Source organism: Sphingomonas sp. PR090111-T3T-6A, from assembly GCF_000383095.1.
Taxonomy (GTDB): Bacteria; Pseudomonadota; Alphaproteobacteria; order Sphingomonadales; family Sphingomonadaceae; genus Solisphingomonas.
On sequence record NZ_AORL01000019.1, the window covers coordinates 111,983 to 168,522 of the forward strand.

A 56,540-nucleotide genomic window follows, 5' to 3' on the forward strand; every position below is an offset into this window, starting at 1 on the left:
CGATGGGCACGCATTCGACGCTGTTCGGGCCGGTCAAATATTCGATGCTGCCCCAGCATCTCTCCGAGACCGAGCTGATGGGCGGCACCGGCCTCGTCGAGGCGGGGACGTTCCTCGCCATCCTGCTCGGCCAGATCACCGGCGGCCTGATGTCGGCGGAGAGCGCTTCGCTTCTGCTGCTCGGCGTGGCGGCGCTGGGGCTCGCCGCCAGCCTGTTCATCCCGCCCGCTCCGCCCGCTGCGGATCGCCCGGCGGTGGAGCTGAACCTCGTCCGCTCGACCGCCGAGATCGTCCGCCATGCGCGGCGCAACCGGCCGCTTTATCTCGCCATCCTCGGCATCAGCTGGTTCTTCGCGCTGGGTGCGGTGCTGACGCAGCAGTTCGTGCCGCTGGTCGGCCATCTCAACGCCACGCCGGAGGTGGGAGCCTTCTTCCTCGGCCTCTTCTCGGTGGGCGTGGCGGCGGGCTCGCTGCTGGTGAGCCGTCTGCTCGGAGGCGAGATTTCCGCACGCTATGTGCCTGTCTCGGCGCTGGTGCTGGCGCTCGCGGTGATGGACCTCGGCCTCACCGTCCACGGCCTGCATCCGGCGGAGGCGCCGGTCGGTGTCGCGGACTTCCTCGCCCGGCCGTCGAGCTGGCGGCTGGTGACGGACCTCACCGTGATCGCGATGGCCGGCGGCGTGTTCATCGTGCCGCTCTACGCGCTGCTCCAGACGCTGGGCGATCCGGCCAACCGCTCGCGCGACGTGGCCGCCAACAACATCGTCAACGCCGCCGGCATGGTGCTCGTCTCGGCGGGCGTGGCGGGGCTGATGGCGGTCGGCGCGGACAGCGCGATGCTGTTCGGCGTGCTGGGCCTCATCGGGCTGGTGGCGGCGGCGATCGCCTGCGCCTTCCTGCCCGAGCCGGTGCGGCAGCGCTGGGCGGGGCGCTTCCTGCGCCTCCGCCACGCGCTCGGCCGGCCCTGAGGGATCAGGCCTCTTCGGGCTCCTTGCCGGCCCAGAGCTTGCGCAGACGGTGCGCCGCCAGCTTGGGCCGCCGATCGCGCGTGAACACGCCCTTCTGGTTGAGCGCGCTGATCCGCATGATGCTCTGCGCCGTGCGGAAATCGGCGAAGGCCCAGGGATGCGTGCCGACCACGAAGGGAAAGCGGCCGAGCACGCGCAGATACATGGCGATCAGATCCGCCTGATATTCCTCGGTCCACATCTCGGCGGGGTGGGCGTGGCTGCCGGCGATGGCGTCGGCGCCGAACTCGGTGAAGATGATCGGCTTGCCCGGATGCGTCTGGCGCAGCGCCTGCACCTCCTTCTCCAGCACGGCCGCCGCGTCGTCGATCCGGCCGGAGACGGTGTACCAGCCATTATAGCTGTTCTGGCAGATCACGTCGCCCTGGCCGACCCACTCGGCAGGCCCCCCCTGCACGCTCACCATCGCGACCGGGCGGGTGCGGTCGAGCGCGCGGACATGCGCGAACATGTCCCTGAAGAAGGCGGTGCCCTTGGCGGCCGCATCCGCCGGCGCCTCGTCGAGCGTGTGGAAGGGCTTGGTGAGCGACTCGTTGGCGATCGACCAGAGGATCACGCAGGGGTGGTTCTTGTCGCGGTCGATCAGGTCGCTGAGGTCGGCGGTGAGCTGCTTGTGGCGCGCGGCGATGATCTCGGGCCGATCCGAGAAGGTAAGGCTCACCCCCGGCGTCTCGCCGATGACGAGGAAGCCATATTCGTCGGCCAGCATCATCGCTTCCTCCGAATAGGGATAATGCGAGGTGCGGAAGCTGTTGGCGCCGATCCACTTCAGAAGCTCGAAATCGCGGACCAGCACCGGCAGGTCGAGCCCGCGGCCGTGGAGGATGAAATCCTCATGCTTGCCGAAGCCGGTGAGGTGGACGGGCTCACCGTTGAGCAGCAGCCTGTCGCCGCTCACCTCGATGGTGCGGATGCCGATCTTGAAGGCGTATTCGTCGAGCCCGTCGCCGAGCGTCACCGTCAGCGTGTAGAGGAAGGGGTGGTTCGGCCCCCAGAGCTTGGCGGAGGGGATGCGCACCGTCCCCGTGGCCCGGCCGCCCGACACCTGCACGGGCACGCGGATCGGCGAGGGGCCGCCCGAGATGGTGAGCGTGGCCGCGCCCGACCAGCCGCCCGCGACGGTGAAGGACACCTCCGCCACGCCGGTCGTCCCGGAGCGGGTGGTGACGACGCTCACATCATGGACATGCGCGGCCGGCGTGGTGAACAGCCAGACGGGGCGGTGCAGGCCCGAATAAGGGAAGAAATCGTAGGAGGTCTGCGGGAAGTCCTCGAGGTAGAAGCGCGAGGTGGCGGGGTCGGGGATCGCGGGGACGCGGGCCAGTTCGAGCTTGTTCTCCACCATCACGACGAGGCGGTTGGGCTGGTCGAAGCGGGCGGCCTGCCCGATGTCGAAGGCGAAGGGCAGGTGGCCGCCGAGATGCTCGCCCAGAAGCTGGCCGTTCACCCACACCTCCGCGCGATACACCGCCGAGCCGAAGCGCAGATGGACGCGCTGGCCCTTCCAGGCGGGATCGAGGTGGAACTCGGTCTCGTACCAGGCCGCGCCGAAATAGTTGCGCGCATCGTCGAACAGGTCGTTCCAGCTACACGGCACGGGAATGGCGCGCGTGTCGGTGAGCCCTTCGTGCCAGCGCTGCGCCTCGCCCTCGTCCTTCGGGTCGAGCTTGAACCGCCACAGGCCGGAAAGGTCGCGCGTGGCGCGCGTGTTGCTCGGATGCGGATAGAGGCGCGTCGGGCCTTCCGGTGCGGGGAGGGGTGCGCGGACCGGGCCGTCCGCCGCCGTGGCGGCTTCCGCGAGGCCGGCGACCGCGACGGCCGCACCGACCGCCCCGAACGCCTGCCGGCGGGTGATGTCCGTCGAGGGGCGGTGCGACGTGTCGGTCATGTCTGTCCTCTCCTGATCTTGTGACGGGCGAATGCCATTGCGCTGTCCCGCGCCTGAAGCTCGTCCGATCGGCAAGGGGATTAGCTGGTCAGGCCACCTGCGGCAAGCGCTCCTGTCGCATGACCGCCAGTTGTAGTCTGTTACCATCGTGGCGGATTTGCCACGTCCGCAAAGTGTCTGTCAGGCCGATGTCGATGTCATACATTACCAATGTTGCAAAAGGTCTGACCAATGCTTAATCGGCGGAGTCGGGGATCGGCGCATCTCGCGCCGCCAGAAACAAAACATCCCGGAGAGGAACACCATGCGGAACTTGCTCGATGCCACCATCTTGTCGCGATCGGCGACCGGCGCCGCCCTGGCGCTCCTGATCGCGTCGGGCGCGCACGCCCAGACGGCGTCGGAGCCAGCCCCCGTGCAGGCCGCGGACGCCTCGGCGCCCAACAGCGGCGAGATCATCGTCACCGCGCAGAAGCGCGCGCAGAATCTCCAGAACGTGCCGCTCGCCGTGCAGGTGGTGGGCGCGCAGCAACTCCAGTCGAACGGCGTGCGCGCTTTCACCGATCTCAACCGCGTGGCGCCGTCGCTGGTCGTGCGCCCGGCCGAGAATCCGGTGAACGCGTCCGTGTCGATCCGCGGCGTCGGCACCTTCGCCTTCTCGATCGGCGTGGAGCCGAGCGTCGCGGTCGTCGTCGACGATGTGCCGATCGCCTTTCAGGCGCGCGCGTTCGCCGATCTCTCGGATGTCGAGCGTATCGAGGTGCTGCGTGGGCCGCAGAGCACGCTCTACGGCAAGTCGGCGTCGGCTGGCCTCATCAACATCGTGACGCCCGCGCCGAGCAAGACGCTCACCGGCAAGGTGACCGGCCTCGCCACCACCGACGACGAGTGGCAGGGGCAGGCGATGCTCTCCGGCCCGCTCACGCAGAACCTGGGCTTCCGCACGACGTTCAACTACGACAAGTTCGACGGCAACATCCACAACCTTGCCGATGGTGACAAGATCAACGGCCGCCGCATCCTCTCCACGCGCAACAAGCTGCGCTGGGAGCCGGCGCCCAACGTCACGGTGGATGCGGGCCTCGATTACATCAACGGCCGCACCACCACCGGCCGCCCCTTCATCGACATCGCCGACGGCGCGCTGCTGCGCGGCAATCCGGCCTATCCGCAGTCGGTCATCTCGCCGGGCGTGACGGTCGGCCCGAACAACCGCGACGTGGTCAACAACTTCACCACCGGCACCCAGTATCACGACCTCGCGGAATCGCTCCGCGTCTCGTGGGACATCGGCGGGCCGACGCTGATGTCGATCACCAGCCACGACAAGTTCCTGATGCACGATCAGCTCGATCAGGACGAAACCGCGCAGCCGAGCATCGACAACCGCCAGTTCGGCAATTTCGGCTCGCGCCAATGGACGCAGGAACTCCGCCTCGTCTCGCCCGGGCATGACCGCTTCCGCTACACGCTCGGCCTGTTCTACGCCGACGTGAGCTACAGCCGCGACTTCACCCGCGGCCCGGTCTATTCGCAGGCGCGCTGGCACGCGACGGCGGGCTCGATCCAGGAAGCGGGCTTCGGCCAGCTCGAATATGACATCCTGTCGCACACGACCCTCATCGCGGGCGGCCGCTACAGCCATGAGAAGGTGCGCAACACCTTCCTCGATATCCTCGCCAACAACACCTTCTATCATGGCAGCGATGGCGACAGCTTCGGCACCTACAAGCTGAGTGTCCAGCAGCATATCGGCAACGACGTGATGCTGTTCGCGACCTATGCGACCGGGCACAAGGGCGAGACCTACGATCTCTCCACCGGCTTCAACTCGTCGCGCGAGATCCCGGTGCGGCCGGAGACGTCCAAGGATTGGGAGATCGGCGCCCGCACCCAGTTCTTCGACAAGCGCGTGACCCTGAACGTCACCGCGTTCAACACGCGCTACAAGAATTTCCAGGCGCAGGGTGTCGAATATATCAACGGCACGCCGAACTTCCGGCTCGACAATGTCGGCAAGCTGCGCACGCGCGGCATCGAGGTGGAGAGCGCCTTCCGCGCCACGCCGGACCTCAACCTGAACGTCTCGGCCACCTATCTCGACGCGAAGATCACCGACTTCCCCTTCGCCCAGTGCTATACGAACCAGACGGCCGCGCAGGGCTGCATCCCCGCGACGGTGGCGGCGCCGGGCGCTCCGTCGGTGCCGGCGCACCAGGACCTGTCGGGCTCGCGTCCGCCGCAGGCGCCGAAGTGGAAGCTCACCGCCGGCTTCGATTACAGCCATGATCTGGGGTCGCTGCCCTTCCAGGCGGTGGTCACGGGCGCGTACACCTATCAGAGCAAGTTCAACTTCTCGCTCAACCAGGACCCGACGACGATCCAGAAGGGCTATGGCATCGCCAACCTGTCCTTCGGCATCCGTCAGCCGGACCGTCATTATGAGGTCATGGCCTTCGTCAACAACCTGTTCGACAAGCATTATTACGACAACCTGACCAACTCGTCCGGCAATTACGCGAACGCTCTGGCGATCCAGAGCTACCTCCCGCGCGATTTCCGCCGTTACGCGGGCGTCAGGGCATCCTATAGTTTCTGATCGCTTACCCCTCCTGGCGGTAGTGTTCCCCGCTACCGCCTCTTTCTTCCCCCCTGTCATGCGGAGCCCAGTACCATGCCCAAGATCACCGGCGCCAAGGTCATCGTCACCTCGCCCGGCCGCAACTTCGTCACGCTCAAGATCGAGACGGACGAAGGCATCTACGGGCTGGGCGACGCCACGCTCAACGGCCGCGAACTGGCGGTCGCGAGCTATCTGACCGACCATGTCATCCCCTGCCTGATCGGCCGCGACGCGCACCGCATCGAGGATGTGTGGCAGTATCTCTACAAGGGCGCCTACTGGCGTCGCGGTCCGGTGACGATGAGCGCCATCGCCGCTGTCGACACCGCGCTGTGGGACATCAAGGGCAAGGTGGCGGGCCTGCCGGTCTACCAGCTCCTCGGCGGCGCCAGCCGTGAGGGCGTGATGGTCTACGGCCATGCCAACGGCAAGACGATCGAGGAGACGATCGACAACGCGCTCCACTACCAGTCGCTGGGCTACAAGGCGATCCGGCTCCAGTCGGGCGTGCCGGGCCTCGCCTCGACCTACGGCGTCTCCAAGGACCGCTATTTCTACGAGCCCGCCGACGCCGACCTGCCGACCGAGAATCTCTGGTCGACCGAGAAATATCTCCGCTCCGTGCCGCCGCTGTTCGAGAAGGGGCGCGAGGCGCTCGGCTGGGACGTCCACCTGCTCCACGACGTCCACCATCGCCTGACGCCGATCGAGGCGGGGCGCCTCGGCAAGGATCTGGAGCCCTTCCGGCCCTTCTGGATGGAGGATGCGGTGCCGGCCGAGAATCAGGCCAATTTCCGCCTGGTCCGCCAGCACACCACCACGCCGCTCGCGGTGGGCGAGATCTTCAACTCGATCTGGGATGCCAAGCAGCTCATCGAGGAGCAGCTCATCGACTATATCCGCACCACCGTGGTCCATGCCGGCGGCATCACCCATCTGCGCCGCATCGCGAGCTTCGCCGACATGCACAATGTCCGCACCGGCAGCCATGGCGCGACCGATCTCTCGCCGGTCTGCATGGCCGCGGCACTGCATTTCGATCTGTCGGTGCCGAATTTCGGCATCCAGGAATATATGCGCCACACGGAGGAGACGGACGCCGTCTTCCCGCATGCCTACAGCTTCGAGGACGGCCTGATGCACCCCGGCGACAAGCCCGGCCTCGGCGTCGACATCGACGAGGAACTGGCCGCCAAGTACGAATATAAGCGGGCCTATCTGCCGGTGAACCGCCTTGAGGACGGGACGATGTTCCACTGGTAAGCCGCTTTCGCGACAGAGTGGCTGACAGAACGAAGGCCCGGCCGATCATCTCGGCCGGGCCTTCGCCTGTCGGGAGGGCGGGGCGTAGCCGCCCGCCCGATCAATAGGTGCCGGAGAAGCTCCGGCTGAGATCGACCCCGCTGCGACCGTCGTCTTCCTCATCGCGCCCGAACAGGCCGCGCTGATTGTCCTCGTCGCGCCAGGCCTGCCGGGTCTGCTCGGCGGTTCTGGACAGGTGGACCTTGTCGTCCACCATCTGGATCCAGGACGAGGGGATCGAGTGATGATGGCCACCGGCGTCGCGATCGGTCCTGGTCAGCAGGATGCGGTCGCCCCGGATATGGTCGATCGTGCCGACATGCTCGCCGTCGGAGCCGACCACCTCCTGATGCTCCTTCGCCTTGCGCAGCGCTTCCCGCTGCGTCTGCCGGTTCTGGCGCCAGGCCGAGAATTCGCTCTCGAAGCGCGACTGGTTCTCGCGGCGATATTCGTCATAGTCGCGATCGAACTCGCTCAGCTGGCGGTTGCGCCAGCTATGATAGCCGTGCTGATCCTCCTGGCCGCCACGCCGGCCGTAGAGCGCACGATATTCGGCGGTCCGCCAGCTATCGTCGTCGACATAAGGATAGCCCGCATCGCCATGGGTGCGGGTGGCGGCATAGTCCGTCCCGAACTGGCGATCCTCATCCGGCCCCGGATAATAAGTGGAATAAGGGCTGTAGCCCGACGCGTAACGATGGCGCGTGTCCCCGGACTGGTTGCTGCGCGCCCAGCGCGGATAGCTGTCCGGGCTCGAATAGCCGCCCGGCCGATAGCGGGCATAGCGCCCACCCTCATAGCGGTCGCGGTTGTAGCGCTCGTCATAGATTTCATCGAGACGGCGGCGGCGTTCGGCCTCCTCGTCGCCGAACCAGGAACGGACCTCATCGCCGGCCCGATCGAAGAAGCCGCGATCCTCGCTGGAGCGGCGATAGCGATCGCCCGCGTCGCGATCATAGTCGCGGCCCGATCCGTAGCGGCGATCATAGCGTTCATAGCCCATGATGGCTGATCCTTTCTCCTGGAAGACGGATGCCGCCCGGTGTCGACGGCTTGCGCGCTGCCCGGACGATCGACCAAGGAACGGAAGAAAATCCTTGATGTTCCGATCGTTACGCCAGCGTCGGGCTGTGCGCGCGGTCAGCCGGGGCCAGCCGGAGACGGACCGCGAACGGGCGAATTCCCGGCGAATCGGATTTTTTGATTTTTGCGTGTTGCAGCGTGCGAAAGGGGCGGCTAAAGGGACGGCCCCGGCGGGTGCGGGGCTGTAGCTCAGATGGGAGAGCGCTGCAATCGCACTGCAGAGGTCAGGGGTTCGATTCCCCTCAGCTCCACCAACCCCGCCGGGTCTTTCCTCACATTTCGACAGGCTCGGACGATGCCATTCCGGCGGTCGATGAGGCTGTTCGCCGGCCGCTCTTGCGGGCGGTGCGTGATCGGCGTCATGGATGGCCGATGACCGAGGATGATCCCGCCTTTCCGGCCGCGTCGCTGATCCTGATGCGCGAGCGCCGGTCCGGTCCGCCCGAATTGCTGATCGTGCAGCGCAGCGCCTCTCTGGTGTTCGCGGCCGGTGCCTATGTGTTTCCGGGTGGCCGCGTCGATCCCGCCGATTACGAGGCCGCGAGCCGGCTCCACCCCGCGCTGGAGCCCGAGGACGGCGCTGCCCGCATCGCGGCGGTGCGCGAGACGCTGGAGGAGACGGCCATCGCCGTCTCCCCGGCGGAGGCGCTGGTGCCCTTCGCCCGCTGGCTGCCGAAGGAGCGGGTGAAGCGTCGGTTCGACACGCGCTTCTATCTGGCGGAGGCGCAGGGGGAGGCGATCCCCGTGGCGGACGGCGTGGAGACGGCGAGTGCCTTCTGGGCCGCCGCCGGGGATCTGCTCGCCCGTTGCGCGCGCGGCGATGGGCGAGCCATCTTCCCGACCCGGCGCCTGCTGGAGCGTCTGGCGCGCTTCTCCCGCTTCTCGGACGCGCGTGCGGAAGCCGAACGGCTCCCCCAGCGGATCATCACCCCTTGGGTGGAGCATCGCGCCGGCGGCGACTGGCTGCGCATCCCGGACGATGCGGGCTACCCGATCACGGGCGAGCCGGTCGGTACGGCGATGCGCTACTGAGCGGGGACGGGGAGGAGGCTCAGGCCTTCTCGATCGTGCACTGGAGCGGATGCTGGTGCTGGCGGGCGAAATCCACCACCTGCGTCGCCTTCGTCTCGGCGACCTCGTGGCTGAACACGCCGCACACGCCCACGCCCTTCTGGTGGACGTGCAGCATCACCCGCGTCGCATCCTCGATGTTCATGCGGAAGAAGCGCTGGAGGCAGAGGACGACGAACTCCATCGGAGTATAATCGTCGTTGAGCATCAGCACCTTGTAGAGCGACGGCTTCTTGGTGCGCGCGCGCGTGCGGGTGGCCACGCCGAGGCCGGTGCCGGCGTCGTCGCCTTCCTTGCCGGCGGCCATGGCGCGCATGGTGCGGCTGTCGATGTTGTGGATATCGGTCTGCATGGCTAGGCCGCAGGATATGGTATCGGCCGGCACCAGAGCAAGAGGCCGGCGAGGTTAATGCGGCGCGGCCCGCCGAAAGGCGCGGCCCCAAAAGCAAGACGGCCGCCCCTTGCCGGGACGGCCGTCTCCTTCATCTCTCGCCGGAGCGGATCAGAAAGCGGCGTTCGCCTTCACCTTCTCCACCGCGACCGCAAAGCGGTTCGACAGCGGCTGGGCGATGTCGCCGGCGAGCTTGAGCCACGCCTCGGTGACCTTCGAGCTTTCCGCCACGGCGGCGTCGAACGACGACTTCATATAGTCGCTCTGGAGCTTGAACAGCTCGGTGGGCGACTTGGCCGACGCGAAGGTCTTGAAGGCAGCGCTGCTGCTCTCGAACGACTTGCGCGCATAGTCGGCGGCTTCCTGGCCGAGCGACTCGGCGGCCTTGGCGGCCAGCTTCGACGATTCGACCATCGCCTCGACATTGCCCTTCTGGAACTCGGTGAGTTCCTCGCCGAGCTTCACGCTCTTCTCATACGCGCCCTTGGCGCGCTCGCTGACTTCGCCGAAGAGCGCCTGGACGCGCTCGCTGGCATCGGCAGTGAACTTCTTGGCGGTTTCCTGCGCCTTCGCAACGGTCTCGTTCATGGTCTTGCTTCCCTCGGTGATGGCGGCGATCGTGATCGACGCCGCCTTCTTCGCCCCAGTTTCGACGGGAGCGGCCACGGGGGCCGGAACCGTCGGCGTGTCCTGCTTCGTTGCGGCCACTTCTGCCGGCTTCGGCGCGGGCGCCTGAGCCGTGGGGGCCGACTTGATGTTGGGCGCCGCAGACGCCGGTTTGACAGCCACCGGCGCGACCTTGGCGGGCGCGGCGGCGGGTGTTTCCTTGACGGTCGCGACCGGCTGCGGAGCCGGCGCGGGCTTGGTTTCGACCGGAGCCGCCTTCACGCTCTGAGGAGCGGGCCGGGGCGCCGGGGTCGGCTTGGCGGCCACCGGGGCGGCCTTCGCCGCGGCCGGAGCCGGCTTGGTTTCCACCGCCGCAGCGGCCTTCGGGGCCGCACTGGCGACGGCCGGCTTGGGCGCCGCGACCGGCGCGGTTTTCGCCGCCGCCTTCGCCGCGGGGGTCTGCTTCTTCGATGCCACGGATGACGACTTCGACGTGTTCTCGGCCATGCCCTGCTCCAAGGCTGATACCATTACACTTATGTTGCGACGCACAATATCCGATTCGCGATCGTCGCGCAAGATTTTTGTGCAGTGCAACATGACCCCGTTGTGAGGGTTTTGGCCGAACGGTCCGGGAAACGCGACGAACGGTTCAGGGCAGCGTGACGTAGCGTCCGGGCGCGTCCTCGATCGCCTTGCGCTTGCCCTTGCCGGGGATGCGCGCGCCCTTCACCGGGACCGTCTCGCCGTCGTGCGCGGCGATCCAGCCGCGCCAGTCCGGCCACCAGCTTCCCTTGGTTTCCCGCGCCTGCGCAGCGAAGTCGCTCAGGGACGCGGCTGCCTTGTCGCTGGTCCAATACTGATATTTGCCGGCCGCCGGCGGATTGACCACGCCGGCGATATGGCCCGAGCCCGCGAGCACGAACTTCACCTCGCCGGCGAAATGCTCGGTGATCTTCCACACGCTTTCGGGCGGCGCGATATGATCCTCGCGGCCGGCCTGCACATAAGAGGGCGTCTTCACCTTGCCGATATCGATCGGCATGTCCGCCACGCGGATGCCGCCGGGGCGGACGAGGAGGTTGTCGCGATAGAAGTCGCGCAGATAGGCCTGGTGCCAGGCGGCGGGCAGGTTGGTGGTGTCGCCGTTCCAGTGCAGCAGGTCGAACGCCGGATATTCCTCGCCGAGCAGATAGTTCTGGACGACATAGTTCCAGATCAGATCCCGCCCGCGCAGCAGGTTGAAGGTGACGGCCATGTAGCGGCCGTCCAGATAGCCCTTGTCGGCCGAGAGATTGGCCAGCATGTCGAGCTGGGTATCGTCGACGAACAGCGAGAGGTCGCCGGCCGCGCTGAAGTCCACCTGGGCGGTGAAGAAGGTGGCGGTGGCGACCTTCGCTGCCTCGCCTCGGCTCTCCAGCAGCGCCAGCGTCGCGGCGAGCGTGGTGCCGGCCACGCAATAGCCCACCACATGCGCCGCCTCGACGCTGAGCAGCGCGCGCACCGTGTCGATCGCGTCGATCTGGGCGGCGACATAATCGTCGAGCGTGATGCCCGCGAGGCTCTCGTCCGCCGATTTCCACGACACCATGAAGACGCTCAGGCCCTGCTCTACCGCCCAGCGCACGAAGCTCTTCTTCGGGTTGAGATCGAGGATGTAGAAGCGGTTGATCCACGGCGGAAAGATGATCAGCGGCGTCTTCGCGACGTCGGGCGTCGTCGGCGCATAGTGGATGAGCTGGTAGAGCGGCGTCTCGTGGATCACTTTGCCGGGGGTGGTGGCGATGTCCTTGCCGAGCTGGAAGGCGGAGCGATCCGAATGGGTGAGCTGGCCGCGATCGAGATCGGCGAGCAGATGCTCCAGCCCTTTGAGCAGGCTTTCGCCGCGCGTCGCCGCGATCTTCTCGAGCGCGAGCGGGTTGGTCAGCGTGAAGTTGGCCGGCGAGAGCGCCTCGGTGAAGGCGCGGGTGGCGAAGCGGAGCTGCTCGCGCTGCTTGTCGGTGAGGCCCTCCACCGCCTCCACCGAGCGGAGCATATGCCCCGAGACGAGCTGGTAGGACTGGCGGATCAGATCGAACAGCGGATGGTCGCGCCATTGCGGGGCGGCGAAGCGGCGATCCTCGTCATGGCCGGCGGGGGCGGGCGTCTCCGGGTTCAGGAAGCGCTGCCAGAGCGACAGGCTGTCCTTCCAGAAATCGGCCTGCACATCGATCAGCGCCTGCGTGTCGATGCCGAAGTGCATCGGCCCCGCGCCGCTCATCAGGCGGGAAAGATCGGGCATCGCCGGCACCGCGGTCTGCGTGGCCTTGCGGGTGCCATATTCGAGCAGGAGCTGCTGCGCGCGGCCGATCACGCCCGTCCAGTGCTGGAGTTCGTCGAGCGTCGGCGTGAAGCCGAGCGCGCCCGGAGTGTCCGACGTTGCATGGTCCTTGCCCGCCACCTGAATCTCCCGTCGAAACGCGCCTGTGACCGCGCGCGCTCTCACGCTATAACGCGTGGGTCGCGTCAATGGCGACCCATTCGAAAGGTGTTTACGAATGTCCGAAGATTTCTACCGCATCCGTCGTTTGCCTCCCTACGTGTTCGCCGAAGTGAACGCGATGAAGGCGGCGGCGCGCGCGGCAGGCGAGGACATCATCGACCTCGGCATGGGCAACCCCGACGGCGCGCCCGCCAGCCATGTGATCGAGAAGCTGGCCGAGGTGGCCCGCGATCCGGCGGCGCACGGCTATTCCGCGTCGAAGGGCATCAAGGGGCTGAGGAAGGCGCAGGCCGGCTATTATCAGCGCCGCTTCGGCGTCGATCTCGATCCCGAGAATGAGGTGGTGGTGACGCTCGGCTCCAAGGAGGGCCTCGCCAATCTCGCGCAGGCGATCACCGCGCCCGGCGACGTGGTGCTGGCGCCCAACCCGAGCTACCCGATCCACACCTTCGGCTTCATCATCGCGGGCGCTGCGATCCGCTCGATCCCCGCGGCGCCGGGGCCGGATTTCTTCCGTCGTCTGGAGCACGCCGTCGCCTACACGGTGCCCAAGCCCAAGGTGCTGGTGATCGGCTATCCGTCCAACCCGACGGCCTATGTCGCGGACCTCGATTTCTACACCAAGGTGGTCGAGTTCGCGAAGGAGCATGGCCTCTGGGTGCTCAGCGATCTGGCCTATGCCGAGATCTATTTCGGCGACACGCCGACGCCGTCCATCCTCCAGGTGCCGGGCGCGAAGGACGTGGCGATCGAGTTCACCTCTATGTCCAAGACATACTCCATGGCCGGCTGGCGGATCGGCTTCGCGGTCGGCAACCGGCAGTTGATCGGAGCGCTCACCCGCGTGAAGTCCTATCTGGATTATGGCGCCTTCACGCCGATCCAGGCGGCGGCGGTGGCGGCGATCAACGGCCCGCAGGACATCGTCGAGCAGAACCGCCAGCTCTACAAGCGCCGCCGCGACGTGCTGGTGGAGAGCTTCGGCCGCGCGGGCTGGGATATTCCCTCGCCCGAGGCGTCGATGTTCGCCTGGGCGCCGATCCCGCCCGCGCTCGCCCACCTCGGCGCGCTGGAATTCTCCAAGCAGCTCCTCACCCACGCGCAGGTCGCGGTCGCGCCCGGTGTCGGCTTCGGCGAGGAGGGCGAGGGCTATGTCCGCATCGCGCTCGTCGAGAACGAGCATCGCATCCGGCAGGCGGCGCGCAACATCAAGCGCTACCTCCAGTCTATGGGGATCAACACGCCGGGCTCGACCAAGGCGGGCTGATCCTGTCTCCCACCTGACTGATCCGTTCAGCGCCGCTCCATTCGGGGCGGCGCATAAATCGAACCGGCTGCGCAACCATTTGTCGCGCAGTCGGTTGAGGCGCAAGGAAGGCAAGGAGTGGATCGATGAAGAAGATGATGTTTGGCGTTGTCGCCGCGACGTTGATGGCGGCACCCATGGCGCTGCCGGCCCCGGCCCTCGCGCAGGACCGCTATCACTGGCAGGGCGACCGCCACGACTGGAATCCTTCCGATTCCTATCGGTCCGACCGCCGCTATCGCGAGCGCCGTCTCGGCCGCAACGACCAGGTCTATCGCGGCCGTGACGGGCGCTATTACTGCCGCCGCAACGACGGCACGACCGGCCTCGTGATCGGCGCGATCGGCGGCGGCGTGCTCGGCAATGTCGTCGGCGGCGGCACGCTCGGCACGCTGCTGGGTGCTGGCGGCGGCGCGCTGCTGGGCCGCTCGATCGATCGCGGCAAGGTTCGCTGCCGCTGATATAAAGGATTTCTGAGCCGTCTGACGGCTTGCCCTAACCCTCCCGACGTGCCAGCGGAAAAGCCGGTATCTCGGGAGGGTTTTTAATGTCGAAGGCATTGCGCGTCGCTCTGGCTGGGCTTGGCACCGTGGGTGCGGGCGTCATCAAGCTGATCGATGCCAATCGCGAGATCATCGAGCGTCGCGCCGGCCGGGCGATCGAGATCACCGCCGTCTCCGCCCGCGACCGCACCCGCGATCGCGGCGTGGACCTCGGCCGTTTCGCCTGGGTGGATGATTCCGCCGCGCTCGCCGAGCGTGACGATGTCGATGTGGTGGTCGAGCTGATCGGCGGGGCGGACGGCCCGGCCCTCACGCTCGCGCGCCGGACCATCGCCGCCGGCCGCCATTTCGTCACCGCCAACAAGGCGATGATCGCGCATCACGGCCTCGGCCTTGCCGGAGACGCCGAGGCGAAGAGCGTCGCCTTCAAATATGAGGCGGCGGTGGCGGGCGGCATCCCGGTCATCAAGGGGCTGCGCGAGGGCGCGGCCGCCAATGCGATCGGGCGCGTCTACGGCATCCTGAACGGCACCTGCAATTATATCCTCACCACCATGGAGGATGAGGGCCGCGACTTCGCCGAGGTGCTCGCCGAGGCACAGCGGCTGGGCTATGCCGAGGCCGATCCGAGCTTCGACATCGACGGCGTCGATGCCGCCCACAAGCTCTCGATCCTCGCCAGCCTCGCCTTCGGCACGAAGATCGATTTCGGTTCGGCCGCCATCTCCGGCATCCGCCACGTCATCGCCGCCGATATCGCGCAGGCGCAGGCGCTGGGCTATCGCGTCCGCCTCGTCGGCGTGGCCGAGGCGCAGCCCGAGGGCAGCGCGACCGCAGGCCTGTTCCAGCGCGTCCACCCCTGCCTCGTGCCGGCGTCGCACCCGCTGGCGCATGTCGCGGGCTCGCTGAACGCCGTGGTGGCGGAAGGCAATTTCGTCGGCCGTCTCTTCTTCGAGGGACGCGGCGCCGGCGAAGGGCCGACCGCCTCCGCCGTGGTCGCCGACCTGATCGACATCGCGCGCGGCGAATATGGTCCGGCCTTCGCCATGCCGGTCGACAGCCTCGCCGAGATGGCGCCCGCGCCGACCGGCGAGCGGCGCGGCCGCGCCTATCTGCGCTTCTCGGTGGCGGACCGTCCCGGCGTGCTCGCCGAGATCGCGGCGGCAATGCGGGACGCGGGCGTCTCGATCGAGAGCCTGATCCAGCGCGGCACCACGCCCGACGGCGGGGTGCTGGTCGCGATGGTCACGCACGAGGGGCCGGAGCGCGCGGTCACCGACGCGCTCGCCCGGCTGGAGGGCTCGGCCAGCCTTATCGGCCAGCCGATGTGGATGCACATCCTCGACGTGTGAGGGTCAGTCGACCGGGTCTTCCCCGGTGAAGATGCTCTTGAGAAGGTGGAAGCCCTTGAAGATCGTTTCCATCTGCTTGCTCGGCGGGCCGGTGGGAGGCCCCGGATCGCCCTTCCCCGGCTCGCCGGGATGGCGGACCATCTCGCCCGGCTCGGCCCGCGCCTCCGGGAAGGGCAGGCGCGGCGGCGGGCGGCGACGCTTCGCGCAGACCACGATCTGGTCTGCCACGTCCTCCGGACAGGCCTCGTCGAGCCTCCCGGGCGTCGTGATGCTCGTCATCGCGTGATAATGTGCCATCGCCTGCTCGGCCGTGATGCCGGACTGCGGGCTTGCGACGGGCGGTGCCTGTGATGCTGCGGCAGCGAAAAGTACCAACGCTGCCATGCTCGACATCGTAACACGCCTTCCCTAACGCTCGACACAGTTTTCAGGGCCGCAGGAGCCATCATGCCCAGCAACCATGTCGCCGCAAGCCATGTTCTCGATCGCGTCCTCGTTCTCGAAATGGTGCGCGTCACCGAAGCGGCGGCGATCGCGGCGGCGAAGCTCGTGGGGCGCGGCGACGAGAAGGCGGCCGACGCCGCCGCCGTCGAAGCCATGCGTCAGGCGTTCAACGAGCTGGAGTTCGACGGCACCGTCGTGATCGGTGAGGGCGAGCGCGACGAGGCGCCGATGCTCTATATCGGCGAGAAGGTTGGCACCGGGAACGGCCCCAAGATCGACATCGCGCTCGATCCGCTGGAGGGCACCACCATCACCGCCAAGGCCGGGCCGAACGCGCTCGCCGTTCTCGCCATCGCCGAGGAAGGCTGCCTGCTGAACGCGCCCGACGTCTATATGGACAAGCTGGCGATCGGGCCGGGCTATGAGCGCGGGCTCGTCTCGCTCGATCGCACGCCGACCGAGAATGTCTGCGCCTTCGCCAAGGCCAAGGGCGTGGAGCCGTCCGAGATCACCGTGATGGTGCTCGACCGCCCGCGCCACGAGAAACTGATCGCGGAGCTGCGCGGCCTCGGCTGCGGCATCCACCTGATCCCCGACGGCGACGTGGCCGGCGTGATCGCGGTCACCAACCCGGACACGACGATCGACATGTATATGGGCTCGGGCGGCGCGCCGGAGGGCGTGCTGGCGGCGGCCGCGCTGTCGTGCGTCGGCGGGCAGTTCCAGGGCCGTCTCCTGTTCCGCAATGACGACGAGCGGGCGCGCGCCGCCAAGTGGGGCGTGACCGACCTCAACCGCATCTATGAGCTGGAGGATCTCGTCCGCGGCGATGCGATCTTCGCGGCCACCGGCGTGACCGACGGTTCGCTGCTCGCGGGCGTCAAGCGCCGCAAGGATGGCGTGATGACCACCGACAGCGTGGTGATGCGCGCCTCGTCGCGCACGATCCGCTGGGTGAAGGGCGAGCACCACCGCCAGCGCTGATCCGGCTGGCCGGGCGGCGTTCCCAAGCGGGCGCCGATCGGCTACCCCGCCGGCATGAGCGCGAGTGCCCCCTGCGGAGTGACCCATTCGATCCTTGGCCAGCCCTGGCGCTGGCGGGGACTGGCCAATGACGACAGTGACACGGGCTTCCGCCCGGATGCCCTGGTCGACCAGTTGCTGCTGACCCGCGGCTGCCCGCGCGACGCGCTGGAGTCGCATCGCAGCCCGACGATCCGGGGCTTCATGCCCAACCCGTCGATCTTCCGCGACATGGACCGCGCCGCCGACCGGCTCGCCGATGCGATCGAGCGATCCGAGCCGGTGACGATCTTCGGCGACTATGACGTGGACGGCGCGACCTCGGCGGCGCTGCTCGTCCGCCTGCTGCGTGATCTGGGGCTGCGGGCGGGCATCTACATCCCCGACCGCCTGCTGGAGGGCTATGGCCCCTCCGCCGACGCGCTGGTGCGGCTGGCGGGGGAGGGGGCGAGCCTCGTCGTCACCGTCGACTGCGGCGCGCAGGCGTTCGAGGCGCTTCAGGCGGCCAAAGATGCCGGGCTCGACGTGATCGTCGTCGACCACCACAAATGCTCGACCGCGCTCCCCGTGGCGCACGCGCTGGTCAATCCCAACCGCCTCGACGAGGATGAAGGCGCGGCGCACGGCCATCTCGCCGCCGTCGGCGTGGCGTTTCTTTTGGGCGCGGCGCTGATCCGCACGCTTCGCGCGCGGGGCTGGTTCGCCAACCGGGCAGAGCCCAAGCTGCTCGACCTGCTCGACATCGTCGCGCTCGGTACGGTGGCGGACGTGGCACAGTTGAAGGGTCTCAACCGCGCTTTCGTGACGCAAGGGCTGAAGGTGATGGCCGGCCGCCGCAACATCGGCCTCGCCGCGCTGATCGAGGCCTCGCGGCTGACGCGCGATCCGACGTGCACCGATCTCGGTTTTGCGCTCGGCCCGCGCATCAATGCGGGCGGTCGCGTGGGCCGCGCCGATCTCGGCGTCCGCCTGCTCACCACCGAGGACGAGGGCGAGGCCCGTGCCATCGCCGCCGAACTCGACCAGCTCAACGAGGAACGCCGCGCCATCGAGCAGGCCGTCCGCGACGAGGCCGAGGCGCTGCTGGCAGCACAGGGCAATCGCTCGGTGGTGCTGATCTCGGGCGCGGGATGGCACCCCGGCGTGATTGGCATCGTCGCCAGCCGCATCAAGGAGCGCGCCCAGCGCCCCGCGATCATCGTCGCGGTGGACGAGGGCATCGGCAAGGGCTCGGGCCGCTCGGTGACGGGCGTGGACCTCGGCGCGGCGGTGATGGCGGCGAAGGACGCGGGGTTGCTGGTCGCGGGCGGTGGCCATGCGATGGCGGCGGGCCTGACGGTCGAGGCGGAGCGGCTGGATGCGCTGGCGGATTTTCTCGACGATCGCCTCGCCGCCGACGTCGCTGCGGCGTCCGAGGCGCGGGCGCTGCTGGTGGATGCGGTGGTCGGGCCGGGCGGCGTCACGCCGGAACTGGTCGAGGCGCTGGAAGCGGGTGGCCCCTATGGCGCCGGCTGGCCGAGCCCGCGCGTCGCAGCAGGGCGGGTGCGTGTGGTGAAGGCGGATATCGTCGGCAAGAACCATGTCCGCGCGATCGTGGCGGGTGAGGATGGCCGGCCGATCAAGGCGATGGCTTTCGGTCAGGCCGACACCCCACTGGGCGCGGCGCTGCTGGGGGCAGGGCCGCAGCGTCGCCTTTGGCTGGCCGGCCGCGCGAAGATCGATGACTGGGGCCAGCGCCGCGCGGCTGAATTGCACATCGACGACGCGGCCTGGGCGGATTGATGCGCAAGCGCGCTTGACCCGGCGGCACGCCTGCCCTAAGCGCCCCTCCACAGCCGGACGGCCCCATCGTCTAGCGGTCTAGGACGTCGCCCTTTCACGGCGAAAACACGGGTTCGAGTCCCGTTGGGGTCACCACCTTCATCCGGATAGCTGGATTTCCGGCAGGACCGCGCAATCTCGTAGCTTTGGCACCGCCCGGTGGTACAAAGGGGTGGTACAAATGAGATTGCGTATGCCGGGGCCCACCAAGCACTCAAAGTCCAAATATCTCTGGTTCAGGATGGGGGTTCCGCACCGCCTGCGCCATCGTGTCGGCAAGACCGAGATCAAGTTGTCACTCCACACCCTGGAGCCGAATGAGGCGAAGCTGGCGCACGCCCGCCTGCAGGCGGAATGGCGAGCGAAATTCCAGGTGCTGGATCGCGAGATCGCTGAAGAGAGCCTCGCTCGAGCGCCCGCCCTTGTCGATCAAACCATACGCCAACTTGCGGAGCCTCACGATCAGCTCGACCCCGTCATCTACGGTTTTCTCAAGTTCCTCGCCTATCGCGTCGTCACCTCCTGGGGACAGGAAGCGTACCGTGACTTCAACGCAAAGCTGGCATTCGCCGGCGAGCCTGACGAGGCAGACTGGGCGGATAGCGGTGAGCCGGTCTCGCTCATCTCGGACGATGAGAAGGCGCCGCTTGTTGCGAGGATGCGGGTGAGCCAGCGTTCATTCGAGACCCAGGGCCTGGCGTTTCGCGAGATCGCAACGAAGGCATTGAACGACCAAGCTTGGCATCTCGTCAGCCCCGAGGTCTCGCTCATATCAAGTGTGACAGGAGTCGAAATTCCCAACCAGAGCTCGCTCTACGATGCAGTCGCAGAAGCGTTCCTCACCGTCCTGTCGAACTACCGCCTCGCCAGTTGGGATGAGCATCTGATCGTGATGTACAGTCCTTCGGTATCGACGCCCCAGCCGGAGGCGCCAGGCGCTGTCCGTCATGTTGTTGCGGAGGCATCTGCACCGGTATTGTCACAAGGTGGAAGGAAGCTCTCGGAGGGACTGACAAGATGGCAGGCGCTTGCCGCTCCACGGCCGCAGTCCTTTCTCGAGGCTCAACGCGCGGTCGGCCGTTTCATCAACCTCTTTGGGGATTTGCCGATCGGTGAAATCACGAGGGACGCTGCGCTGGAATATCGCGACCTCATTGAGGACATGCCGGCCAACCTGACTCCCGAGAAGATAGAGAAAAAGGGTGGATCGCTCCGCACCATCATCGAGGAAGCGAGGCGGGGGGCAGGTGCCTACCGAAAGCTCGCACCTGCGTCGATCAAGAAAGACGTTGGTGCCTTGCAGGCAATTCTGGGCGCGTTGGCGAATGAAGGCTGGATCGCACAGAATGTCGCCTCCGGCATACGGATCAGCGGTTATTCGAAAACACGCAAAGGGCAGGTCAACCCTCGTCTGCCTTTCCGCCCGTCCATGATGCAGGCGCTTTTCGACTCGCCGTTGTTCAACGGATGTGCGGGGCAATCCGATACGCAGCGAACGGTACCCGGCGACAGGCTCTATCAGGACGAGCTTTACTGGTCGTTCCTGTTTGCCGCGACGGCCGGACCGCGCCTCGAGGAGATCGGGCAGATCCGGCTCGGCGATATCGACGAGGTCGATCTGCGACGCGCATATGGTCCCGGGTTCGAAGGAACCTGCACGGTGATTTATCTGACCGGAACGGGAGAGGACCAGAGCACCAAAACCGACGAATCGGATCGGGTCATTGTGATCCATCCTCGCCTGCTCGAGCTTGGTTTCTCTGACTATGTTCGCCAGCGAAAGGCCGCGGGTGCGGGACATCTCTTCGAACTGACCCGCGACAAGGACGGCAAGTTCACCCGCGAACTCAGTCGGCGGCTGAACCGGTACATTGATCGCGTCGTGACCAACGACAAGCGCTATACTTTTCATTCGCTACGTCACGAATGGAAGGATCGCGCTGAGGAATCAGACATTGATGAGAAGCTTCGGGACCAGATTACTGGGCATGCGCCCGCGACCGTCGGGCGACGATATGGCCTGGGCGCCTCGATACGGCGGCAGTATGTGGAGCTTCAGAAGCTGAACCTCCATTTCATCGATTGGCCACGCCTGATATCTGCAAAAGATAATGGTTCCCATTAAAGCATATGGAGCTAAAATGATACAATATCATCTAAAAATTGGGAATACTATTGGCGTCAAGAAAGATTTATTTTCGCATTAATCGGCTTTTTCTGGAGTGCCCGTTTGTCGTAGGGCGCGCTTTGTCCAATATTTCTGCAATTACTAAGAGGACAAGCGGAGCTAGATTTTCATCAATTTTTCCTGACTCGACGGATGCACACCAATCGTCCATGTGCGGTTCGATTTGATCAAGGGCTAGAGCAGCGTCTCCCTGGAACGGATGCGCTGGGGTCTCGCTATTCTCTTCCTCGAGTTGTTGATAGGCCTGCATCATCGCTTCGGCATCAGTGAGTTTATAGCCACGTATGCTGTGCCTCAGATCTTCGGGGTCTCTCAGAGCAGCATCGCCGGCCTCCCAATGTCGTAAGCAAATGTCCATCAGCGCTCGACGAATCTCTTCGTCAAAATGCTCGTTTCCACCGAGAGCGTCGATTGCGCGCTGCAGAAAGCGCGACTCCCGTTGGCGTGCCAGTTCTTCCTTGGTGCGAGGGCGGCTCATTGAAAGCTGCTCGGTCGATTGCCGTGATCGCGGCTGCAATGGCGAGATGATACGCATCAACTGGAACGCTGGACCCAGCACCACGACGTCGCGGATCTGGCGCTCGACGGCGGCTGCAAGCTGGGTTTGCAAAACCGTGACTTGTTCGGCTTCGCAGGCTTCGACCTGAGCCTGGGCGCTAGCTACGGCGGCTTGCGCTTGCTCCAGCGCCGCTTGGGAAGCTTGCAGCTGCCTCTTCGCGCTCAGCAGATCGTTGCGACTGCTAGCCACCTGACTCGGAAAGCCCTTCGAACTGTCTCTCCAACGGATGGTCTTGGCCTTCGCCGTGACCTTTCTGTTGTCCCTGGCGAAAGGCGCCTGGTTGTGTTCGATCCAAGCGATCCAATGTTCCAGATCGGGCTTCGAGCCGCTCAGGGAGTGGATGAGGTCCGTGACCATCGCTTCGGTCAGCCAATTAGCTTTGAGCTTCTCGATCACGTCATCACGCATATGCCACTCCCAGGAGGCTGCGCGCAAAGCAGCCTCGGCATTCTGCATGTCCAGGCTTCATGAAAATATGGTTGCCTCGCAGACGCTTTGCAGCGTCTCTCGGATCATTTTCCCTGCCTATTCGGCAGCGCAGGTTTTGACCGAATAGGCAGGGGAAAGAACCTCTCGCTCCAGCGAGGAGGCCTTAAAATAGGCAGGGAGACCAGCCTTTTCATCCCTGAAAGAAATTTAGGCGCAATACCGTAGATTTGGGGAAACCCAAATCTACTGCGCGAGCGGGGAAAATTTCCCCGCGTTGGCCAGAGCAGACCGCTCGACGAGCGGCAGCTTGGTGCGGAGCGGCGACGCCGCTCCTGGGTCTATGCCCGGCCAGCACGGGCGCCGACGAAAGGATATTGATGACACCAAGGCGGCGCACGCGAGATCCGGTCGCGAGACGATAAAGCTCGATCAGCGATCCGCCGAACAGCTTGATAGGATTGGACGCCGCCGCTCGTTCGTTCAGCTTACATCAGGGCGGCAGTTGTACGGCGGCATTGGGGACTTTGTTGCCGTTCACGGCCGGCCCCCTCAACGTCAGCTTCCGGCGAGAGCGGTCATTCGTCCGCCGGCCGCGGCTATGTCGGTAACCGCCCGGACGGCACGGGATTAATTGTACCGGCGAGCCGATCCCGTCGACAATAGTACAGACGCCCCCGCGATCAGGACCGCGGCTAGAAGCGTGGATTGACAAACCAAACGGACCAGCACTCCTGGAAAACGGATTGACGAACCGCAACGCGGCCGACACTTTCTTCGCAATTGCAACATGAGGGATGATAGCAGGCTTGCGGATCGTGATCGTCGATGACACGGGGCTGCGGGCGAGCATCCTTGAAGACGGTCTGAGCGAGGCCGGCTTCGACGATATCCATGTCGTTCCCCCGCGCGGTGGCTTCGTTGCACGAATCGAGCGCTTGGCGCCGGATGTGGTGCTGATGGATCTGGGCTCCCCCAGCCGAGATACGCTGGAGGAAATGCTCGTGGTCAGTCGCGCGCTGGCGCGTCCGATCGCCATGTTCGTCGATCAGTCGGACGATGCCATGATCGGGGCGGCAATCGATGCCGGCATCTCGGCCTATGTGGTGGACGGGTTGCGCAAGGAACGCGTGAAGCCGATCCTCGACCTCGCCATCCGCCGTTTCAATGCCTTCGCGCGCATGCAGAGCGAACTCGCCGAGGCCCGCACCGCGCTCGCGGAGCGCAAGACCATCGACAGGGCCAAAGCCATCCTGATGAACAGCCGCCAACTCTCCGAGCCCGACGCCTATGCCCTGTTGCGCTCGACCGCGATGAATCAGGGCCGTCGCATCGTCGAGGTGGCCGAGGCGCTGATCACGGCCAGCGATCTGCTCGGAGGCGGCGCATGACCCGCATATCTGCCGCCTTCCTGCCGCTGACCGACAGCGCGGTGCTGGTTGCCGCGCGCGAGAAGGGCTTTGCCGCCACGCAGGACATCGAGTTGGATCTGGTCCGCTCCGAAAGCTGGGCGACGCTGCGCGACCGGCTGGTCTACGGCCAGGTGCAGGCGGCGCACATGCTGGCGCCGCTGGCGATCGCGGTGACGCTGGGGTTGAGCCAGCATCCGGCCTCGCTGGCGACACCGTTCAAGCTCAGCGTCAACGGCAACCTGCTGGTGATGGGCACCGCGTTTGCTGCCGCGCTCGACCCAGACATCCTACGCCGCATCGAGGACCCGGTGGCGACCGCGCACGACTTTGCTGCTGCGATCGGTCTCTATCGACGCAAGCCGGTGATCGGCATCGTCCATCGCTTCTCCTGCCATGCGCTGCTGCTGCGCTACTGGCTCAGCTCTGCGGGCATGGACCCGGACCGTGATCTGGTGCTGCGGGTTCTACCGCCGTCGCTGATGGGCGCCGCGTTGAAGGCGGGCGAGATCGACGGCTTTGTTGCCGGCGAGCCCTGGAGCACCGTCGCGGTGCAGGAGGAGCAGGCGGAGATCGTCGCCGTGGGCGCCCGCATCTGGCAGCGCGGCGTCGAGAAGGTGCTGGCGCTCCGCACCGAATGGATGGAGGCGAATGCCGAAACGGTCGATCGGCTACTGATCGCGCTCGATCGCGCTGCCGCCTGGTGCGACGATCCCGCCAACCATATCGAGCTCGCCGGCCTGCTAGCGCGACCGGGCTATGTCGACCGCCCGGCCGAGGCGATCCTTCCGGCATTGACGGGGCGGTTGGTGGCGCGGCCGGGCGAAGCGCTCGTCGAGGTGCCGGCAACGATGCTGTTCCACCGCGAGGCAGCCGGCTTCCCGTGGCGAAGCCAGGGGCTGTGGATCTATTCGCAACTGGTCCGTTGGGGGATGGCCGAGGCATCGCTGGAAGCAGAGCGGCTGGCGGCCGGGGTGTTTCGTTCTGACGTCTATCGCCGTGCGCTGGGCGGCGTCGGAGTGCCAATGCCGGGAGCGAGTCTGAAGGTCGAGGGCGCGCTGTCCGAGCCGATGGCGGTCGGATCGCACAGCGCGGGCCTGACGCTCGGTCCCGACCGTTTCTTCGACGGACGGGTCTTCGATCCGGCCGACATCACCGCCTATCTCAACGGCTTCCGTCGCTGATATTTTTGCACTTGCGAAATGCGACGCTTTGATGAAGTCTTGACCCGTCGCGCAAGGATGCGCGCTTAGCGGAGTCGAGCCTCAACGACGGGGCTTCCTCCACCATGAGATCAGCAAAGCCGCTGTCCGGCCATCGCCATGCGCGAGGGGCTGGTGGCGGCTTTTTTCGTGTCCACGCTTTTCGACGGGGGATTTGATATGGCGACCGCCTATTGGCCGGACGGACGGGAAGAGACCGGCAGCGGCTTCTGGAGCGCGGGCCACAAGCCGACTTTGATCGCGGCCTTCCTCTATTTCGACCTAGCGTTCATGGTCTGGGTGCTGCTCGGTCCGCTGGCACCGGAGATCGCCCGCACGCTGCATCTGACGGCGGCGCAAAAGGGCCTGATGGTCGCGACCCCGACGCTCGCCGGAGCCGTCCTTCGATTGGTGAACGGGCTGGCGGTCGATCGCATCGGGCCGAAACGCGCCGGTACGATCAGTCAGGTCATCGTCATCGCCGGCCTGCTGTTCGCCTGGGGCGTCGGGATCAGCAGCTTTGCCGGCACGCTGGCGCTCGGCGTGATCCTGGGGTTCGCGGGAGCCAGCTTCGCGATCGCGTTGCCGCTGGCCAGCCGCTGGTATCCACCCGAGCATCAGGGCAAGGCGATGGGGATTGCCGGCATGGGCAATTCGGGCACGGTGTTCGCCTCGCTGTTCGCGCCGATGCTGGCGAAGGCGCTCGGCTGGAACGCGGTGCTGGGCCTGGCCTGCATCCCTCTGTCGATCGTGCTGGTGGCCTATCTGGCGATGGCCAAGGATGCGCCCGGCACGTCCGCGCCCAGGCGCCTGATCGACTATCTCCAGCCGTTGAAGCAGGCGGACGCCTGGTGGCTGATGGCCTTCTACGCCGTGACGTTCGGGGGTTTCGTCGGGCTGGCGGCCTCGCTGCCGATCTACTTCACCGAGGCCTTCGGGCTGACCATCGTCATGGCCGGCACCTGCACCGCGGCCTGTGTCTTCGCCGGATCGCTGGTGCGGCCGCTGGGCGGGGCGCTGGCGGATCGGATCGGCGGGGTGAAGACGCTGAGCCTGGTCTATCTGGTCGCCGCGGCGGCACTGGCCGGCGTCAGCGGCGCGCCGACGTTGGGAAGCGCGCTCGGCCTATTTGTGGTGGCGATGCTGGCGCTCGGCACCGGCAATGGCGCGGTGTTCCAGCTGGTCCCGCAGCGCTTCCGCGCGGAGATCGGGGTGATGACCGGGCTCGTCGGCATGGCGGGCGGCATCGGCGGCTTCTACCTCGCCTCGTCGCTGGGCATCGCCCGGCAGCTGACCGGCAGCTTCGCGCCGGGCTTCCTCATCTTCGCAGGTCTCGCGCTGGCGGCCGCTATGGCGCTGGCCGCGATCAAGGGGCGGTGGCGCGCGACGTGGGACGCGGCGGCGGCCGGCGTCCGCATTTGATCGGAGCGACAGACATGGACTTCTACGAACAGGATCTGGGTGCCGCGGCTGACGACCGGACGGTGCAGGCCGCACTTCCGCACCTCGTCGTCATCGGCAACGGCATGGCTGGGTGCCGCGCGGTGGAGGAACTTCTGGCGCGGGACGCCGGCCGCTACCGCGTCACCATCTTCGGCGCCGAGCCGCATGTGAACTATAACCGCATCATGCTCTCGCCGGTGCTGGCGGGGGAGAAGACGTTTGACGAGATCGTCATCAACGATCGCGCCTGGTACGCCGACAACGGCATCGATCTAATCGTCGCGGACCCGGTCGAGAGGATCGACCGCGCCGCGAAGACGGTCACTTCCCGCTCGGGCCGTACCGTCGCCTATGACCGGCTGCTGATCGCGACGGGCTCGGATCCCTTCATCATTCCGGTGCCGGGCCGCGATCTGCACGGCGTTATCGGCTTCCGCGACCTGCACGATGTCGACCGCATGCTGGCGGCGGCGGAGAAGGGTGGCGACGCGGTCGTCATCGGCGGCGGACTGCTCGGGCTGGAGGCAGCCCATGGCCTGACCCTGCGCGGCATGAAGGTGACGGTGCTGCACATCATGCCGACGCTGATGGAGCGTCAGCTGGACGAGGCGGCGGCATGGCTGCTCAAGACCGCGCTGGAGGCGCGCGGTCAGACCATCCTGACCGGCGCCGACACCGCCGAGATCGTCGGCGACGGATGGGTCGAGGGCGTGCGCCTGAAGGACGGGCGCGAGATTCCGGCGAGCCTGGTCGTGATGGCGGTCGGCATTCGTCCGTCGGTGGCACTGGCGCGGGAATGCGGGCTGGAGGTCGGGCGCGGCGTCAAGGTCGACGACCATATGGTGACCTCAGACCCCGCGGTGCTCGCGGTCGGCGAATGCGTCGAGCATGACGGCCTGGTCTATGGCCTCGTGGCGCCGCTGTGGGAGATGTGCCGCGCCTTGGCCGACGGTCTGGTCGAGCAGCCGACCGGCTATCGCGGCTCGGTGACCTCGACCAAGCTGAAGGTCGCCGGGCTGGATGTCTTTTCGGCGGGCGATTTCTCCGGTGGCGAAGGCACGGAGGACATCGTGTTGCGCGATGCCTCGCGCGGCATCTACAAGCGGGTGGTGCTGAAGGAGGATCGCGTCGTCGGCGCCGTCCTTTACGGCGATACGGCCGATGGCGGCTGGTATTTCGACCTGATGCGCAAGGGCGAGGATGTCGCGATGCTGCGCGACATGCTGATCTTCGGCCAGGCCTATGCCTCCGGGGGTGGGCGCACGGACCCTAAGGCGGCCGTTGCGGCGCTTTCCGACGACACGGAAATCTGCGGCTGCAACGGCGTCAGCAAGGGCCAGGTGGTCGCCGCCATCGCGGGCGGCGCATGCAGTCTGGATGCGGTGCGCGCCACCTGCAAGGCGTCGGCGAGCTGCGGCTCCTGTACCGGGCTGGTCGAGACCTTGCTGGCGGTGACGCTGGGCGACGAGGTCGAAAGCGGGCCGAAGACGATGTGCCAATGCACCAGCTTCACCCATGACGATGTGCGGCGGGAAATCGTGGCGCAGGGGCTGCGCTCGATCCCGGAGGTGATGCAGCGGCTGCACTGGTCGACGCCGGACGGCTGCTCCTCCTGCCGGCCCGCGCTCAATTATTACCTGCTCTGCGCGCTGCCGGGCGACTATGAGGACGACCAGCAGAGCCGCTTCGTCAACGAGCGGCTTCACGCCAACATCCAGAAGGACGGCACCTATTCGGTGGTGCCTCGGATGTGGGGCGGCCTCACCAATCCGCGCGAGCTGCGGGCGATCGCCGATGTGGTGGAGAAGTACCATGCACCGATGGTGAAGGTGACGGGCGGCCAGCGGCTCGACATCTTCGGCATCCGCAAGGAGGATTTGCCCGCCGTCTGGGCCGATTTGAACGCCGCCGGCATGGTCTCGGGCCATGCCTATGGCAAGGCGCTGCGCACGGTGAAGACCTGCGTCGGCTCCGAATGGTGCCGCTTCGGCACGCAGGATTCGACCGGGCTCGGCGTCAAGCTCGAGAAGATGACCTGGGGCAGCTGGATGCCCCACAAGTTCAAGATCGCGGTCTCGGGCTGCCCGCGCAACTGCGCCGAGGCGACGATCAAGGACTTCGGCGTGGTCTGCGTGGACTCGGGCTATGAGCTCCATGTCGGCGGCAATGGCGGGATGAAGGTCCGCGTGACCGACCTGCTCTGCAAGGTCGCCACCGAGCAGGAGGCGATGGAATATTGCGCCGCCTTCACCCAGCTCTACCGCGAGGAGGCGCGCTATCTGGAGCGCACCGCGCCCTGGGTCGAACGGGTGGGGCTCGACTATGTGAAGCGGCGCATCGTCGAGGATGAGGGCAATCGCAAGGCGCTGACGCGGCGCTTCCTCCATTCCCAGAGCTTCAGCCAGGACGACCCATGGGCGACACGCGCCGCCGGCGCCGACCGGCAGCTTCACCATCCCATGGCCGAATTCCAGCCGATGCCGGCTGTCGCAGCGGAGTAAGCAGATGATCGGAGACTGGATCGATATCGGCTGGGTCGACGAGATCCCGGTGCGCGGTTCCCGCACGGTGCCTGTGGCGGGTGGCGAGGAGGTGGCGGTGTTCCGCACTGCCGATGGCAAGGTCTTCGCGCTCGCCAATCGCTGCCCGCACAAGGGCGGCCCGCTGAGCCAGGGCATCGTCCACGGTCACAGCGTCGCGTGCCCGCTGCACAATTGGCAGATCGCGCTCGCGACAGGCGAGGCACAGGGCGGCGACAAAGGCTGCGCGCCGACCATTCCGGTGAAGCTGAGCGGTGGTCGGGTGCTGCTGTGCCGGGCGTCGACGCTGAAGGCCGCTGCCTGACGATGACGGCCGTCCGCACCACCTGCGCCTATTGCGGTGTCGGTTGCGGCGTGCTGGCCGTGCCGACCGGGCCGCGATCGGTCGAGATCCGGGGCGATCCCGACCATCCCGCCAACAGCGGGCGGTTGTGCTCCAAGGGCACGCATCTGGGCGAAACGGTGGGGCTGGAAGGGCGCCTGATGCATCCGATGATCGGCGAGAAGCGCGCGAGCTGGGACAAGGCGCTCGACCTCGTGGCCCGTCGCTTCAAGGAAACGATCGCGCGACACGGGCCGGACAGCGTGGCCTTCTACGTCTCCGGCCAGCTGCTGACCGAAGATTATTATGTCGCCAACAAGTTGATGAAGGGCTTTATCGGCTCGGCCAATATCGACACCAATTCCCGGCTCTGCATGTCGAGCGCGGTGGCGGGGCATGTCCGTGCCTTCGGCGAGGATGTCGTCCCGGCGGGCTACGCCGACCTAGACGAGGCTGATCTGTTCGTGCTGGTCGGTTCCAACACAGCTTGGTGTCATCCGATCGTCTATCAGCGCATCCAGGCACGCCGCGCGGCGAGCGGGGCCAAGCTGGTGGTGATCGATCCGCGCCGGACCGAGACCTGCGAGGATGCCGATCTGCACCTCGCCATCCGGCCGGGTACGGACGTTGCGCTGATGAACGGCCTGCTGGCCCATTGCTGGCGGGAAGGGCTGTTGGATCAGCCCTATCTCGCCGCGGGCGTCAGCGTGCCGGAGGGCTTCTGGGAACATCTGGGCGAAGGGCAGGACCTGTGGACGGTCGCCGCGATATGCGACTTGCCGTCGGCGGACCTTCAGCGCTTCTACGAGCTCTTCGCCGCCCACCCTCGCACGATCACCCTGTTCAGCCAGGGCATCAACCAGTCGCTGCGCGGCACCGATCAGGTGAACGCGATCTGCAATGTCCATCTCGCCACGGGGCGGATCGGCAAGCCGGGTGCGGCGCCCTTTTCGATCACCGGTCAGCCCAATGCGATGGGGGGGAGGGAGGTGGGCGGCCTCGCCTCGAGCCTCGCCGCGCACATGGACTTCGCTCCCGAGCATGTCGCGCGGGTTGGCCGCTTCTGGTCGGCCCCGCACTTAGCGACGAAACCTGGCCTTAAGGCGGTCGACCTGTTCCGCGCGGTGGGCGAGGGGCGGATCAAGGCGCTGTGGATCATGGCGACCAATCCTGCCGTTTCGATGCCAGATGCCGGGCGCGTCCGCGACGCGCTGGCGGGCTGTCCCTTCGTCGTCGTCTCCGACGTGATCGCCGACACCGACACCACGCGCCTTGCGCATGTCCGTCTGCCGGCCGCCGGCTGGGGCGAGAAGGACGGCACCGTCACCAATTCGGAGCGGCGCATCAGCCGCCAGCGTCCGCTCTTCTCACTGCCCGGCGAGGCGCGACCGGACTGGTGGATCGTCAGCGAAGTCGGCCGCCGCATGGGGTGGGGGCATGCCTTCGCCTATGACCGCCCGGCCGATATCTGGCGTGAGCATGCCCGCCTTTCGACCTATCAGAACGAGGGGGCGCGCCTGTTCGACCTTGGGGACCATGCCGCGATCGGCAACGAGGCCTATGACGCACTGGAACCATTCTCCTGGGGCGGACGACCTTTCGCCGACGGGCGCTTCCCGACACCGGATGGCCGGGCGCGGCTGGTGCCGGTGCGGCAGGCCCCGCTCGCCGGGCCGCTCGCTCCATGGCCGATGACGCTCAACACGGGACGCTATCGCGACCAGTGGCACACGATGACGCGGACCGGCCTCTCGCCCAAGCTCTCCCGCCATCGCGAAGAACCGATGCTGGAGATCCATCCGCGCGACGCCGAAGCGCTGGGGCTTGCCGACGGGGATATCGCCCGTGTCGCGACGCCCCAGGGTGAGAGCCTGTTCCGGGTGAACCTCAGCGAAGGTCAGCGGATCGGCGAACTGTTCACTCCGATCCACTGGACCGATCGCCAATCGACCGGCGGCCGCACTGGCCTGCTGCCACGCCCGCTGGCCGATCCGCATAGCGGCCAGCCGGGTTTCAAGCAGACGCCCGCGCGAGCCGAGAAAGTCTCGGTCGAATGGCGCGGCTTCCTGCTGCTGAGCGGTTATGCCGAGCTGGTGCCGGATTGTCTGTGGGCAACACGGATCACGGTCCCTGCCGGCACGCTCTACGAGCTGGCGGGCGTGGGCGATCCGGTGCGGCTGGACGCTTGCCTGCCCAAGGGCGAACGCATCGAAGTGCGCGATGCCCGACGGGGCTTTCACCGCAAGGCTGTCATGGTCGATGGTCGGCTGATGGCCACGCTGTTCGTCGCCCACGACGGCAGCCTGCCGTCGCGCGACTGGCTGATCGCGCAACTGGGGGAGGCGGTGGGCGCCTCCGTCCTCGCCGGGCGTCCGGCCGGTGCGCAGGTCGATCGCGGTCCGATCGTCTGCGTCTGCCTTGACGTCGGACTGCACACGCTGACCGCCGCGATCGCCGCACACGGGCTCACCGATGTCGCGGCGGTCGGCAAGGCGTTGCAGGCCGGCACTAATTGCGGCTCCTGCCGACCGAGGATCGCCCAGATCATCCATAGTCAGAAGGAGATGCTCCATGCCGCGGAATGACGATTTCCTGCCAGGAGAGGTCTGGCTGGTCGGCGCCGGTCCGGGCGATCCGGAGCTGCTGACGCGCAAGGCCGAGCGGCTGCTGACGACAGCGGACATTGTCTTCCACGACGCACTGGTCGGCTGCGCCGTGCTGGATCTGGTGCCGGATCAGGTCGAGCGGGTGAGCGTCGGCAAGCGGTCGGGGCGTCACTCCAGGGATCAGAGCAGCATCAACGCCCTGCTGCTGACGGCGGCCAAGGCGGGGCGTCGGGTGATACGGCTCAAGGGCGGCGACCCCTCGATCTTCGGGCGATCGACCGAGGAGATCCATCATCTCTTGGCGGCCGGGGTGACGGTGCGGATCTGTCCGGGCGTCACGGCAGCCAGTGCTGCCGCGGCGTCTGCTGGCATCTCGCTGACACTGCGCGGCGTTGCGCGTGGGCTGACATTGGTGACGGCGCACACCCGCGTCGGCGAGCCGTTGGCGCTGGACTGGCAGGCGCTGGCCGCGAGTTCCGCCACGCTCGCCATCTACATGGGACGTGTCGCAGCCGCCGAGGTGGCCCACGCTCTGGTCGCAGCCGGAATGGCAGCAGATACGCCTGTCCTGGTCGCCGTCAACGCGTCGCTGCCGACGGAGCGGCTGATCCGTGGCCAGCTTTCGGCTCTGCCATTTTTGGTGAAGGCCATCAGCGACGACGACCCGACAATGCTGCTGATCGGTGACGCAGTGGGATCGCGGACCCTCGGTCGAGGCGACCGGGATATTGGACAGCATTTTCGTGCTGACCGCGAGACCGCTAACCTTTGTCGCTCCTAGTCTCATGCCTTTTGATGCGTCCAATGCTGAGAGGCAGCGAACATCGTAAGCTGTAAGCCGGCAACGCCCCTTCGCCGCCATCCAATCGCCCGAACGATCGATCGGATGCGCTGAAAGTCGAAAATTGAGGCATTGCCGTCCCGTCGGTGCACCATCAGCGAACGACCGCTTCCGTTCAGTGCGGTCATACAGCGGTGGGTCTCGAATGTCTGATGTCGGCCGAGAGCCGCCAGCGGAGGCTGGGCCCAATCAATCGCATCCAGATTGGTGCTCTCTGGCGTGAACAGTCGGACGGCTGAGCGCCGCTTAGCAGCCATGGCCTGGCGTCACGTCGGCTATCGACTCCGGTCCGTCTGGTTTCTAGTCGTCAACCTTTTCCTGGCGGTGGATCGGAGCGGCGCGACTACCATCGCCTCTGTCATATTAGTCGCGCTCGCCTCCCTGGTTGAACTCTGGCCATCTGCCCTCGGCCGGATTTAAGCGGCGGCTTCGTCGCTGAACGATGCCATATGGTCGGACATGGCTTTCCGGTGAGCCGGACGGGCTTCGCCACGCGCCACATAGGCGGCGAGGTTCGGATAGGCGTCGAGCACAGCCGTGCCCCGTAATCCACCGAGCACCGAAACCATCATCAGATCGCCGAAGGTGAACGCGCCGCCGTCGAGAGTCTCCTTCTCACCCAGTGCGTCCGACAAATCCTTGAGACGTCCGTGAAGGTCATCGAGCACCTTGGGCCGGCGCGAGCTCGACCAGTCACGATCCGCTTCGAATATATCGACGACCGCGAGCTGCATCACCCAAGGCTCGACAGAGTTGAGAGCCGCAATCAGCCACTGCACTGCCTTTATGCGGGCGCTGGGCTCTGCCGGCACGAGCACCCCGTTCGTCTCGCAGATGTGCAACACGATCGCGCCGGATTCGAAAATCTCGACCTTATCGTCACGGAATGTCGGTATCTGTCCGAAAGGCTGGAAGTGGCGGTGGGTCTGGCTTTTGACATATGTGCCATCCACGAGATCGACCGCATAAGCTTGGCCGGCCTCTTCAAAGGCCCACCGTGCGCGAATGTCGCGAACGAAGCCGCGCGCGAACTCGGGGACCCATTTGAATGCGGTGATGGTCGGGACCATGGCTATCCTCTCCTCAGCAATGCGTTGCGTAACGAGCGGGGGAGATGTCTCTCCTCTTGATATTTGAGTTGATATCAACATAAATGAGACATGTCAAAGTTGGTGCCCTTCGAAACCACACTTCACGTCCGCGACACGTGCCTCTGCCTCCATGCTCAACGGGCAGCGCGCGCACTGGCACGGCACTTTGATGAGGCGTTACGCCCGGCGGGACTCACCAACCAGCAATTCTCGCTCCTGATGGCGCTGAACCGTCCCGATCCACCGTCCATGGCTCCGGTTGCCGACTTGCTGTGCATGGACCGTACGACGTTGACGGCGGCGCTTAAACGGCTCGTACGACGCGGTTTCGTGCGGATCGAGCCGTCACCGACTGACCGACGGACCCATCTGCTGGTGCTTACCAAAGCGGGAAGCGAGGCGCTCGCCGCCGCACTGCCGATCTGGCGGGATACGCATGCAGCAATCGATGGTCGACTTGGCGGCTGCGATCTGGAGACGCCGCGTGATGCATTGGACTTGCTCGCTCGCATCTGAAGGGAGGCGACCTCGGAGGAAAACCGCTGTCCGATCGTCGGGGACGCGGGATCGGTGAGCATGTGCACGTCCAAAGGGATTGCTCGCTGCCCGGCAGTTCCGCGCCCCATGTCGGTCGTTGCTGCGGCTTTGGTCCGATCCCGAAACCGGACATTCATTCATAGCGGGAGACACGTCTGCACCCGCCCATTCTTGGACGTTCGACGTGTCCTTAGCCGATCCCGGAAGCTTCCGTTCGTTCAGAAGCGCTGGTGGTTGTACTAACGGCCATGTCAACGACCTGTCATGTAGGCACGTACCTACCTTGTGACATCGCTACCACAAGACGGCATTGGTTCTCAAAAACCAGCAGAAGCGCCGCTTCCATGGCCGGAAATCGCTTGCTCACTTCCTCGGATTGCGTCTCCTTAACGTCGAAACCGCCTTACGACCGACCGCCGTTGATAGCGCTGTCGAGTAGAGCAGGGATGAGGGGCAGGGGGCATGGGCTTAGGCCAATTGAGCGTCGCGTTCTTTCTGCAGATGTTCGTCATCATCGCCGCCTGTCGTGCCATGGGGTGGTTGATGAAGCGTCTGTTCGACCAGCTGGGGCTCGTCCGGCCCGCATGAGGCCTGCCATCAGGAAAGAGCCGTCGAACGGCTGTCGAACAAATGGATCGGGAGTGTGGTCATGACGGACCGGATCGTGAAGCGGGTGGTTGTGGCGGGTGGCGGCACAGCGGGCTGGGTGACGGCTACGGCGCTCGTGCGCCATTTGGGGCCGCTTATCGATGTCACGCTGGTGGAATCGGACGCGATTTCCACCATCGGGGTCGGGGAATCCACCGTCCCGACTTTCAAGTCTTTCCACAAGCTGATGGGGATCAAGGAAGACGTCTTCATGTCCGCCGCGCAGGCGACCATCAAGCTCGGCATCGAGTTCGAGAATTGGGGGCGGATCGGCGATCGCTACATCCACCCGTTTGGTACGATCGGGCGGCGCTGGAGCTGGATGGCGGACTTCCATCATTTCTGGCTCCATGCCCGGGCAAGGGGCTTTGGCGGCGATCTCAACGATTATTGTCTGGAATATGTCGCGGGCGAGGCGAACCGCATGTCGCTCAGCCCACCGGTCGCGCCGAGCTATGCCTATCATATCGATGCCGCCAGCTATACGCGGTTCCTGCGCGGCCTTGCCGAGCCGGCGGGCGTGACGCGCGTCGAAGGCAAAATCCGTCATGTCGCGCTGCATCCCGAGAGCGGCTTCATCGATGCGATCGAGCTGGACTCAGGTCAGCGGATCGAAGCCGACCTTTTCATCGATTGCACGGGCTTCCGCTCGTTGCTGCTGGGTCAGGCTCTGGGTGTCGCGTTCGAGGATTGGGGCCGCTGGATCACGACGGATCGCGCGGTGGCGGTGCAGTCCCGGTCCGTCCATCCGCCGCGGCCCTATACCTCTGCGATCGCTCATGAGGCCGGCTGGAGGTGGCGCATCCCGCTCCAGCATCGCGAAGGTAACGGCTTCGTCTTCAACAGCCAGTCCATGTCCGACGATGAGGCTCAGGCGCGGCTGATGGCCGAGATCGACGGGGAGCCGACCGTCGATCCGTGGCTGGTCCGTTTCCAGACCGGAATGCGCGTCCAATCCTGGGCCAGGAATTGCGTCGGGCTGGGGCTGGCCGGCGGATTCATCGAGCCGCTGGAGTCCACCAGCATCCATCTCATGATGGCCGCGGTGACGCGCCTGATCGAGGATTTCCCGTTCAATGGCTGCACCGATGCTCTGATCAACAACTTCAACGCAAAATCACGGCAGGAATTCGAGAATATCCGCGACTTCATCATTCTGCACTACCACATCACCGAGCGCGAGGATTCCAGCTTCTGGCGCCATTGCCGGACGATGGAGCTGCCCCACAGCCTGCAGGAACGGCTCGCCTTGTGGCGGGAAGACGCGCGAGCCTATCAGTTGCCCCACGAGCTGTTCCGGGTGGATAGCTGGGCCTCGGTCCTCCTTGGTCAAGGTTATGAGCCGCGCGGCTATCATCGCCTCGCAGAAATGATGCCCGAGGAGAAGCTTCGAAGTGAGTTGGCCAGCATGCGCACGCAAATCGCGGAGCTTGTCGAAGGGATGGCCAGTCACCCCGATTTTCTGAAGGCTTATTGTCCCGCCGAGGAGCCAGCCTTCGCGCGCGCCCATCCCGCCGAATTGGCGTTGAGTGGCTGAAAATAGCAAGCAGGCGGCTGGGCAGCTACGCGCCCAAATGCGATCCTTAGGCCGCGCTCTGCAAATGGCCAATCGCGGACTGACTGTTTCGGGAGTTCGCGCGGTGCATCTGCATCGTCTCCGGCTTTCGATTGCTTCTCACGGTTTGCGATCACTTTTCCAATGGCGAGCTTTCGGATTGCAGCGCGGAACGCAATCCAGAAGCATCGCAACCGGCGCTCTCCGTGCAACCCGCGACACGCAGCGTCTGCACCGCAGCGGGCGAGAGCGGAGTGAGGTCGCGCATCTCGTCGAGCGACTGGCTGCGAAAACGGACGGCCAGTCGGTAACGCCCGGATCCGTCGGTCCAGCGCTCGAAGATCAGGGCGCCACCGGGCGGCGGATCGTCGGTGGCGAACTGGACCGCCTGCCAGTGCAGGCCCAGCGCGCCGCCGATCAGGGCGAGATTGGTGTCGTGGCCTACGAACAGGCTGTACGCCGGCGCATCCGGTGCGGACAGGGCGCTGGCCACCTCACGGAGCAGCGCGGATGATCCCGCGCGCGCGATCGCCGGCGGGCGGGCGGTCACTGCGAACTCCCAGCTGTGTAATTCCAGCAGATGCGTGATCGTGCCGCGGGTCGCGCGGCCCCAGCCGACCTGTGCAAGCGGCTGCCCGTCGGCATATTCCAGTGCGAGAGTCTCGGAGAAGCTGCCGCCGGTAGCCAGCGCACCGCTCAGCTTCACCCGTCCACCGTTGGCCGAAACGGCGGTCGGTTTCGCGGTGATGCAAGGGGACGCGTGGCAATCGAGGATGTGATCGATCGCGGCCCAGTCGTCGGCCAGATCGCGATCGAGCTGCGACGCGCCGCCCTGGGGCAGTGCCGCATTTGCGGCGGCGGCCGTCTCGGCATTGGTTAGCGGCGACGTGCCGTCGAAGGGCGAGAAGCGCGGGTCCCGTTCTCCCGCCGCCTTGTGATCCACGCTCGTCTTACAACCCGGCAATAGCGCCGCGACGTAGACTTCGGCGGTGCGAACCGTGCGCTGGTCGGTGTCGGCCACGGCGCGTATCGCCGGGCAACCTGATCCCAGCACATCGGCATAGGTCGCCCGATCGAACGCGCCGAGCATCGTCACCGCCTGCTCGCCGTGATGGCTGAGTTCGCCCCAGCCCACATCCCAGGCCGGCCATGGCGCGGGGGCGAGACCGGCCGGCAGCGGTTCGGCCTTGGTGGGCGGGCGGATGCCGTGGCGCATCACCACGACCACCCGGTCGATCCGCCAGCCGGAGGCCGGGGTGGCGGATGTCGCGGATGATGCCGCCGCCGACGTCGCCAGCACTGCCGCCAGCACACGCATCACGAGGCGCATCAGAAATGCGTCTCCAGATTGAAGAACACGCTGCGGCCGGGCTGGCGCAGATAGAGATTGTAGGGCGACTGCTCTCCGTCCGCCGTGGTCGACTGGGTGCCGGCATAATCCATGACCGCGTGGCTGTTGAACAAATTGCCGACCTTTACCGAGGCGGTCAGCTCATGAAACAATCCCGCGACATGATCGAAGTGCCAGCCGAACGCCAGATCGGCGGAGAAGGTGGTGCCGATATGGCTGGTCGGGTCGTCGATCGTGCCGGCGGCGATAGGCACGCTGCCGTTGAGATAGCCCGCATCCATCGGCACGTTGCCATTGTCGTTGCCATAGCGCGGGCCGACCCACTTGCCGATCAGCGACGCGAATGGGCCGTGCTTGTTCTCGTAGATCAGGCCGGCGGCGGCGGTCCACTTCGGCGCCTCGGCCAGCGACGCATGGGTGCCCTTGTATTTGGCCGAGTTCAGAGTGGCGTTGCCGTAGAAGGAGAGGCCGTGCGCGAGCACATACTGGCCCTCGAATTCCAGGCCCTTGTAGATCGCGCCGCCAGCATTGACGAAGCTGCTCTCCTCGGTGCCGTCGACGACGGTGGTCACAGGCGAGAGGAAATTCGAGAAGTCGATATAGTAAGCGTCGGCCGAGAGGCTCCAGCGGTTGCCGTGGAGCACGGTGCCGACCTGATAGTTCCAGGTCAGCTCGGGCTTCAGGTCTGTGGGGTCCTCTACCTGGAACACGTCGATCGGCGGGGCGAGGAATCCGCGCGCCATCTGCGCATAGGCCGACCAATTGGAGGCGATGCGGTAGTTGGCCGCGATCGAGGGCTGCCAGGCGTGATAGGCGATGTCGGTCTCGCCGTTGGGGCCGCCCTTGTTGATCGTCGCGTGCAGATCGCGCTGGTAGCTGGTGTATTTGACGCCGGGGTTGATGGTCAGCCCGTCGACCGGGCGCAGATCGACCTCGACATAAGGCTGCCAGGTCGTGCCCAGATCGGCATATTGGTAGGAAAGGGCCGTGCCCGTCTTGCCGGGAACGGGGACGCCGTCCTGCGTGATGTCGACCGTTTCCGAATAGCGCTTGTCGTGCTGGGAGTCGAACCAGACACCCCATTTAAAGTCGGCGAACTTGGTTGGGGCCTCGAAGCGCAGGGTGTCGCCCCAGGTGCTGACGACGGCGTCGGTGTGCTTGCCCTTGATGTCAGTGGCGTAGGTGGCGACCTTTTTGCCGATGTTAGTCGGGCTGTAGAAGGTCACGCCATTATCAGCGGGATTATCGTCCGACGCGTCGCTCGACTCGGTATATTTGTGCGTGAAGCCATTGTGATAAGCCTGGTTGTCGATCTGCACCGGGCCGATGCTGGTCTGCAGTCGGAGATATTCGAAATCGGTCGTGTAGTGACTCGGCTGGTAGCCGAAATAGCACATCGCGGTTTTGTCTTTGCACAGGCCGTAATTGTTGCCGTATTTCTGATATTCCTGCAGCGTGGCGCCCTGCGTGGTGTACTGGAACTCGCGATTGTAGCTGGCGAGCGCGGTCAGCTTGGTGGTCGGGCTGATCTGGTAGATCGCCTTGCCGATCAGGTTGTCGCGATGTTCAGCGGAGCCTGTAAGGTAGCCGTCGGTTTTCTCATGCTGCCCTTCGGCGAACATGCGGAAACCGCCGATGTCACCGCTGTCGACCCGGCCGCCGCCCGAGAAGGTGTTGAAGCTGCCCGCCGTGCCATAGGCGTCGACGTCGAAGTGATCGAGCGGGTCTTTCGAGAGGAAGCCGACGGTGCCGCCGAAGGTGGCCTTGCCGATCGTGCTGGCCGATCCGGGCCCGCGATCGATCTGCGCCTCCTGCAGCGCATGGGCGATGAACAGCGACGAGGTGGTGTGGTGGAGATCCTGCGAGTCGCCGAACGGAATGCCGTCGAACGTGACGTTATACTGGCCGTCCTGAAAGCCGCGGATCGCCATCGTCTCGGCCTTGCCGATGCCGGGGCCGTTGGGGTTCGACGTCCAGACGCTCGGCTGGAACTTGATGATGTCGTCGATGCTGGCGAGCGGTGGGATGTTGTTGGCGATGAAGCCGGACTGGATGACGGAGGTCGGCTGCATCGCGTCCAGCGGCATCGAGGAGGGCGCCAGCGGGAGCTCGTGGCCGATGACGGTGATGTCGGCGGCGGGCGCGGTATCGGAAGTGCTGGTCTGGGCCAGCGCAGGCGTCGCCATGGCGAACAGCGAGGTGGCACACAAAAGTGTCGGACGGCGCATTGGGGACCCCCTTCGATGGATCAATCGAAGGGCGCGCTACGCAACCGGTATGACAGATCGCTCGGTGGAACCTGATATTCCTGCAAGGTCGCCGATTTCGGACATTGGCGCGGGCTGATGCGCGGGGAAGCGAATCTCGACGATCATCCCCGGCGCGCCGTCCAGCAGGCGAAGCGAGCCGTCGTGGAACCCGACGATCGCCTTGGCGATCGCGAGGCCGAGGCCGCTGCCCCGATTGGCACTCTTGTCGTTCCCACGCTCGAAGGGGCGCAGCACCCGCGCGCGATCGGCGTCGGCCAGGCCAGGTCCGTCGTCGGCCAGCGAGACGACCGCTTCCGCGCCCTCGCGGTGCATCGCGATCCGGGCGCGGGTGCCGGGGCCGGTGTGCCGCGCGACATTGTCGAGCAGGTTCATGAACAGCTGGAGCAACAGGCTGCGATCGCCCATCAGGATGGCGGGCTCGAACGGCCCGATCGCCAGCGCGCAGCCCGCCTCGACCAGCACGGGTTCCATCGAATTGGCGACATCCTCGAGCAGATCGTCGAACATCAGCGCGGTGCGCGGCGCATCGTGTCGCCCGGCTTCTATCTCGGACAGGCGCAGAAGCGCTTCGAAGGTGGCGATGATCGCGGAACATTCGCGCTCGGCGGCCAGGCGCAGGGTGGCGAAGTCGGCCGGATCATTGCTCTCGCGGGTCAGCAGTGCACGCAGGCGGGTGAGCGGGGTCCGCAGATCGTGCGCGAGGTGGCTGGCAAAATGGCGCTGGCCTTCCACCATCTCCTCCATCCGCGCGATCATGCGGTTGAAGCTCTGCGCCTGCGCGGCGAATATCCCCTCTCGATCGTCGACGGGCACGCGCTGCGAGAGGTCGCCGGCGGCGATCGCATCTGCGGTGGTGCGGGTCAGAGCGAGGCGCGCAGCGATCATCCGCGCCATCGTCCGGCTGGCGAGCACGCCCATCAGCGCCCCGAACAGCGCCAGGCACAGTACCAACGCCGGCAGCATGTCGCGCACCACCTCCTTCATCTCGTCATGATGGAGGACGGTGAGATGCGCGCCGTCGGGCAGGCGGATGGTGAAGGCGCGACCGTCCTTGGGTTTCGAATCCCCGTCGCGGTAGCTGAGCGTCACCAGTCCAGCGCGCTGCAGCGGCAGGTCCACGCGCCCAACGATCCGGCGGCCCGACGCATCGTAGAGCAAGGCGATCTTCATCGATGTGGAGCGCGATGCGGCGCGTCGGATCACCCGATCGGCGACCGAGGCGGTGTCGCGCGGCGCACTGGGCGGCATCAGCTTGCCCATCTCCTTGTAGAGCGACGCGTCGAGCTCGCGGGAGAATTGCAGGCTGGTGAGCGCCAGCACGATCGAGGCCGCGACCGCCATCCCCAGCGCCACCGCCGCGCCGATCCGGAGCGAAAGCCGGCCGATGCCGGGATCGGTCTCGCGCCGGCGTGCGGTCACTGGCACTGCTCGCTCAGCAGCACATAGCCTTCGCCGCGCCGGGTGACGATCGGATCGCAGCCCAGTTCGAGCAGGCGCCGCCGCAGCCGCGATATGTTGCTGTCCACCAGGTTGGGGAGCGGCTGGAAGGAATGGCTCCACACCCCTTCGAACAGCATGGCGCGGGTCACCAGCCGGTCGGCATGGCGCATCAGGAACAGCAGCAGCGAGAATTCGATGCGGTTGAGATGCCGCTGCGCCGCGCCGAAACGGACATTGTGGTTGGTGCCATCGAGCCGCAATTGCCCGATCGACAGGCTGATCACGTCGCCATGCACCTGCGGCCCGCGCCGGACGATCGCCGCCAGTCGCGCGTTGAGCTCCCCGATATCGTAGGGCTTGGCGAGATAGTCGTCGGCGCCGGCATTGAGCCCTTCGACCTTGTCGCTCGAACTCCCCAGCGCCGACAGCATCAGGACGGGGGGCAGGACCCCTTGCGCGCGCAGGTGGTCGAGCAAGCCGGTGCCGGTAAGGTCTGGCAGCATGCGGTCGAGGATGATCGCTTCGAACGGCATCTGGTTGAAGGCCTCGATCGCTTCGGTTCCCGTAGCGGCAACCCTGCAATGATGGCCGAGCGAGCCGAGCTTGGCGGCCAGTTCCTCCGCGATGAGCGGGTCGTCCTCGACAAGTAGCAATTGCAACGCCCGCTGCCTTCAAGTGCATTGGCAAACGTCCACCTGTAACGCTGCATTGTGACAATTCGCAGAGGCTGCGCATTCGGCGCGCGGATGATAACCGTCCAATTTCATGTAGGTCGACGGCTGCTCGGCGCCGCATTGCGGTCATACAGCAGAGCGGACCTCGATCCTGAAAGCCGCCGCCCATTCAGGTGGCGGCTCGGGGCCTTCCAACTGACCGCATCGGGGACTCTATTGCCGCCGTTTACGAGATTGTCTCCGGACGGCTGCACTCGCGGCACGTCCGAACGAGCAGGGCGGGCCGATTGCCGACTGGCCGGTTCCGGGCAAGCTGCCTTCGTTCAGGTCGGCAACCGCTGTCGGGCCGGCTCAATCTCGTCTACTCGTCCAAGGTCCGTTGGACCAAGCGTAACGACGACACCTACCAGACCGTGCAACGCATCGGTCTCGATGGCATCCGTGGTCTGGCCAAGGCTTCGGTCAAGGGCACGCAGATCGGCATGATGGCGCTGTTCGACGCGTCCCCCCAGGACGCGTAATCACCTCTCCCAAGGGTTTGACGAGGGGCGGCAGGCTTAAGCTTGCAGCCTCTTTTCATATAAACGCTGGAGCGTGTTTAGCTTCATCAGCACCTCCTGCGCATTAGCCACGTAGCGCTCAGCCCGAATAGTCAGATATTCGTTCATCTGGCTTGCGGGCGACACGGTGGCGGTGTGGGGCTGCGGACCGGTCGGACTCTTCGCGGTCCAGTCGGCCTTCCTGATGGGGGCCGAAAGGGTGATCGCTATCGATCATTTCCCGCATCGGCTTGAGCTCGCCAGAGGTTCGGCGCCGAGACGACCAAGGACTCGACGAGACGCCGAAAATGGTCGCCAGGACGGCGAAGATGGTGGCCGCCAACGCTGTCCATCTCGCCGGGCTCCTGAAGAAGGAGGGCTATCCGGATTGACGACTGATGTGCTCATCGGCGTCGATGATCTGGGATAGACAGTCAGTTGCTCCCGGATTCAGCACTTCGGATCACGGGAAAATGAGCAGCTTTTAATGATGGGGCAGCGTTAGCGGCGCATTTGTGGCGTGACGCTGCTTCGTTCAAATCGGAATTGGTTATCTTCGGTTGCTTCAACTCATCAACGCAGGCACTCGATCTTTCAGAGCCCAAAACGTGGTGCCGGCTCGCACGACGGTGGCGTTGTCGGGCACTGAGGGCTGGGAGAGGGGTGGCCTTTGAATCTGGTCGTGGTCGGAACATGTGCTGGGGGTGTTCGCGGGGCGGACGGACCTTCGGAGGGCGGTGAGCCCCTCATCGAAAACGCGCGGATTCGCGACGGTTGTGAGGCATCGCTCGATATGCTGGAGTTAGGACAGGCCCTATCGCGACGTTTCAGGGCTTATAGAGCGGACTGGAGGCTAAGCGCCTTTCAGCTGGTGACAACCGCCTTGCCGTTCGTGGGGTTGCTTGTCGCGATGGGAATCGCATCTCCCCATCATCATGGGCTGGCGCTTATGATGGCACTCCCTGCGGCCGGATTGCTCGTTCGCCTCTTCATCTTCCAGCATGATTGTGGCCATGGCTCGTTTTTCAGATCACGGGCAGCAAATGATGCCGTCGGGCGCGTAATCTCCGTACTGACGCTCACGCCGTACGGCCATTGGAAGCAGGGCCACGCTATCCATCATGCCTCCAGCGGCAATCTGGATCGGCGCGGTCGTGGCGATGTCGAGACGTTGACGGTCGACGAATATCGAGGCCTGTCGCGCCTCGGCAGACTGGGCTACCGGCTGTATCGCAGCCCGTACATCCAGGTTCTGATCGGAGCCCCTCTCAACTTCATCATACTCCAGCGGATACCGAGGGGGGCGTCGTATCGAGACCCCTCCGCTCGTCGCAGCATGCTGTCGCTGAACCTGGCGCTGGTGGTGGTTTTCGGCCTGCCGATGATGTTCGTAGGCGTTTGGGAGGTGCTGGCAGTGTATCTGCCTGTCATGGTCTTGGCATCCTGGATCGGAAACTGGCTTTTCTATGTCCAGCACCAGTTCGACGACGCCTATTGGGAGCGAGACGGCGCCTGGAATTTCCACGCATCCGCCCTTCAGGGCGCTTCCTATTTCAAGCTGTCGCCGATCCTGCAATGGTTCAGCGGCAACATCGGTCTGCACCACATCCACCATCTGTGCAGCCGCGTTCCCAACTACCACCTGCAGGCGTGCTTCGACGAAGCGCCGGAACTGAGCCACATCGCCAGGCGGATCACATTGCGTGAGAGCTTGGGGTGCTGGCGGCTGGCTCTTTGGGACGAGCAACGCCGCACGATGGTTGAATTCCGGGAGCTGAATCTGCGGAGCGCCTGACCGTCATCAGGCGGACTGACGCGGCGGATCAAGCAGCCTTCGGATCGCGATGACGATCGGATCGCGATGACGATGTCTATGGCTTCGCTCGACGGGAGCGGAGCGGAATCAAGCTCAAATAAGGGGTGCCCAAAGGCACCCCGAATTCCTTAGGCCTGCTGAAGATTGACGGCCGAGGTCTTGCCGCGGCGATCGGTTTCCAGCTCATAAGAGATGCGCTGATCCTTATCGAGCGTGCGCATACCCGCGCGCTCGACCGCCGAGATATGCACGAACGCATCGCCGCTTCCGTCCTCGGGCGCGATGAAGCCATAGCCCTTGTCGGCGTTGAAGAATTTGACGGTTCCGGTGATCATGGAAAGCTCCTTGTTAGGGATGGGCCGGAAGGCGCACCCTTGTGGTAAAATTCAGTTGGTTTCGGTTGTTGCCGCCTTTTCGGCGATTGCCTGATCGCGCAGGGCCTCTCCCTTCTGAAGCCGGGTCGCCATGGAAAGCCACGCTTCCTGCGATCGCAGGAAGCGTTCTCGCACGTTCGCCAGAGCTGTAGCTTCGGCTTCGCGGCCGCATTCCGCGGCGCGGGCCAGATAGAAATCGCTGGTGGCGGACATCGCAGGCTCCCGGAAAAACGAAGATCAGCCCAACGCGTCGGCGACGATCTGCCTCAGTTCAGCTCGGGACAATGTCGTCGGGCGCAGCAGGATCGTAGGGCTCTTCCGAAAAATGAAGACAGGTACGGGTAATTTGCGGGCAATGGATTTCAGATGATTCATATGTCCTTTGGCGCGACGTCTTCGCGCTTGTAGTTGATATAAGGCGCCAACATGATTTGCGCTGCACTTTCCGTGCGGGGGGAGGCCCGCTCGTTATGACAATGATGCCAACCCCATTGTCCGACAGCACCTGAAACGGCCATAAATCGGATGATCCGATAGCATCGGACGATGTCACAAACACACTCCGTTCTGCGCCAGTAAACCAGCCGCACCAACGGGAGAGGAGCCCAGGAAGGCCAAATCTATGGGAATATGAGCTTTCCACAGACAAGTCTTGCTGCGAGCGGAGGCTCGCACAGCCGGAAGCATGTAAGGGAAAACGATGCCGAAGCACCAAATTCCGTCGCAAGCGACGTTAGCCGCTCACGTATGGACCTGTTCGAGGGCAATTGCAATCGCACCGCCGGATCCGCCTGATTTCAGCCTGCGCGCAACAGATCGCCGATGTGAATGTAGAAGCGGCTAATCCAGGCCAGATCGGCGGGACTAAGGGACAGCTGGTCTCCGATCCGGAGCACATGTGCCACAGTTCCGCCCAAGCCGTTCGGCCAGCCCAGGGTAAGGGTTTGAGCGTCCCGATCGTCGCCCCGCCGAACCACCCCGCCGCAATGGAACAATGTGTCACGGCATCGACCCAGGGCCCGCAGCGGGACGTCATGCCCTGCCTCGATATTCATGCGAAGGCAGACCTTTTCCAGCTTGTTGGGGGTATTTCTGATCCGGGCCAGCAAGAGGAGGTCCTCCGCGCTCCAGCCGGCCTCTGCCGCAACCTCGTCCAGCAATATGTTGAGGAAGCGATCGAGTTCCCGCAGGCCATTTCCGGCCACTTTCGAAGGATAGCGGGGCGGGACGGAATTGATGCCCGGCGAATCCCGGCCCGAGGCGAAGAACAGGGCGGCGGTGCACAAGGTGCTATACGCCTGGTCGCTGCCAATGGATGATATGCGGGGAATGACGATCGCCTGCGGAGCGGGATGCCCCATCCCCTCGATAGCACAGCAAACGCCCTACCCCTATTCAGGCGACACTGTCGCACGAACATGGTACAAGTGGCGCTCACGGAGTTGAACCGCATCCTCGTGACAGACGGCAGGGCGCCCCTGCGCACGAACGAGGTCGCCGATCCCTATGACTGCCCTCAATCCAGGGATGCAGAGCGCCTGTTCATGTGCCGCAGGCGGATGCGGATGATCACGTCGCAGCAGAGAATCGGCTTCTATCGCGCATGGTCCTCGCATGCCGCCCGCCAGGCGCTGTCGGCCGACCAGCAGCAAACCAAAGATCGCTGTGCGCACAGCGCGGGTATGTGGTCCCTGATCGCGGATGCGCTGGAAGCGGGAGACGACGGGCGAGTGGCGGGCCTTACGCACAATCTTGCCTTCTTCCGGACGACCTGCCTGGTCCCTGCGGCCTGACCGCCGTGTCCTTTCCGTCAAACATGGAGAAAACGGTGCCGAACATCCTCAAACACTGGGTGATCGAGCCTCATGAGGACGGGTATCATCTGCGCATCGAGACGGAAGAAGGGGACGTCTTCGAGTTTCTGGCATCCTTCGATCAACTCGACCTGATCGCTGAGGATATCGATAGACGATTGGACGCCGATCAGGATCCAGCTCTCTAGGCTGGCCCTATGCGGCTTCGGATTCTTCGCGCTCGCTTCGCTGGGTATCAGGTCCTGCTGGGCCACACGAAAATCGAACACGTTCGGCATTTGGGCGCGGATGTCGAGAACGCGCTCACCTTCGCCGAAGGAACAGAAATCTAATCTCTTTCCGGCCCCTCACCCTCGCCGAGGAGCCGGACCGTTTCGCGCCCCATTTCAGACCCTCATTGCAATATTGCCTGATCCTAGAAGCGGCCCTTCATTCATGCGCGCCGATCCGGTTTCGGCTGAGCAAATTTCGAGTCTCCAATCCGTGCGCTGGGAATGATCGAAGCCCCAGTTACCGCTACACTCTGCCAAGGATGCGCTCAAGTCGGAGAAGCCAGTGGGTTGCCGAGCGTCACGTCCGTGCCGCTCTCGACACGGCGAAACTATCCTCCAGCATCTGGAACCGCGTGATGCAGTCACCGGACGTGGTGAGGATGATCGCAAAATCGGTTTCGACGACCTTCTCGGTTGCCTTGATCCGGGAGGCGAGTTCTCCGACGATCGCGGCGCGTGTGTCGTTCGCCAGGATGTCCGCAACGTCGAAACTCAGGGGTTCCGTCAGTGACCGTATGGCGGTGATGAAGTTGACGACCGCCGGGTGGCCCATCCGACGGCCCACCCACGGCAGCACGCCGTTGTCCCCGGGGGATTTCAAACAGAGCATCGTCGCTGAACATGGCCGCGATCGTTTCAGCAGGCGATCCGTCTCCGATCGCGGCGAGGAGGCGTTGCGCCAGGACGATGCTGTTCGGCTGCGCCATGCCCTTCGTCCCGCTCCGGCGTCAGACGCCACGATAAACAAGCGCGGTGAAGAGCTTGCCATCGATGACCGACCTGCCCCATTTCACGTCGAAGGCGGCGGTCGGGTGTGCGGCCTGCACCTCCTCCAGCGACTTGCCCTGTGACTTGAGCGAAGACACGCGGGCGCGGACGCTGACCAGCATGTCGCGGAAGGCGACCAAGGCGGTGCGATCGCCCACCGGGCCATGTCCCGGTATGACAACCGTGCGTGCGCCGACCATCGCGATGTTGGCATTGGCGGCGGCGATGGCGCCGTCGATGCTACCACCAGTCACATAGTCGATGAACGGATACATGCCGTTCCAGAAGGTGTCGCCGGTCTGGAGGATGTCGGCCTTTTCAAACAGGGCCGAAAGATCGCCATCGGTATGGCCCGGACGATAGTGCCGGATCCGCACCGTTTCGCCATCGAAGCGGAGCAGCTTGTCACCCGTGAGCACGGAGTTCGGCAAATCCTTCGTCGGGACCGGGGAGAAGGTGTGCCCCCATTCGACGACGCGGATCGTCTGGGTGAGCCGCTGCACCGCCAGCCTGTCGGCGATCAACGTGGCACCGGCGGCACGGACCCAGCCATCGCCGTCGCTATGATCCCAATGCCAGTGGGTGATGATCGCGTAATGCACCTGCCCCGACCCGAGCCCCGCGAGCGCGCGCTTGATCTTGGCCTGGGAGACGGCGATCCCACAATCGACCATTAGCTTGCCCTCGGGGCCGACCAGCACGCCGATATTGCCGCCCGATCCTTCGAGCATGCTGATCCCGCCGCGGAGATGATGCACGATGATCGGAGAGGTGGCTGCAGCCCGATTGATCATGTCGTAGGGCGTTTGCTGGGCACCGACCGGCGCCGCGCCGAGATTGAGAATGGCGGCGGTCATGAGAAATCCCCTTCGTCGCCGCCCGTCAGCCACAAGGCGTCGCGGGGATGCCGGATTATGGAGAGGATCGCGCATCGCTCGGTCTCCCGATGGTGGATGGCTGGCCGGGTCAGTTGTCGTCGAGATGACGGCCGAGGAAGCTGCGCATCAGCGGCACCATCTCGTCAAGCTTGTCCTCGAGCGCGAAATGGCCGGTGTCGAGCAGATGCAATTCGGCCTCCGGCAAATCGCGCAGGTAGGGCGTCGCGCCGTCGGCCGGGAAGATGAAGTCGTTCTTCCCCCACAGGATGATCATCGGCGGCTTGTGCTGCCGAAAAAAGGCCTGAAAATCGGGGTAGAGGGGGACGTTCGTGCCATAGTCACGGAACAGGTCGAACTGGATGTCGCGATTGCCCGGGCGGTCGAGGAGCGCCTGGTCATGTGCCCAATTGTCGGGATCGATCCGCGAGACGTCGCTGACGCCATCGACATACTGGAATTTGGTGGTCTCCGGCGTGACCAGCACATTGAGTGCCTCGCGACGCTCTTGAGAGTTATCCGCCCAATAGGCTTTGATCGGATCCCAGAAGGCCTTCAACCCCTCCTCATAGGCATTGCCATTCTGGACGATGAACGCGCTCACGCGCTCCGGATGCTTCAGCGCGAGCCGGTATCCAATCGGCGCGCCGTAATCCATGACGTACATCGCGTAGCGTGACACTCCCAGTTGCTGGAGCAGGCCGTCCATGAGGTCGGCATAATGGCCGAAGCTGTACTCGAAGGCGGCGTGATCCGGCGCTGCGCTGTGCCCGAAGCCCGGATAGTCCGGCGCGATGACGTGGTATTTGTCTGCCAGAAGCGGTATCAGATTGCGGAACATGTGGGAGGATGTCGGGAAGCCGTGCAGCAGCAGTACGACCGGTCCGTCTGACGGGCCTGCTTCGCGATAGAAGATTTCGATCCCACCCACTGTCGCCGTTCGATAGTGCGTGACCGGGTTGCTCGATGCGTGGTGCAGAACGTTCGATGCAGTCATCGTCGGTCTCCCTTGGCATGGCGAGTCATGCCTTGAGGAGAGCGTAGGCGGCTGTCGGGGAGATCAGAATGCCCGAGATACGGCAACCTAGCTTCCACAGCCCGAAACCATGATCGATCGGCTCGACACGATGCGCGTCTTCGTGACGGCGCTCAATGAGGGGAGCCTTGCCAGAGCCGGCCAGCGTCTCGGCCGCTCGCCAGCCGCCATCACGCGCGCGATCGCGGCGCTCGAAAGCCATGTCGGCACGATCCTGCTGCACCGAACGCCCCGCCGGTTGCAGTTAACCGAGGCCGGTGAGCGCTATGTCGCGGTCTGTCGTCATGTCCTGGCGCAGCTCGACGAGGCGGACCGCTCTGCGACGGGCGAGGGAATGGTACCTCACGGCATACTGACGGTGACGGCTCCGGTCATGTTCGGTACGCGCATCCTGCGCCCGATCGTCGGCGAGTTCCTGAGCAAATATCCTGCGGTGCAGGTGCGCTACCTCCTGCTCAACCGCATGACCAACCTGGTCGATGAAGGGATTGATGTCGGCCTGCGCATCGCGCCGCTACAGGACTCGGCGCTGATCGCCTTGAAAATCGGCGAAGTCCGCCGCGTATTGTGCGCGTCTCCCGCCTATCTTGCCCGCCGAGGGGCGCCGGAGACGATCTCGGATCTTGCAGGCCATGACTGCATCGCCATCGAGCCCACCAGCGCCGAGGATATCTGGAGCTTTCCGCCGTTGCGTGGACGCAAGATGGCCCGGACGGTCAGGGTCCGGCCGCGGCTCATGGTCAATGCCGACGAAGCAGCGGTGAGCGCCGCAGTGGATGGAGAAGGCATCGTCCGGATCCTGAGCTACAAGATCCAGCAAGAGGTGTTGGACGGGAAGCTTGTCATTCTTCTGCCAGACGATCAGCCCCCGCCGGTTCCCGTTCACCTGATCGCCTCAGAACATCGTCTGGCTCTCACCAAGGTTCGTGCCTTCATGGATTTCGCCGGCGAGCGGTTGCGAGCAAGCTTCAGGGCAACGGAAACGCTGGCTCCTGTGCACGAGCTACGCGGAGTGGCCTGATAACCGGGCCTCGCAAAGGACACTGTTCTCCCTTCGCGCACCAGTAAGCCGCTCCGTCTCAAAGGCTCGCGCCGTCGGCGAAGCTGTTTCAGGACGGCAGTCGATTCTGCCCAGCGACTTGAAGAGTGCTCGCGCCAGCTTTGCGCCCCATTGCCGCCATCTCGTGGCCCGATTGATGAGCCCGAAACCTGCCTTCTGTTCATGTTGGATGTGACCGATCCTCCGACGTCGCCTCGAAGGACGAAGCTGTCGTTCGCTGCGACAGTGATGAACGAAAGCCGTTATCAGAAGCAGACGCAGTACGTTTTGCGGATCGGACACCCCCAATTGCGTTCCTCTCACCGGCTGGGAAAGGACGATCCTTCGAGGCAGAAGCGCCACGGCGTTTCCACGCCCACACTAATCCCGATTCTGGGGCCGGCACTGATCGACGCAGGCCGCGTGCAGGGCCATAATTCGAAGGGCGGCTGGTTGAGGGAGTGGCCATCATATCGGCCACCAATCCCTAGCGCCTGACAAAGGCGCCCCGGCCCGGCACAGAAGCGCCGAAGATCGGCTGTACCACGGCGCTCAGCCATTTGATCGAGACCGGCTGTCGGCTCAAGCGCCCGGATCAGCACGCCACTGGCCGGCAGGCATACGAAGTTCAGGCACCAGTGGATGCCATAGCTTCTGTAGACATAGGCGCGGCCCGGCGGACCGAACATGCTCGCATTGCGCGATGTCCGTCCCCGGTAGCAGTGGGATGCCGGATCGTTGGCGTCATAGGCTTCCGTCTCGACGATCACACCGCCGACACCGTCCACCAGGAGAGTGACGCCGATCAGCGCTCGCGCAACGGTTTCCACATCCCGCGCAAAAAAGTCCGCTGGAAGCTGCGGGCCTTCATCGATCAAGGGCATGCCATCAGCCACTCGCCTGTGCGCAACAAGTCCCTCTCATGTTGCCGGATTCCACCCTCTGCAAAGGGAGACTAACCCAAGGGCGAAATCCGACGCCCCGGGATTACGCGCCGCCTCACAGTTCGCGAATATCCGCTCTCCGACAGACAGGCTTGCGCGCAGCGAGAGAATGATCAAACGCTCAGGAAATGGCCGCCCGGAGTTCCCGATACGCTGCCACCAGTTGCTCGAGCGAGAAGGCGCGGTTCCTGCCGCTCGGATTGGGGAGAACCCAGATCCGTGACGTTCCCATCTCTGCGGCCTGCCGGCCCCAGCCGACTTCGCGTTGGCCCGAGAGGACCGAATAAGCAGCCTTCCCGAGAAAGGCGAGATGATGCGGCGCGTAACGCGCAACCTTGTGTTCAAAGCCGGTCGCCGCGGCCGCAAACTCCTCCTGCGAGAGCTGGTCTGCCCGCGCAGTGGGCCGCTCGACCACTGATGTCATGCCGCATCCATAGCGAAGCACATCCCGGTCCCTCTCGGGCGCGATCTCGTGCGGCGTAAATCCGGCGAGATGGAGCACACGCCAGAAGCGATTGCTCCGACCCATAAAATGATGGCCCGTAGCCGCCGCCCTCAATCCGGGATTGATGCCGCAGAACAGCACCAAGAGGTCGTCGGCGATAACATCGGGCAGCGTGTCGTGCACGATGTCCTCCGGAGCCAGCGCGTCCGGCCTCCTCTGCATCATCCGCAAATCACATCCACCGCTCTGCGCGCCAGTTCTTCGAGCCGCTCGCGAGACGTCCCGGCGCGTGCGCGGATCGCAATCGTGTGCATTGTTGCGGACGCCAGAAAGGCAAGCGCATCCACATCCGCCCCATCCTCGAGTTCACCGGCCCGCTGCGCCAATCGGAACCGCGCTTCGAAATACACGTCGAGCGTCTGGAACCCTTCGCTCACCATCTGCCGGATCTCGGCATCCTCCGGAGCCTCGGTGATCGCGGTGCCGACGACCAGGCATCCGTGCGCCCAGCCCTCCCCGAAGAAATAGAGCGATAGCGATGCCTCATAGGCCCGCATCAAGGCTTCCCTGAGCGTGCCTCCCTCCAGCGCCTCGCGCATCATCTCGAACTTGGCGTCCCAATAGGCGCCGAGCACCTTGAGATAGAGGTCATGCTTGTCGCCGAACGCCGCGCGCAGGCTCGGCCGGTTCATGCCTGTCGCCGCCGCGATCTCGTCGAGCGACGTGCCGGCATAGCCGCTCTTCCAGAAGGCATGCATCGCGCGCTGGAGCGCCTCCTCGGGATCATAGGCCCGCGGCCTCCCGCGACGCTTCACCTCCGCCTCGCCGTATTTTGTTCCATTTCGTATAAAATCCTTGACGGACCATCCGCTCCGCTATATTTGTCCATCATCGAACAAAATTCAACAACAATCGGGGCAAGCAGCCCGAATGGCAGGTTCCCAAGGGATTTCCGGGCTTCTGTCCGCGCTTTCCCGTGTCGGCGTTCCGATCGAGATGACGGGTGAGACTATGCAAAAGCAACTCGAAGAGGCGATTGAGAGCACGGCCCCGGAAGCGGGCGCCAGCGCGCCGAAGCCGACATGGAAGCAGCGGCTGCGCCGTCCCCTGATGATCGGGGTTCCGGTGCTGCTGCTCCTTGGCGGTGCGGCGATGTACCGGGCCGACAAGCCCTATGTCAGCACCGACGACGCCTTCGTCCGGGCGACCAAGGGATCGATCAACGCGCGCGTTTCCGGCCAGGTGGTGGAAATCGCAGTGCGGGACAATCAGGTCGTCCGTAAAGGGCAGCTGCTGTTCCGGATCGACCCCGAACCCTATCAGATCGCCGTCGAGCAGGCCGAAGCGCGCCTCGCCAATGCGAGGCTTCAGGTCCTGGGCCTGAAGGCGACCTATCGCCAGCAGCTCGCCGACGTGCAGTCGTCAAAGGACACCGCCCAGTTCAGCGCGCAGGAGTTCGACCGTAAGAAAAACCTGCTCGCGTCCGACTTCACCTCGCGCTCCGCCTATGAGCAGTCGGAGACCGACTATAAGGTGGCGCGCCAGCACATCGTTTCGGCCGAGCAGCAGGTTTCGAACACGGTTGCCGCGCTGAACGGCGACCCGAATATCGCGATCGATCGGCATCCGACCGTCCGCGACGCCAAGGCCCAGCTCGATCGCGCCCGGCTCGATCTCTCCTACACGCGGATCGTCGCGCCGGACGACGGGATCGTCACCAAGGTCGACGACCTGCAACTGGGCGATTTCGTCAACAGCGGTTCGGCCGTCTTTTCGATGATGTCGACGCGGCGCATCTGGGTCGAGGCGAACTTCCGGGAGACCGGCCTCACCCATATGCGGCCGGGCCAGCCGGCCACGATCGTCGTCGATGCCTATCCCCGGCACGTCTTCAACGCGCATGTCGCCAGCCTCAGCCCCGGCACGGGATCGGAGTTCGCGGTGCTGCCGCCCGAAAACGCCACCGGCAACTGGGTGAAGGTGGTCCAGCGCCTGCCGGTGCGGCTGGAGTTCGACAGCATCGATCCGGGCCGGCCGCTCTATTCCGGCATCAGCGTCACCGCCCGCATCGACACGCGCCGCGCGGCGCAGGCCCGGTGAGCGCCATGCGCGCCCTGCCGTCCTCGCCCGAGGGCCACCGCACGGTGATGGTCGCAGCACTGCTGGCGACCTACCTGCAAGCGGTGAACATCTCGCTGCCCAATGCGGCGGTGCTGCATGTTCAGGGCGCGCTGTCGATGTCCGACGACGAGATCGGCTGGGTCTTTTCCTCCTACATCGCGGCGAGCGCCGTCACCTTCCCGATGGCGCGCTGGCTCGCCGGGGCGTTCGGACGCAAGGCCGTATTTTTGGCGTCGCTGACGTTCTTCGCCATCGGCATCCTGCTCGACACGCAGGCGACGACGCCTTTGCAGTTCGTGGGCGCGCGGATCGTCCAGGGCGCGGCGAGCGGTCCGATCGCGCCCCTGTCGCTGGCCATCCTGCTCGACGGGCTACCGCCCGAACGCCATGCGCGGATGACGTTGCTCTCCACGGTGACGGTGCTGGTCGGCATCCTCAGCGGCCCGGCCATCGGCGGCTGGATCAGCGAGTTTCACGACTGGCGGCTGATGTTTTACCTGGGCCTGCCGGCGACCGGCCTGATCTTTCTGGCGATGGCCCTGTCCCTGCCGGAGAAGAAGGCCGAGCAGAACCCGCCCTTCGATTTCTTCGGCCTGGCGACCTTCTCGCTCGGGATGGTGGGGCTGCAGATGCTGCTCGATCGCGGCGAGCGGATGGAATGGTTCGCGTCCACCGAAAGCTGGGTCGAGGCCGCGGCGTCTGCGCTGGGCTTCTATCTCTACGCGGTCCACATCCTGACATCTCCCGGCCACTTCCTGAACAAGGCGCTGTTCCGGGATCGCAACTTCACGCTCTCGACGGTGATCTTCTTCGCCTTCGGTTTCGTGCTGCTGCCGACGCTGGCGCTGACTTCGCCCATGCTCGAGGAATTGCTCGGCTACCCCCCCGACATCACGGGCTACATGACCATCCCGCGTGGCGCGGCGCTGGTGAGCGCGGTCATCCTGACCTCCCATGCGCCGAAATGGGCCGACAACCGCCTGCTCGTGATCGGCGGCATCGCCCTCACCGCGTGCGGCAACTGGCTGATGCTCGGCTATTCGCCACTGATGGACTGGACGCTCGTGGTCATCGCGGGTGCCGTTCAGGGCGCGGGGCTGGGCGTGCTCATGCCAGCGCTCGGCAAGACGGCGTTCAGCACGCTCGATCCGAAATTCCGCCCCGAAGGCGGCGCGCTCTTCAATCTGGCGCGGCTTTACGGGAGCACGATCGGCATCGCGATCGTCCAGATCTTCTTCTACGACAATACGCAGATGCTGCATCTGGCGCTCGCCAAGAATCTGACGCCGCATCACGCCGTGGGGCCTGTCGCGGGCCTCTTCTCCGGCTCGGGCGTTGCGGCCCTCAACGAGATGCTCACGGGGCAGGCGGCGATCATCGCGGTGATCGACCAGTTCAAGCTCCTGATGATCGTCATCCTCATCGTCAGTCCCCTTGCTTTGCTTCTCCGCAAACCGCGGTCGCTCAACTGAATTGCGCGGAGTCCTGCCATGATTTCCAAGACATCGATCCTTTGGGGCCAGGCCGCCCGGACCACCATCGCAGCGGTCGCGGCGCTGGGCCTGCTGACAGGCTGCACGGTCGGGCCCGATTTCCAGAGGCCCGCCCCGCTCGGCTCGCACCATTATGACCGACAGGCGGAGCAGCAGCTCAGCGCCAATGACGGCGCCAGCGCGCCGCGCATCGATCTCGCCCGCAAGCCGGATGGGGATTGGTGGGCGAGCCTCCACTCGACGCGGCTCGATCAGGTGATGCGGCAGGCGATCGGCGGAAATCTGAACCTCACCGCCGCCGACGCCACCATCGCGCAGGCCAACGAAGCCGTCGCCGCCGCGCGCGGCGGGCTGAGTCCGCAAGTCGATTTTGGCGCGAGCGGCGGCCGGCAGGGCGCGGGCGGCGCGGCCTCGAACGTCTATACGGTCGGGCCGACGGTGAGCTTCGATTTCGACATCTTCGGCAGCAAGAAAAGGCTGGTCGAGGAGCGTGTCGCGCTCGCCGATCTTCAGCGGCATCGCTACGACGCCGCCTATCTCACGCTCACCGGCGATGTCGCGAGCCAGGCGCTGCTGCTGGCCTCGGCGCGGGCGCAGATCGGCGCGGTCGAGGTGCTGCTCGATCAGGACCGGAAGACTCTCGACCTCGTCCGCACCGCGCACCAGCTCGGCAGCGCCACGCAGGTGGATGTCGCGCTGGCGACGACCCAGCTCGCGCAGGACCAGACGCTGCTCCCGCCTCTGGCCCAGCAGCGCGACGTGGCGCGCCACGCGCTCTCCGTGCTCGCGGGGAAAGGACCGGCCGACTGGACGCCGCCGGACTTCGACATGTCGGACTTCGCGCTGCCCGCCGACATGCCGGTGAGCCTGCCATCCGAAGTCGCGCATGATCGCCCCGACATATTGGAGGCCGAGGCCCAGCTCCACGCCGCCAGCGCGGCGATCGGCGTGGCGACGGCGGATCTCTATCCGCGCCTCC

49 protein-coding genes, 2 tRNA genes and 1 pseudogene (2 of these 52 running past the window's edge) are annotated in these 56,540 nt (G+C 65.3%); 30 read left to right on the top strand and 22 right to left on the bottom strand.

The window, feature by feature from the left end:
* Positions 1–968, top strand: the 3' portion of a protein-coding gene (locus ST3T6A_RS0109380; RefSeq protein WP_162140521.1) for an MFS transporter. It extends 352 nt beyond the left edge of the window; only the last 968 of its 1,320 coding nucleotides appear in the window; its start codon lies off the left edge, out of view; it ends in the stop codon at positions 966–968.
* Positions 969–972: 4 nt separating this feature from the next.
* Here the strand turns inward: ST3T6A_RS0109380 and uidA are convergent, their stop codons facing one another.
* The gene (gene uidA / locus ST3T6A_RS0109385; RefSeq protein WP_019832658.1) at positions 973–2,916 is read right to left on the bottom strand and encodes a beta-glucuronidase; all 1,944 of its coding nucleotides are present in this window, start codon (positions 2,914–2,916) and stop codon (positions 973–975) included.
* 304 nt (positions 2,917–3,220) lie between these two features.
* On the opposite strand from uidA, the gene ST3T6A_RS0109390 reads away from it, so the two are divergent.
* Complete coding sequence (locus ST3T6A_RS0109390) at positions 3,221–5,515, top strand: TonB-dependent receptor (RefSeq protein WP_019832659.1); 2,295 nt, start codon at positions 3,221–3,223, stop codon at positions 5,513–5,515.
* 75 nt (positions 5,516–5,590) lie between these two features.
* Positions 5,591–6,802 (top strand): D-mannonate dehydratase ManD, encoded by a 1,212-nt coding sequence (gene manD, locus ST3T6A_RS0109395; protein ID WP_019832660.1) that lies wholly within the window; start codon positions 5,591–5,593, stop codon positions 6,800–6,802.
* A gap of 100 nt (positions 6,803–6,902) precedes the next feature.
* On the opposite strand, the gene ST3T6A_RS19765 is transcribed toward manD, so the two are convergent.
* Positions 6,903–7,844, bottom strand: coding sequence for a DUF2171 domain-containing protein (locus ST3T6A_RS19765; RefSeq protein ID WP_019832661.1), 942 nt, complete (start codon positions 7,842–7,844; stop codon positions 6,903–6,905).
* A 258-nt stretch (positions 7,845–8,102) separates the two neighbouring features.
* On the opposite strand from ST3T6A_RS19765, the gene ST3T6A_RS0109405 reads away from it, so the two are divergent.
* A tRNA-Ala gene (locus tag ST3T6A_RS0109405) sits at positions 8,103–8,178 on the top strand.
* 118 nt (positions 8,179–8,296) lie between these two features.
* Positions 8,297–8,956: an NUDIX hydrolase gene (locus ST3T6A_RS0109410; RefSeq protein ID WP_019832662.1), complete on the top strand. Its 660-nt coding sequence runs from the start codon at positions 8,297–8,299 to the stop codon at positions 8,954–8,956.
* Between the two features lie 19 nt (positions 8,957–8,975).
* On the opposite strand, the gene clpS is transcribed toward ST3T6A_RS0109410, so the two are convergent.
* The 3 genes from clpS to ST3T6A_RS0109425 all read right to left on the bottom strand — a co-directional run bounded on the left by clpS (position 8,976) and on the right by ST3T6A_RS0109425 (position 12,432).
* The gene (gene clpS, locus ST3T6A_RS0109415; RefSeq protein WP_026359568.1) at positions 8,976–9,311 is read right to left on the bottom strand and encodes an ATP-dependent Clp protease adapter ClpS; all 336 of its coding nucleotides are present in this window, start codon (positions 9,309–9,311) and stop codon (positions 8,976–8,978) included.
* Positions 9,312–9,497: 186 nt separating this feature from the next.
* Positions 9,498–10,523 carry a phasin family protein gene (phaP, locus tag ST3T6A_RS19770; protein WP_235785762.1) on the bottom strand — a complete coding sequence of 342 codons (1,026 nt, stop codon included), beginning with the start codon at positions 10,521–10,523 and terminating at the stop codon, positions 9,498–9,500.
* 121 nt (positions 10,524–10,644) lie between these two features.
* Entirely contained in the window at positions 10,645–12,432 is a 1,788-nt protein-coding gene (locus tag ST3T6A_RS0109425) for a PHA/PHB synthase family protein (RefSeq protein WP_019832665.1), read from the bottom strand.
* A 97-nt stretch (positions 12,433–12,529) separates the two neighbouring features.
* Here ST3T6A_RS0109425 and ST3T6A_RS0109430 point away from each other — a divergent pair, with 97 nt between their 5' ends.
* From ST3T6A_RS0109430 to ST3T6A_RS0109440, 3 genes are all read left to right on the top strand, one after another.
* Entirely contained in the window at positions 12,530–13,741 is a 1,212-nt protein-coding gene (locus ST3T6A_RS0109430; protein ID WP_019832666.1) for an LL-diaminopimelate aminotransferase, read from the top strand.
* Between the two features lie 125 nt (positions 13,742–13,866).
* Positions 13,867–14,241 (top strand): glycine zipper 2TM domain-containing protein, encoded by a 375-nt coding sequence (locus ST3T6A_RS0109435; protein ID WP_019832667.1) that lies wholly within the window; start codon positions 13,867–13,869, stop codon positions 14,239–14,241.
* 86 nt (positions 14,242–14,327) lie between these two features.
* Positions 14,328–15,635 carry a homoserine dehydrogenase gene (locus ST3T6A_RS0109440; RefSeq protein ID WP_019832668.1) on the top strand — a complete coding sequence of 436 codons (1,308 nt, stop codon included), beginning with the start codon at positions 14,328–14,330 and terminating at the stop codon, positions 15,633–15,635.
* Between the two features lie 3 nt (positions 15,636–15,638).
* Here ST3T6A_RS0109440 and ST3T6A_RS0109445 read toward each other — a convergent pair whose 3' ends face one another.
* Positions 15,639–16,028: a hypothetical protein gene (locus ST3T6A_RS0109445; RefSeq protein WP_157602678.1), complete on the bottom strand. Its 390-nt coding sequence runs from the start codon at positions 16,026–16,028 to the stop codon at positions 15,639–15,641.
* 54 nt (positions 16,029–16,082) lie between these two features.
* Here ST3T6A_RS0109445 and glpX point away from each other — a divergent pair, with 54 nt between their 5' ends.
* The 4 genes from glpX (at position 16,083) to ST3T6A_RS0109465 (ending at position 21,048) form a co-directional block, all read left to right on the top strand.
* Positions 16,083–17,063, top strand: a complete 981-nt coding sequence (gene glpX / locus ST3T6A_RS0109450; RefSeq protein ID WP_019832670.1) for a class II fructose-bisphosphatase — start codon at positions 16,083–16,085, stop codon at positions 17,061–17,063.
* A 54-nt stretch (positions 17,064–17,117) separates the two neighbouring features.
* Positions 17,118–18,884: a single-stranded-DNA-specific exonuclease RecJ gene (gene recJ / locus ST3T6A_RS0109455; protein WP_037538194.1), complete on the top strand. Its 1,767-nt coding sequence runs from the start codon at positions 17,118–17,120 to the stop codon at positions 18,882–18,884.
* 59 nt (positions 18,885–18,943) lie between these two features.
* Positions 18,944–19,019: transfer RNA gene (locus tag ST3T6A_RS0109460), tRNA-Glu, on the top strand.
* Between the two features lie 85 nt (positions 19,020–19,104).
* Positions 19,105–21,048, top strand: a complete 1,944-nt coding sequence (locus ST3T6A_RS0109465; protein WP_157602681.1) for a site-specific integrase — start codon at positions 19,105–19,107, stop codon at positions 21,046–21,048.
* 67 nt (positions 21,049–21,115) lie between these two features.
* Here ST3T6A_RS0109465 and ST3T6A_RS0109470 read toward each other — a convergent pair whose 3' ends face one another.
* Positions 21,116–22,078, bottom strand: a complete 963-nt coding sequence (locus ST3T6A_RS0109470; RefSeq protein WP_157602684.1) for a hypothetical protein — start codon at positions 22,076–22,078, stop codon at positions 21,116–21,118.
* 827 nt (positions 22,079–22,905) lie between these two features.
* On the opposite strand from ST3T6A_RS0109470, the gene ST3T6A_RS0109475 reads away from it, so the two are divergent.
* The 7 genes from ST3T6A_RS0109475 (at position 22,906) to cobA (ending at position 32,399) form a co-directional block, all read left to right on the top strand.
* On the top strand, positions 22,906–23,487 hold the full coding sequence (locus tag ST3T6A_RS0109475) for an ANTAR domain-containing response regulator (RefSeq protein ID WP_019832674.1): 582 nt from the start codon (positions 22,906–22,908) through the stop codon (positions 23,485–23,487).
* Positions 23,484–24,689, top strand: coding sequence for a CmpA/NrtA family ABC transporter substrate-binding protein (locus ST3T6A_RS0109480; RefSeq protein WP_019832675.1), 1,206 nt, complete (start codon positions 23,484–23,486; stop codon positions 24,687–24,689). Before ST3T6A_RS0109475 ends, ST3T6A_RS0109480 begins: the two co-directional genes overlap by 4 nt.
* A gap of 198 nt (positions 24,690–24,887) precedes the next feature.
* On the top strand, positions 24,888–26,129 hold the full coding sequence (locus tag ST3T6A_RS0109485) for a nitrate/nitrite transporter (RefSeq protein WP_026359569.1): 1,242 nt from the start codon (positions 24,888–24,890) through the stop codon (positions 26,127–26,129).
* 14 nt (positions 26,130–26,143) lie between these two features.
* Positions 26,144–28,651, top strand: coding sequence for a nitrite reductase large subunit NirB (gene nirB, locus ST3T6A_RS0109490; RefSeq protein ID WP_026359570.1), 2,508 nt, complete (start codon positions 26,144–26,146; stop codon positions 28,649–28,651).
* A gap of 4 nt (positions 28,652–28,655) precedes the next feature.
* Positions 28,656–28,994, top strand: a complete 339-nt coding sequence (nirD, locus tag ST3T6A_RS0109495) for a nitrite reductase small subunit NirD (protein WP_019832678.1) — start codon at positions 28,656–28,658, stop codon at positions 28,992–28,994.
* A gap of 2 nt (positions 28,995–28,996) precedes the next feature.
* The gene (locus ST3T6A_RS0109500; RefSeq protein ID WP_026359572.1) at positions 28,997–31,597 is read left to right on the top strand and encodes a nitrate reductase; all 2,601 of its coding nucleotides are present in this window, start codon (positions 28,997–28,999) and stop codon (positions 31,595–31,597) included.
* A complete protein-coding gene (cobA, locus tag ST3T6A_RS0109505) occupies positions 31,584–32,399 on the top strand; it encodes a uroporphyrinogen-III C-methyltransferase (RefSeq protein WP_019832680.1) in 816 nt (271 codons plus the stop codon). The genes ST3T6A_RS0109500 and cobA overlap by 14 nt, the downstream gene beginning before the upstream one ends.
* 476 nt (positions 32,400–32,875) lie before the next feature.
* On the opposite strand, the gene ST3T6A_RS0109510 is transcribed toward cobA, so the two are convergent.
* Positions 32,876–33,529 carry a glutathione S-transferase family protein gene (locus tag ST3T6A_RS0109510; RefSeq protein WP_019832681.1) on the bottom strand — a complete coding sequence of 218 codons (654 nt, stop codon included), beginning with the start codon at positions 33,527–33,529 and terminating at the stop codon, positions 32,876–32,878.
* A 90-nt stretch (positions 33,530–33,619) separates the two neighbouring features.
* On the opposite strand from ST3T6A_RS0109510, the gene ST3T6A_RS0109515 reads away from it, so the two are divergent.
* The 3 genes from ST3T6A_RS0109515 to ST3T6A_RS0109525 all read left to right on the top strand — a co-directional run bounded on the left by ST3T6A_RS0109515 (position 33,620) and on the right by ST3T6A_RS0109525 (position 36,272).
* Positions 33,620–34,066 (top strand): MarR family winged helix-turn-helix transcriptional regulator, encoded by a 447-nt coding sequence (locus tag ST3T6A_RS0109515; protein ID WP_019832682.1) that lies wholly within the window; start codon positions 33,620–33,622, stop codon positions 34,064–34,066.
* A 483-nt stretch (positions 34,067–34,549) separates the two neighbouring features.
* Complete coding sequence (locus ST3T6A_RS22140; RefSeq protein ID WP_019832683.1) at positions 34,550–34,675, top strand: hypothetical protein; 126 nt, start codon at positions 34,550–34,552, stop codon at positions 34,673–34,675.
* Between the two features lie 61 nt (positions 34,676–34,736).
* Positions 34,737–36,272: a tryptophan halogenase family protein gene (locus ST3T6A_RS0109525; RefSeq protein ID WP_019832684.1), complete on the top strand. Its 1,536-nt coding sequence runs from the start codon at positions 34,737–34,739 to the stop codon at positions 36,270–36,272.
* A gap of 151 nt (positions 36,273–36,423) precedes the next feature.
* Here ST3T6A_RS0109525 and ST3T6A_RS19775 read toward each other — a convergent pair whose 3' ends face one another.
* The 4 genes from ST3T6A_RS19775 to ST3T6A_RS0109545 are packed head-to-tail and all read right to left on the bottom strand — an operon-like array spanning position 36,424 to position 42,004.
* Positions 36,424–37,620: a histidine-type phosphatase gene (locus ST3T6A_RS19775; protein ID WP_019832685.1), complete on the bottom strand. Its 1,197-nt coding sequence runs from the start codon at positions 37,618–37,620 to the stop codon at positions 36,424–36,426.
* Positions 37,620–39,869, bottom strand: coding sequence for a TonB-dependent receptor (locus ST3T6A_RS0109535; protein WP_202804582.1), 2,250 nt, complete (start codon positions 39,867–39,869; stop codon positions 37,620–37,622). Before ST3T6A_RS0109535 ends, ST3T6A_RS19775 begins: the two co-directional genes overlap by 1 nt.
* A gap of 36 nt (positions 39,870–39,905) precedes the next feature.
* Positions 39,906–41,330 carry a sensor histidine kinase gene (locus ST3T6A_RS19780; RefSeq protein ID WP_019832687.1) on the bottom strand — a complete coding sequence of 475 codons (1,425 nt, stop codon included), beginning with the start codon at positions 41,328–41,330 and terminating at the stop codon, positions 39,906–39,908.
* Positions 41,327–42,004: a response regulator transcription factor gene (locus ST3T6A_RS0109545; protein ID WP_019832688.1), complete on the bottom strand. Its 678-nt coding sequence runs from the start codon at positions 42,002–42,004 to the stop codon at positions 41,327–41,329. The genes ST3T6A_RS19780 and ST3T6A_RS0109545 overlap by 4 nt, the downstream gene beginning before the upstream one ends.
* Positions 42,005–42,312: 308 nt before the next feature.
* Between ST3T6A_RS0109545 and ST3T6A_RS0109550 the strand changes: the two genes are divergently transcribed.
* The 3 genes and pseudogenes from ST3T6A_RS0109550 (at position 42,313) to ST3T6A_RS19785 (ending at position 44,359) form a co-directional block, all read left to right on the top strand.
* Positions 42,313–42,546, top strand: a complete 234-nt coding sequence (locus tag ST3T6A_RS0109550; RefSeq protein ID WP_019832689.1) for a hypothetical protein — start codon at positions 42,313–42,315, stop codon at positions 42,544–42,546.
* Between the two features lie 157 nt (positions 42,547–42,703).
* A pseudogene (locus tag ST3T6A_RS21970) lies at positions 42,704–42,846 on the top strand (zinc-binding dehydrogenase); the annotation flags it as partial.
* A 589-nt stretch (positions 42,847–43,435) separates the two neighbouring features.
* A complete protein-coding gene (locus tag ST3T6A_RS19785) occupies positions 43,436–44,359 on the top strand; it encodes a fatty acid desaturase (protein WP_235785764.1) in 924 nt (307 codons plus the stop codon).
* A 149-nt stretch (positions 44,360–44,508) separates the two neighbouring features.
* On the opposite strand, the gene ST3T6A_RS0109565 is transcribed toward ST3T6A_RS19785, so the two are convergent.
* The 3 genes from ST3T6A_RS0109565 to ST3T6A_RS0109575 all read right to left on the bottom strand — a co-directional run bounded on the left by ST3T6A_RS0109565 (position 44,509) and on the right by ST3T6A_RS0109575 (position 46,115).
* The gene (locus ST3T6A_RS0109565) at positions 44,509–44,715 is read right to left on the bottom strand and encodes a cold-shock protein (protein WP_019832691.1); all 207 of its coding nucleotides are present in this window, start codon (positions 44,713–44,715) and stop codon (positions 44,509–44,511) included.
* A gap of 51 nt (positions 44,716–44,766) precedes the next feature.
* Positions 44,767–44,967: a hypothetical protein gene (locus ST3T6A_RS0109570; protein WP_019832692.1), complete on the bottom strand. Its 201-nt coding sequence runs from the start codon at positions 44,965–44,967 to the stop codon at positions 44,767–44,769.
* A 584-nt stretch (positions 44,968–45,551) separates the two neighbouring features.
* Positions 45,552–46,115, bottom strand: a complete 564-nt coding sequence (locus ST3T6A_RS0109575; RefSeq protein ID WP_019832693.1) for a hypothetical protein — start codon at positions 46,113–46,115, stop codon at positions 45,552–45,554.
* A gap of 57 nt (positions 46,116–46,172) precedes the next feature.
* On the opposite strand from ST3T6A_RS0109575, the gene ST3T6A_RS0109580 reads away from it, so the two are divergent.
* A complete protein-coding gene (locus tag ST3T6A_RS0109580; RefSeq protein ID WP_019832694.1) occupies positions 46,173–46,547 on the top strand; it encodes a hypothetical protein in 375 nt (124 codons plus the stop codon).
* A gap of 17 nt (positions 46,548–46,564) precedes the next feature.
* On the opposite strand, the gene ST3T6A_RS21695 is transcribed toward ST3T6A_RS0109580, so the two are convergent.
* The 4 genes from ST3T6A_RS21695 to ST3T6A_RS0109600 form a co-directional block, all read right to left on the bottom strand.
* Complete coding sequence (locus tag ST3T6A_RS21695) at positions 46,565–46,846, bottom strand: hypothetical protein (RefSeq protein ID WP_019832695.1); 282 nt, start codon at positions 46,844–46,846, stop codon at positions 46,565–46,567.
* Positions 46,847–47,138: 292 nt separating this feature from the next.
* Complete coding sequence (locus ST3T6A_RS19790) at positions 47,139–47,450, bottom strand: nuclear transport factor 2 family protein (RefSeq protein WP_019832696.1); 312 nt, start codon at positions 47,448–47,450, stop codon at positions 47,139–47,141.
* Positions 47,451–47,568: 118 nt separating this feature from the next.
* Positions 47,569–48,465: an MBL fold metallo-hydrolase gene (locus ST3T6A_RS0109595; RefSeq protein WP_019832697.1), complete on the bottom strand. Its 897-nt coding sequence runs from the start codon at positions 48,463–48,465 to the stop codon at positions 47,569–47,571.
* Between the two features lie 109 nt (positions 48,466–48,574).
* A complete protein-coding gene (locus tag ST3T6A_RS0109600) occupies positions 48,575–49,480 on the bottom strand; it encodes an alpha/beta fold hydrolase (protein ID WP_051103432.1) in 906 nt (301 codons plus the stop codon).
* A gap of 109 nt (positions 49,481–49,589) precedes the next feature.
* Between ST3T6A_RS0109600 and ST3T6A_RS0109605 the strand changes: the two genes are divergently transcribed.
* Complete coding sequence (locus ST3T6A_RS0109605) at positions 49,590–50,540, top strand: LysR family transcriptional regulator (RefSeq protein WP_019832699.1); 951 nt, start codon at positions 49,590–49,592, stop codon at positions 50,538–50,540.
* 338 nt (positions 50,541–50,878) lie between these two features.
* On the opposite strand, the gene ST3T6A_RS21120 is transcribed toward ST3T6A_RS0109605, so the two are convergent.
* From ST3T6A_RS21120 to ST3T6A_RS0109615, 3 genes are all read right to left on the bottom strand, one after another.
* Positions 50,879–51,442 carry a DNA-3-methyladenine glycosylase gene (locus tag ST3T6A_RS21120; protein ID WP_083937430.1) on the bottom strand — a complete coding sequence of 188 codons (564 nt, stop codon included), beginning with the start codon at positions 51,440–51,442 and terminating at the stop codon, positions 50,879–50,881.
* A gap of 181 nt (positions 51,443–51,623) precedes the next feature.
* Positions 51,624–52,130 (bottom strand): G/U mismatch-specific DNA glycosylase, encoded by a 507-nt coding sequence (gene mug / locus ST3T6A_RS0109610; protein WP_026359574.1) that lies wholly within the window; start codon positions 52,128–52,130, stop codon positions 51,624–51,626.
* Between the two features lie 38 nt (positions 52,131–52,168).
* Entirely contained in the window at positions 52,169–52,762 is a 594-nt protein-coding gene (locus tag ST3T6A_RS0109615; protein ID WP_019832701.1) for a TetR/AcrR family transcriptional regulator, read from the bottom strand.
* A 196-nt stretch (positions 52,763–52,958) separates the two neighbouring features.
* Here ST3T6A_RS0109615 and ST3T6A_RS0109620 point away from each other — a divergent pair, with 196 nt between their 5' ends.
* The 3 genes in view from ST3T6A_RS0109620 to ST3T6A_RS0109630 are tightly spaced (at most 18 nt apart) and all read left to right on the top strand, a layout consistent with a single transcriptional unit that may run on beyond the window.
* Entirely contained in the window at positions 52,959–54,047 is a 1,089-nt protein-coding gene (locus tag ST3T6A_RS0109620; RefSeq protein WP_019832702.1) for an HlyD family secretion protein, read from the top strand.
* A 5-nt stretch (positions 54,048–54,052) separates the two neighbouring features.
* Positions 54,053–55,540, top strand: a complete 1,488-nt coding sequence (locus tag ST3T6A_RS0109625; RefSeq protein WP_019832703.1) for an MFS transporter — start codon at positions 54,053–54,055, stop codon at positions 55,538–55,540.
* 18 nt (positions 55,541–55,558) lie between these two features.
* Positions 55,559–56,540, top strand: partial view of an efflux transporter outer membrane subunit gene (locus tag ST3T6A_RS0109630; RefSeq protein WP_019832704.1) — the 5' portion only. Its footprint extends 473 nt past the window's final position; 982 of the gene's 1,455 nt are visible here — the first part of the coding sequence; its start codon is at positions 55,559–55,561; the stop codon falls past the right edge of the window.

What these genes read in the sequence shown, in the direction of transcription:
- ST3T6A_RS0109595 (WP_019832697.1), bottom strand. Translation starts at nt 48,465, where the DNA reads ATGACCGCCGCCATTCTCAATCTCGGCGCGGCGCCGGTCGGTGCCCAG.
- ST3T6A_RS0109510 (WP_019832681.1), bottom strand. Translation starts at nt 33,529, where the DNA reads ATGGTCCCGACCATCACCGCATTCAAATGGGTCCCCGAGTTCGCGCGC.
- nirD (WP_019832678.1), top strand. Translation starts at nt 28,656, where the DNA reads ATGATCGGAGACTGGATCGATATCGGCTGGGTCGACGAGATCCCGGTG.
- ST3T6A_RS0109500 (WP_026359572.1), top strand. Translation starts at nt 28,997, where the DNA reads ATGACGGCCGTCCGCACCACCTGCGCCTATTGCGGTGTCGGTTGCGGC.
- ST3T6A_RS19765 (WP_019832661.1), bottom strand. Translation starts at nt 7,844, where the DNA reads ATGGGCTATGAACGCTATGATCGCCGCTACGGATCGGGCCGCGACTAT.
- clpS (WP_026359568.1), bottom strand. Translation starts at nt 9,311, where the DNA reads ATGCGCGCCATGGCCGCCGGCAAGGAAGGCGACGACGCCGGCACCGGC.
- ST3T6A_RS0109625 (WP_019832703.1), top strand. Translation starts at nt 54,053, where the DNA reads ATGCGCGCCCTGCCGTCCTCGCCCGAGGGCCACCGCACGGTGATGGTC.
- ST3T6A_RS0109390 (WP_019832659.1), top strand. Translation starts at nt 3,221, where the DNA reads ATGCGGAACTTGCTCGATGCCACCATCTTGTCGCGATCGGCGACCGGC.
- nirB (WP_026359570.1), top strand. Translation starts at nt 26,144, where the DNA reads ATGGACTTCTACGAACAGGATCTGGGTGCCGCGGCTGACGACCGGACG.
- ST3T6A_RS0109575 (WP_019832693.1), bottom strand. Translation starts at nt 46,115, where the DNA reads ATGGGGCATCCCGCTCCGCAGGCGATCGTCATTCCCCGCATATCATCC.
- ST3T6A_RS0109570 (WP_019832692.1), bottom strand. Translation starts at nt 44,967, where the DNA reads ATGTCCGCCACCAGCGATTTCTATCTGGCCCGCGCCGCGGAATGCGGC.
- ST3T6A_RS0109605 (WP_019832699.1), top strand. Translation starts at nt 49,590, where the DNA reads ATGATCGATCGGCTCGACACGATGCGCGTCTTCGTGACGGCGCTCAAT.
- ST3T6A_RS0109600 (WP_051103432.1), bottom strand. Translation starts at nt 49,480, where the DNA reads ATGACTGCATCGAACGTTCTGCACCACGCATCGAGCAACCCGGTCACG.
- ST3T6A_RS0109430 (WP_019832666.1), top strand. Translation starts at nt 12,530, where the DNA reads ATGTCCGAAGATTTCTACCGCATCCGTCGTTTGCCTCCCTACGTGTTC.
- ST3T6A_RS0109535 (WP_202804582.1), bottom strand. Translation starts at nt 39,869, where the DNA reads ATGCGCCGTCCGACACTTTTGTGTGCCACCTCGCTGTTCGCCATGGCG.
- ST3T6A_RS22140 (WP_019832683.1), top strand. Translation starts at nt 34,550, where the DNA reads ATGGGCTTAGGCCAATTGAGCGTCGCGTTCTTTCTGCAGATGTTCGTC.
- ST3T6A_RS0109465 (WP_157602681.1), top strand. Translation starts at nt 19,105, where the DNA reads ATGAGATTGCGTATGCCGGGGCCCACCAAGCACTCAAAGTCCAAATAT.
- ST3T6A_RS0109480 (WP_019832675.1), top strand. Translation starts at nt 23,484, where the DNA reads ATGACCCGCATATCTGCCGCCTTCCTGCCGCTGACCGACAGCGCGGTG.
- phaP (WP_235785762.1), bottom strand. Translation starts at nt 10,523, where the DNA reads ATGGTATCAGCCTTGGAGCAGGGCATGGCCGAGAACACGTCGAAGTCG.
- ST3T6A_RS19775 (WP_019832685.1), bottom strand. Translation starts at nt 37,620, where the DNA reads ATGCGCCTCGTGATGCGTGTGCTGGCGGCAGTGCTGGCGACGTCGGCG.
- ST3T6A_RS21695 (WP_019832695.1), bottom strand. Translation starts at nt 46,846, where the DNA reads ATGCCGAACGTGTTCGATTTTCGTGTGGCCCAGCAGGACCTGATACCC.
- ST3T6A_RS0109445 (WP_157602678.1), bottom strand. Translation starts at nt 16,028, where the DNA reads ATGTCGAGCATGGCAGCGTTGGTACTTTTCGCTGCCGCAGCATCACAG.
- ST3T6A_RS0109525 (WP_019832684.1), top strand. Translation starts at nt 34,737, where the DNA reads ATGACGGACCGGATCGTGAAGCGGGTGGTTGTGGCGGGTGGCGGCACA.
- glpX (WP_019832670.1), top strand. Translation starts at nt 16,083, where the DNA reads ATGCCCAGCAACCATGTCGCCGCAAGCCATGTTCTCGATCGCGTCCTC.
- ST3T6A_RS0109470 (WP_157602684.1), bottom strand. Translation starts at nt 22,078, where the DNA reads ATGCGTGATGACGTGATCGAGAAGCTCAAAGCTAATTGGCTGACCGAA.
- ST3T6A_RS19790 (WP_019832696.1), bottom strand. Translation starts at nt 47,450, where the DNA reads ATGCTCTGTTTGAAATCCCCCGGGGACAACGGCGTGCTGCCGTGGGTG.
- ST3T6A_RS0109410 (WP_019832662.1), top strand. Translation starts at nt 8,297, where the DNA reads ATGACCGAGGATGATCCCGCCTTTCCGGCCGCGTCGCTGATCCTGATG.
- ST3T6A_RS0109580 (WP_019832694.1), top strand. Translation starts at nt 46,173, where the DNA reads ATGGTACAAGTGGCGCTCACGGAGTTGAACCGCATCCTCGTGACAGAC.
- recJ (WP_037538194.1), top strand. Translation starts at nt 17,118, where the DNA reads ATGAGCGCGAGTGCCCCCTGCGGAGTGACCCATTCGATCCTTGGCCAG.
- ST3T6A_RS0109620 (WP_019832702.1), top strand. Translation starts at nt 52,959, where the DNA reads ATGCAAAAGCAACTCGAAGAGGCGATTGAGAGCACGGCCCCGGAAGCG.
- uidA (WP_019832658.1), bottom strand. Translation starts at nt 2,916, where the DNA reads ATGACCGACACGTCGCACCGCCCCTCGACGGACATCACCCGCCGGCAG.
- ST3T6A_RS0109440 (WP_019832668.1), top strand. Translation starts at nt 14,328, where the DNA reads ATGTCGAAGGCATTGCGCGTCGCTCTGGCTGGGCTTGGCACCGTGGGT.
- ST3T6A_RS0109565 (WP_019832691.1), bottom strand. Translation starts at nt 44,715, where the DNA reads ATGATCACCGGAACCGTCAAATTCTTCAACGCCGACAAGGGCTATGGC.
- ST3T6A_RS0109515 (WP_019832682.1), top strand. Translation starts at nt 33,620, where the DNA reads ATGTCAAAGTTGGTGCCCTTCGAAACCACACTTCACGTCCGCGACACG.
- manD (WP_019832660.1), top strand. Translation starts at nt 5,591, where the DNA reads ATGCCCAAGATCACCGGCGCCAAGGTCATCGTCACCTCGCCCGGCCGC.
- ST3T6A_RS21120 (WP_083937430.1), bottom strand. Translation starts at nt 51,442, where the DNA reads ATGCCCTTGATCGATGAAGGCCCGCAGCTTCCAGCGGACTTTTTTGCG.
- ST3T6A_RS0109435 (WP_019832667.1), top strand. Translation starts at nt 13,867, where the DNA reads ATGAAGAAGATGATGTTTGGCGTTGTCGCCGCGACGTTGATGGCGGCA.
- ST3T6A_RS0109485 (WP_026359569.1), top strand. Translation starts at nt 24,888, where the DNA reads ATGGCGACCGCCTATTGGCCGGACGGACGGGAAGAGACCGGCAGCGGC.
- cobA (WP_019832680.1), top strand. Translation starts at nt 31,584, where the DNA reads ATGCCGCGGAATGACGATTTCCTGCCAGGAGAGGTCTGGCTGGTCGGC.